The organism is Kribbella alba, from assembly GCF_039529635.1.
Classification (GTDB): Bacteria; Actinomycetota; Actinomycetes; order Propionibacteriales; family Kribbellaceae; genus Kribbella; species Kribbella alba.
The window spans coordinates 1-57,117 of record NZ_BAAANE010000009.1 but is presented as its reverse complement, the minus strand read 5'-3'; the positions used below and the strand labels follow the sequence as shown (position 1 = coordinate 57,117).

The following is a 57,117-nucleotide window of genomic DNA, read 5'->3' as shown; positions in this document are numbered from 1 at the left end:
GCGCTGTTCGCATCGGAGCTGCACCTCGTCTTCGGGCGGGCCCGGACCTGGGTGCTGCTCGCTGTTCTGGCCGCGGTACCGGTCATGGTCGGTGTCGCCATCAGGCTGTCGGGGTCGTCCGGCAACGCCGACGGATTCCTCGGCCAGGTCGCCGGCAACGGGCTGTTCCTCGTCGTCGCCAGCCTGGCGTTATCGCTCCCGTTCTTCCTGCCGACTGCCGTGACCGTGATCTCTGGGGAGTCCCTCGCAGGTGAGGCGAGCCTTGGCACGCTGCGGAACCTGCTGACCGCACCGGCAGGTCGTTCGCGCTTGCTGGCCGCGAAGATGGTCGCGCTGGCCGTGTTCTGCCTGGCCGCGACGATGACGATCTGGTTGTCTGGGCTGATCGCCGGAGTAGTGCTCTTCCCGGTCGGCGATGTCGTGCTGCTGTCCGGCACGACCGTCTCACTGGCGGACGGCATGCTCCGGGCGTTCGGGATCGCCATCCTGATCGCCCTGTCGTTGTTCGGCCTCGCAGGGATCGGTCTGTTCGTGTCGTCGTTGACGTCAACGCCGCTGGCCGCGATGGCAGCCACCTTCGGAACGTTCATCGTGTTCGGCATCCTCAGCGCGATCCCGCAGATCAGTGTGATCCACCCGTGGCTGCTGATGTACGGCTGGAGCTCGTTCGCCGACCTGCTCCGCGACCCGCCGTACTGGGACGCGATCGTGCGCAACCTGTTGATGCAAGGCGCCTACCTGGCCGTCTTCTACGCGGCCGCCTGGGCGCGCATCACCAGCCGGGACATCAACGGCTAACCTGCACCTTGTGCGCCCGGACCTCGTTGCCCTCCTGCGCTGCCCGGTCTGCGGCGTCGGCCTCACACTGACGGCCCGTACGGCGAGCTGCCCGCGACGGCACTCGTATGACCTGGCGAAACAGGGCTACCTCAACTTGTTGCCCTCAGCATCAACCGGCATCGAGGGCGACTCCGCCGCCATGATCGAAGCGCGCAGCACCTTCCTCGCCGGCGGCTTCTACGCCCCCATCCGAGACGCGCTCATCGCGCTCGCCTCCGGCATCGGGGAGCGGCTGGTGGTGGAGGTGGGGGCTGGGACTGGGTATTACCTGGCGGGGGTGGTCGGCGCGGAAGCCGGACGGGTTGGGCTGGCGCTGGATGTGTCGAGGTATGCCGCGCGTCGGGCGGCGAGGGTAGATCCCCGGATCGGGTCGGTGATCTGCGACGCCTGGCAGGAGCTGCCACTGCTGGATGGGGTCGCGCAGCTGATCCTCAACGTGTTCGCTCCGCGGAATGCCACCGAGATGGCTCGCATCCTGGCTCCCGGCGGAACCCTGCTGGTGGTGACCCCGAACCAGGAACACCTGGCGGAACTGGTCGGCGTACTCGGCCTGGTCCGGGTGGATGGGCAGAAGGAACGGCGGCTCAAGGAATCGCTGGCCGGGTTCGAGCGGATCAGCGAGGAGAGCGTCGAAGTCGTGGTGCGGCTGGATCATGCGGAGGTCGAACGGCTGGTCGCGATGACACCGAGCGCGCGGCACCTTGATCCCGCTGAACGGGCGGAGCGCATCGCAGTACTGGCTGATCCGGTGGAAGTGACGCTGTCGGTCACGGTTTCGGCCTGGCAGACCGCCTGATCCCCTGGGGTGCCGGCTCGAGCTCGGCACCCATCGGGATCGGTCAGGTGAAGGTCAGGCGGCGGTACTGGTGAGTTGGCGGGCAACGGTGGCCGCGTGCTCCTTGGCGGTGGCGTGTGCTTCCTCCTCGGACACCTTGGACGCATCGATCAGCGACTCCATCGCTGGGTTGACCGGGGCCAGCGTCAGCTCGGCGACGGCCTTGCGAAGGTCCATCTGGAGGGCATCGCCGAAGATCCGCTCAAGGTAGGGCGTGGCGTGGTCCCAGCCGTGCTTGGGAGTGCCTTCGCTGTAACCGCCGCCCCGGGCCAGGGTGAGGATGATCGGTTTCCCGGCGACGAGACCCTCGGTCTGCAGCTCCCCGACGGTGAGCAGCAGGTCGATCCAGGTCTTCACGTGTTGGTCGATTCCCCAGTTGTAGAGCGGAACCGCGAGCAGAACCGCGTCGGCCGACACGAACTCGTTCACGATCTCGTCGGTCAGGGCCTTGGCGTCCGCGTAGTCGGCGCGGTCGGAGTCCTCGGGCGTCGGCAGACCGTGCTTGCCGGCGATGACGGAGGCCCAGACATCGGCCGGGATCGGGTGGCGACCGAGGTCGCGCCGGACCACGACGCCGTCCGGGTGTTCCGACTTCCAGGCGGCCTCGGCACTATCGGCCAGCGCGCGGCTGACGGATCCGTCGACCCGGATGCTGGCATCGACGCGAAGGAGGGTGGTCATGTGTGTTCGTTCCTTTCGAGAACGGGCTGGGGGCGTGCCCCTCAATGTGAGCTATCACCAAGATAATCTGTCAGGCAGAACATATTCAAGCCAGAACGTATTCCGGGTGGCATACACCACGTAGGATGAGTTCGTGACCAGTTCTCGAGTGGAGAGACACGTCCGCGGCCGCCAGGCAGCCGGGACGTCGGTCGAGGCTGACCTTGGCTGGGCGCTCGGCGTCGTGTTCCGCCGGTACGCGAAGGAGGCCGCCGCGGCGCTCGACGGTGTCCCGGGCGGCCCGCGCGGCTACCAAGTGCTGTCCACCGCAGTCGTCGAAGGTCCGAAGCGCCAGCTCGATCTGGCCGCTCATCTGGGCGTCGACCGCACGGTGATGACGTACCTGCTGGATGACCTCGAGAAGGCCGGCCTGGTCGAACGGCAGCCGGACCCCACCGACCGCCGGGCACGGCTGATAGTGGCGACCGATCAGGGCAAGGAGGCGATCTGCGATCTGGAGCGTCGCCTCGTGCAGGCCGAACAAGCGGTTCTCGGCAGTCTCGACGAGGCTGAGCGACGGCTCTTCCGCATGCTCCTCCAGCGGGTCGCGGTCAAGGCCGATGCGATCGATCCGGTGGATAACGCGTGTGCCCTGGCAGACGAGGACGTCGACATCACCAAGACCTGACCCCGCCTGCCGACAGCCCTTAAATCTGGGCTCTGCGTCCGAATGACCGAGGGGCCTGCCCCGCGCTTCTTCGGACGCAAGTGGCTGTGGGTGGGTCAGTGGAGCGGGACGAAGCCGGACTCGTAGGCGAGGATCACTGCTTGGGTGCGGTCGCGGGCGCCCAGTTTCGAGAGCGTGTTGGCGACGTGGGTCTTGATCGTCTGAACGCCGAGGACGAGTTCGGCCGCGATCTCCGCGTTGGACAGCCCCTTCGCCATCAGGCGGAGGACCTCCTGCTCGCGGTCGGTGAGCTGGAACTGGTCCAGGCCCGTCGGCTGCTGAGGTTGTTCGGAGACGTGGGCCAGGGCAAGGCTGCGGATCGCCTCGGGGAACAGTAGGGACTCGCTGCCGGCGACTGTGCGGATCGCCGCGATGATTTCGTCCGGGGGAGTGCGCTTCAGCAGGAAGCCGGAGGCACCCGCGCGCAGGGCGTCGTACACGTAGTCGTCATTTTCGAAGGTGGTGACGACCAGGACGCGTGGTGCCGGGTCCAGCCCGTCGAGCAGGAGCCGCGTTGCCTGGATGCCGTCGACCGCGGGCATCCGGACATCCATCAGAACCACGTCCGGCCGCGTCCGCCGGACCACACCGAGCACCTCGGCACCGTCACCGGCCTCGCCGACGACGGTGAGGTCGGCTTCCGCGTCGATGATGGCCCGCAATCCACTGCGGATCAGCGGCTCGTCGTCCACTACGACCACCGAAACGTCCACTCTCATCCCTTCGTGGTGACGGCGACGGGCAGCGTGACCGCCAGTCGCCACCGATCTCGGACCAGGCCCGCCTCGACGGAACCACGCAGTACGGCGACCCTTTCACGGATGCCGGCCAACCCCCGCCCGCCGCCGGAGTGGTCCGACGACGTACCCGCGACGGGGTTGGTCAGTTCCAACTGGAGACCGGTGGCGTCGAGGTTGATCGACAGTTCGACGTCGAGCTCGTCGGCCGGGCGGCCGGCGTGCCGGATCGCGTTGGTCAGACCCTCCTGGACGATCCGGTAGGCCTCGCGGGACACCGCCGCGGGGAGGCTCTCCAGCCGGCCGTTGCGATGAACCGTCACGGTGATACCGCCCGCGCGGGTCGCCTCGACGAGCCGGGTGACATCGCCGAGCGTGGCCTGCGGGGCGGTCTGGGAGCCCGGCCGCCGGTCGTCGCGGAGCAGGCCCAGCACGTGGTCGAGATCGGCGAGCGCCGCACGGGCCGACGTCTCCATCGCTGCCAGGGCGTTCTCGGCGAAGGCAGGATCGGTGGCGAGGACGCGACGGGCGGCAGCGGCCTGGATGGTGACGAGGCTGAGCGCGTGGCCGACGCTGTCGTGCAGCTCGCGCGCCAACCGGTTGCGCTCGGCAAGTGTCGCCGCGCGCCGCTCGAGGATCTCGATCCGCTCGGCGGGTGTGGGGCCGAGCACACGCGGGGCCGCGTAGGCGAGCAGCGCGCCGGTTGCCGAGGACAACAAGAACAGCACGACTATCCCGGCCAGTGCCGCGAGGGGCATCCAGTAGTCGGTCCAGTGGCCGCTGATGGTGTAGGTGGTATCGGGGAGCAGTTCCCGGGTTCCCGGCGAGCGGAAGGGGGCCGCGAGCAACACGGCACCGAAGCCGAAGACCGCGGTGCTGATGATTCCCACCAGGCCGCCGGCAGCCAGGTGCATGCAGAACCACGTGGCGGTACGGCGGCGCTGCGGCCAGGTGCGGGCCGGACCGAGCGGGCGCTCCTCGAAGCGGACCCCAAGCAGCGACTCGACCGCTATGCCCTCCACTTCGCGCACTGCGGGCAGGAGCCCGAGCACCGCGGGCGGCACGAGCACGACGATCGCGATCAGGATGCCGGTCAGGACGGCAGGCAGTTGGAGGTCGCCAAGCAGGGACACGAGCCCGCTGTCGACCAGGATGAACGCCAGCACCAGGGCAGCACCGAGCAACAGGTAGACCCACCGCAGGTAGGTCGCACCCCGCACCAGCACATTCGCCACCCCGTCATCCTCCCAAAGGCCCGGCACGACCGAGTCCCTCCGCCGGGTGACCCGTCTCCCTCGCCGGCGTGATCCGGTAAAACGAGCGATTGCATGAGACAGATCACAAAACCGCCGGGTTTACACAGATTTGTCTGGCTCCGGACATGAAGTGCCCCGACGGACGTCGCGTTCTGCTGTCCTGGCAGGTACGGTCTGTGGTCGGGGCGGGATGCCTGTCCGGGTAGGGACGGGGATTGGGGAACGGCTCCAGGACGGGCGGCAGTCGGGCTCTGAGGGGACCCGGCACGGTGTGTAAAGACACCGTGAAGTCCCCGGGGGGCCGATTGACCACCCTTCCATATTTGATGTTTGATCAAATATCGGAGAGGAGAAGTCCAGTATGAGGTTCAGGCGTTCTGCCGCCGCCCTGGTGGCGGTCCTGGCACTCGCTGCTGTGAGCGCGTGCAACAACGACAAAGCGGGCCAGAACGGGGACGTATCACTGGATAAGGTCAGCTACCTGACCTCGTTCGGCACTTTCGGCCGTGAGGCCTATGCCTATGTCGCCCTGGAGAAGGGCTATTTCAAGGACGCCGGCTTCGACGTCACCATCAACCCGGGCAGCGGCACGGTCGACGTGCTCAAGCTCGTCGCCGGCGGTCAGGCGGACTACGGGATCGGTGACTTCACCGCCACCGTGATCACGCTGGCCAAGCAGAAGCTGCCCGTCACCACCGTCGGGATGATCCACCAGCGCTCGCTGGCCGCGATCGTCGCGCTCGAGGGCGGCAGCATCAAGACCCCGCAGGACCTGGCCGGCAAGAAGATCGGCGACCAGCCGGGCTCCACCAACACGGTGATGTTCCCGGTGTACGCCAAGGCCGCGCACATCACCGGTGCCGAGACCAAGTTCGTCCCGTCGCCGCCGCCCGCGCTGCCGCAGTTGCTTGCCGCCGGCACCGTCGACGGCATCGGCCAGTTCGTGGTCGGCGTGCCGACCGTGGAGAAGGCAGACCCGAAGCGCCGCAAGGCCGTAGTCCTTCCGTACGGCGCCGTGCTGCCGGACCTGTACGGCAACGCGATCATCACTCGGACCGACCTGGCCAAGGACCACCCCGACCAGGTGAAGAAGTTCACCGGGGCGCTGCTGAAGGGTCTGCAGGACACCATCGACGACCCGAAGGGCGCGGCGACCATCCTGAAGAAGTACGTGCCGAAGACCGACGTCGACGTGGCCACCGAGGAACTCGAGCTGATGAAGGCCTACGTGAAGCCGGACGGCTTCGACGGCGCCCTCGGCGAGGTCGACGAGATCCGGGTCGACAAGATCATCAAGCTGCTCGAAGAGGCCGACCAGGTCAAGCCGGCAGGCACCGTCAAGCCGGCCGACGTGGTGGACGACGCCCTGGCACCGAAGGGCTGAGCATGATCAGGCTGGACGGTGTGGGACAGGTCTTCGAGGGCCGCGGGGGTCAGGTCCAGGCCCTCGACGGGATCGACCTGCACGTCCAGGAGAACGAGTTCGTCACGCTGATCGGCCGGTCCGGGTGTGGCAAGTCCACCCTGCTCCGGCTGATCGCGGGACTGCTGCCGCCGACGTACGGCGGGGTCGAGGTGGCGGGGCTACCCGTGACGGGACCCCGCCGGGACGTCTCCTTCATGTTCCAGCGGCCCGCCTTGCTGCCCTGGCGCTCGGTGGTGTCGAACGTGATGCTCCCGGTGGAGATCTCGGGGAGCAACGGCGGCGGCGACCGGACAGAGCCGAGCAAGAAGGCCTACCGCGACCGCGCGCACGAGCTCCTGGAGCTGGTCGGACTGAGTGGGTTCGAGCGCCGGTTGCCGCACGAGTTGTCCGGGGGTATGCAGCAGCGGGTGTCCTTGTGCCGCTCGCTGATCCGCAGCCCCAAGGTGATGCTGATGGATGAGCCGTTCTCCGCCCTCGATGCGCTCACCAGGACGGAGCTGTCCGAGGAACTGCAGCGGATCCAGATGGAGCTGGCGACCACGATCGTGTTCGTCACCCACTCGATCGAGGAGGCCGTCGTGCTGGCCGACCGGGTGGTGGTGCTCAGCCCGCGGCCCGGCCAGGTCCGCGAGATCGTCGAGATCGACATCCCGCGGCCGCGCAGCCTGGGCCAGAACGCGCACCTGACCGACGTGGCCCAGATCAGCGGCCGCCTGCACGGTCTCCTCTCCGAGAAGGCCGATGCCGAGAAGGTGGACGTGCCCGAGGCACGGCGATGACCGACCGGTCCTGGCTGACCACGTCCCGAACGGCTGCGATCGTCCTGCCGATCGTCGGCCTGGTCGCCGCGATCGGCCTGTGGTGGCTGGCCACCGTGGCGTTCTCGATCGAGTCGTATCTGCTGCCGAGCCCGCCCGACGTGATCAGCACCATCCTGGATCAGCCGGGCTATCTGCTGGAGCAGACCGGGGTGTCGTTCATCGAGACGATGGGCGGCTTCCTGCTGGCGATCGCGATCGGTGTCCCGATCGCGCTGCTGATCGTGCGTTCGGTGATCCTCGAACGGCTGGTCTACCCGCTGCTGCTGGCGGTGAACGCGATCCCGAAGATCGCGATCGCGCCGCTGCTGGTGGTGTGGATGGGATTCGGCCAGTGGCCGAAGGCCGTGATGGTGCTGCTGGTCTGCTTCTTCCCGATCGTCATCTCGACCGCGACGGGGATGAAGTCCACCCCGGTGGAGCTGGTCGAGCTGCTCCGCTCGCTGAAGGCGAGCCGGACGCAGGAGTTCTTCAAGCTGCGCCTCAAGTACGCGCTGCCACAGATCTTCACCGGCCTCAAGGTGGCCATCTCGCTGGCGGTGATCGGTTCGGTGATCGCCGAGTTCGTCGGCGCCACGGCCGGTCTGGGCTACGTCATCCAGAGCTCCGGCTCCACCGCCGACACCGCGCTCGCCTTCGCGGGGATTACCCTGCTCAGCATCATGAGCATCATCTTGTTCTACGGGCTGGTGCTGCTGGAGCATCTGCTGCTGCCCTGGGCGCAGGAGACCAGATGACCACCCGGTCCGATGCAGACCGGCAGGTGCTCGTCCGGCCGGCCTGGCTGGAGGCGACTGTCGCCGGCGTCTTCACCGCGCTCGGCTTCGAGCCGGCGGACTCGGACAAGATCGCCGCCGCCCTGGTCGAGGCCGACCTGCGTGGTGTCAGCTCGCACGGCGTGATGCTCGTGCCCATGTACGTCGAACGGCTGAACGCGGGCGGGGTCACCCGGGAACGCGAGCTGGACGTGCTCCACGACGCGGGTGCGGCACTGGTCGCCGATGCGCGGGGCGGGATGGGGCAGCTGTCCAGCCCGCAGGCGATGGGACTGGCGATCGAGAGAGCCGGCCGGTTCGGGATCGGCCTGGTGTCGGTCCGCAACGCGCACCACTTCGGCGCGGCCAGTCGGTGGGCCATGCAGGCGGCTCAGTCGGGCCGCCTCGGGGTCGCGATGTCGAACACCACGCCGCTGATGCCGGCGCCCGGAGGGGCCGAGCGGATCGTGGGCAACAACCCGTTGGCGATTGCGGTACCGACCAAGGACGGCCCGGAGCTGGTCCTGGACATGGCGTTGTCGGCTGTTGCCCTCGGCAAGATCAGGCTCGCGGCGTCCGCCGGCAGGGAGATCCCGGACACCTGGGCGACCGACTCGTCGGGCGTGCCGACGACGGATCCGGAGGCTGCGGTACTGGGGATGTTGTTGCCGGCGGCCGGCCACAAGGGGTTCGGGCTGGCGTTGATGATCGACGTGCTGACCGGTGTGCTCAGTGGTGGTGGCTGGGGTGACCAGGTGCGGCCGTTGTACCGGGAGCCGGGCCGGCCGAACGACTGCGCGCACCTGTTCATCGCGATCGACCCCGAGTTGCTGGGTGGCGTCGACGGCTTCCGTCAGCGCTCCTCGGCGCTGGCCTCGCGGGTGCGCGGGAGTGCCACCGCGCCGGGGGTCGACCGGTTGCATCTGCCGGGAGAGATCGAGGCCGAACGCGCCCAGCATCAGCGGCGCCACGGCGTACTGATCGAGAGGTCCGGGTTGGACGGACTGCTGGCGGCTGCTCGTGCCGTCGGCGCCGTGATCCCGGCCGGAGGGGTGTTGCACTGATGCCGAAGACACAGTTGACGAGCGCCGCGTTGCGCAGCCCGAACGGGGTGTTCTCGCAGGCGACCACGATCGAGGCGACCGGACGGCTGGTGTTCGTGTCCGGGATGACCGCGCGCCGGCCCGACGGCAGTATCGCCGGGGTCGGTGACGTCAGGGAGCAGACCCGCCAGGTGTGCGAGAACGTGCAGGCCGCGGTCCGCGCGGCGGGCGGCACGCTGGACGACGTGTGCCGCGTCGACGTGTACGTGCGCAACATGGAGGACTTCGCGAAGATCCACGAGGTCCGGGCGCAGTACTTCACCGAGCCGTTGCCGGCCTCGACGATGGTCGAGGTCAGCAAGCTGGCCCATCCGGACTACTTGATCGAGATCAGCGCCATCGCGGTGATCCCGTGAGCGGGGAGGGTGATCGCATGCGCGGCGTCGAGTGGACCTGAGATGAGGTTCGTGACGGTGGAACACGCGGGGCGGGAGCAGCCCGGCGTAGTGGATGGTCTCGAAGTCGCCTTGTTGCCCCATCAGGATCTGGTGGTGTCGATGGGCTTCGCAGTCGATGCCTTGGGCAACGAGATTGCCGGCGCGCCGCGGGTGGCGCTCGAGGACGTCAAGTTGCTGGCGCCGCTGCGGCGGTTCCGGCGGGACATCCTCTGCACGGGCTGGAACTACTGGGACCACTTCGAGGAGAGCAAGGGCAAGCGCGAGGGTCAGGACGTCGACCGGCCGGAGCACCCGACGTTCTTCACCAAGGGACCGGATGTGGTGATCGGCCCGTACGACGAGATCGCGTACGACCCGGCGCTCTCGGCCAAGTGGGACTACGAGGCAGAGCTCGCGGTGGTGATCGGGAAGACGGGCCGGAGCATCCCGAAGGCGGATGCGCTGGACCACGTCTGGGGCTACACGCTGGCCAACGACATCTCTCAGCGCGACCTGCAGCGGGCGCACGGCGGGCAGTGGTTGAAGGGCAAGAGCATCGACCAGACGATGCCGCTCGGCCCGTGGATCGTCAGCGCCGACGAGTTCGGTGATCCGCAGGACGTCCGGCTGCAGTGCCTGCTCAACGGCCAGGTCATGCAGGACGCGTCGACCAAGCAGATGGCGTACGACGTGGCGACCCTGATCAGCGAGTTGTCCTTCGGGATGACGCTCCGGCCAGGGGATCTGCTGCTGACCGGCACGCCGGCCGGGATCGGCAACGCACGCGAACCGCAGGTCTTCCTGGGCGAAGGCGACGAGGTGATCACTCGCGCGGACAAGATCGGCGAGCTGCGGAACACGTTGGCCTACCGGAAGCTCGCATGAGTAGCCGACTGGAGTTGTTGCCGGGCGGCGGCAAGGGCGGTCGCCGTACGCTCGCCGAGACCGCCGCGGCCGAGCTGCACCAGCTGATCCTGTCCGGGGAACTGCCCAGCGGGACCCCACTCAGGTTGGTCGAACTCGCGAACCGCCTGGACATGAGCCAGATGCCGGTCCGCGAGGGGCTCCGGCGGCTGGAGGCGCTCGGACTCGTCGACATCATCCCGCACCGGGGGGCGTGGGTCCGCGAGCTGTCGTTGGAGGATCTGCACGACACCCATGAGACCCGGCTCGCGCTGGAGAGTCTCGCAGTACGGGCGGCCGCGGAGCATTTCAGCGAGGCGGACGAGGAGAAGGCGAAGCTGGCTCTGGTCGATCTGCTCCAGTTGTCCCGGTCCGAGGACTCGGTCGGTGCCCGGCAGGCGCACGCGGACTTCCACTTCACGCTCTACCGTGCGGGTGGTTCGCAGTGGCTGGCCCGGGCGATCGAGCCGGTCTGGCAGAACAGCGAGCGGTACCGGTTCGGCAGCAGGCAGACCGCGTTCCAGATCGAGCGCAACCGGCAGGAGCACCAGGCGATCCTCGACGCGTGCGTGGCCCGCGACGCCGACGCGGCCGAACAGGCGCTGCGGACCCACCTGGCCGGCGCGGTCCAGCGGATCACCGAGACGATGACCTCGAAGCAGAAGTCGCAGCGCGAGGAGATGTCATGAAGGTGAGCTTCGACGCGACCGGCGAGGTCGTCGTCATCACAGGCGGTGCGCACGGCATCGGCGCCGCACTGGCTGCGGCTGTGGCCGCCCGCGGCGGAACCGCGGTCGTTTTCGACGTCTCGCAGGCAGCGGCCGGTACGCCGGGGATCGAGCACGTCCCGGTGGATGTGTCGGATCGCGAGGCGGTTCTCAAGGCGGTAGGCGGCGTGATCGAGCGGCACGGCCGGATCGACGGGCTGGTCGCCGGCGCCGCGGTCCAGCCCCGCGCGACGGTGATCGACACCGACCCGGCCGACTGGACCCGGACGCTCAAGGTGAACCTGGACGGGGTCGTCTGGGTCTGCCAGGCGGTGGTCCCGCACATGGTCGACCGGCGTAGCGGCTCGGTGGTCGTCTTCACCTCGGGCATGGCCGCGACCGGCTTCCCCGGCGCCGCGGCGTACGCCTCGAGCAAGGCGGCGCTGACGGCCTTCGCGAAGACGCTGGCCGCGGAGGTGATCGAGCACCGGGTGCGGGTGAATGTCATCGCGCCAGGCGTGATCGACACCGAGCAGTTCCGCTCCGCGAACGTCGGCGCGGACCTCGAGCACTGGCGCGACACGATAGGAATCGGCGACCCCGAGGACGTGGTCGGTCCGTTGTTGTTCCTGCTGTCCGACGCGGCCGCGATGAGCGGTTCCCAGCTGACCCGCGAACGCGCTTTCGCCCGACTCGAAGACTTCTAGGAGAGATTGAGTGGCATCCGACCAGCAGCTGCCCGTCGCCATCGTGGGCGCCGGACCGATCGGCCTGACGACGGCCCTCGGCCTGGCGCACTACGGCGTACCGTTCGTGCTGCTCGAGGAGGACGCGGTGCTGTCCTCCGAGACCAAGGCCGGTACGACGCTGACCCGGACGCTGGAGATCTGGAACCGGTACGGGTGCGTCGACGAGATCCTCGCGGCGGCGCTGCGGATCGACGAGATCGGCGACATCGACCGGGCCACCAACACGCCGCGCGCCTCGGTCCAGCTGGCCGAGCTGGTGAACGACACCCAGTTCCCGTTCGTGATCAACCTGCCGCAGCAGACGATGGAACCGATCCTGGCCTCGGCGCTCGAGCGGTCGGGTGGTGTGGTGCAGACGAAGCACCGGCTGGAATCGTTCGAGGTGCTCGACGACCGGGTCGTGCTGACGGTCGACACACCCGACGGCGTTCGTGAGATCGAGGCGTCGCACCTGCTCGCGTGTGACGGCGGCCGGAGCAAGGTGCGGGACGCGCTCGGGGCGACGGTGTCAGGCGAGACCCTGCCCGAGCGGTACATGCTCATCGACGTCGTGGTCGACCTCGACGTCTCCAACGCCCGCGACTATCCGTACCTGGCCTACTTCGCGGACCGCTCCGAGTGGATGGTGCTGATCCGGCAGCCCGAGTGCTGGCGGTTCCTCTTCCCGCTCGCGGAGGGCGCCGAGCCACCGGGCGACGAGGACCTGCTGGTGAAGGTGAAGCAGTTCATCGGCGAGGTGGATCGGATGGAGCTGCTAGGCACAGTCGTCTACAACGTGCACCACCGGGTCGCGGACCACTGGTCCAAGGACCGCAAGGTGTTCCTGATGGGCGACGCCGCGCATCTGATCACCCCGATGTGGGCGCTAGGCCTCAATACCGGTGCCCTCGACGCGTCCAACCTGCCGTGGCGACTTGCCTGGGTACTGCGGGGCTGGGCCGGGCCGGAGCTCCTCGACGGGTACGAGCAGGAGCAACGACCTGTCGCGATCAACGGGTCCGGTGAGATGGCCGAGGCGGCCCGGAAGTACATGTCCCACCAGCGGGGAGCGGTGACAGCCGCAGGCAGCGACTGGGCGACCGCCTACACCCGGACGCTGCTCGGCGTACGGCTGGATGTGGACGGTGAAGGTGACTGGTCGATGGTGATGACCAGCGCGGAGCCGCCTGCCGTCCGTGCGGGTGACCGGGCTCCTGATCTGGCGCTGCACGGTCCGCTCGGACGGGAGACGATCCACGGGTTGTCGCGGCACTCCTTTGTGGCCTTGTATTTCACCGATGTCCGGCGGCGGCCGAAGATCCCGGTCAACGATTCGCCGGCGTTGAAGCACTACGCGATCTCCCGGTGGGACGCGCCGCTGGACTCGGGGCTGCGGGACCGCTCGCTGTTCGACCCGGGCAGCATCGCCACCAGCCGGTACGGCGTACCTCCGGAGACCATGGTTCTGGTGCGGCCGGACGGGCACATCGCTGCGGTGGCTCCGATGCGCACTGGTGTCGCCGAGGAGTTGTATGCGGGGATCACCGGCCGGCCTGTGCCGCGGGAGGACCGATGACCTTCGACGAGCCGTTGCGCGAGGTGTTGCTGCAGACGGACGACCTGGAGTGGGTGGAGAAATCCCTGGCCGGGCTGGCGCACAAGATGCTCTGGCGGGACGAGCAGACCGAGGCCTCGATCGCGCTAGTGCGGTTCGAGAAGGGCTCGGGGATCCCGTCGGCCCACCAGCATGCCTCGAACCAGTTCATGTTCTGCCTGTCCGGACGGTACGTGTACCTGCCGACCGGGACCACCTTGACCAAGGGCAGCTTCTACTGGAACCCCAAGGGTGTCGTGCACGGGCCGACGATGGCCGAGGAGACGTCCGTGCTGCTAGAGGTGTACGACGGGCCGCACTACCCGGTGCGCCCCTCCTTCTATGACAACGACGAGGACGCACGCTGACATGGCCGGCTGGGATGTCCACACGCACCTGATACCGCCCACTGTGCTCGCAGCGGCGTATCGCAGCGAGCACGGCTTGTCGATCGTCAACGACTTCCTCGTAGTCGCCGGCAGGGAGCGGTTGCCGCTACAGCGCCTGGCGGATCCCACTGCTCTGCTGCAGTGGGTCGATGAGCAGCAGTTGGACGGTGCCGTGGTGTCGTTGCCGCCCGCGCTGTTCCGCTACGACCTGGGCCTCGAGTGGGCCTTGCTGGTCAACCAGGGACTCCGCGAACTGGCCACACCTCGCCTGCGCGTGCTCGGTCACCTCCCGCTGCTCGAACCCGCTCTGGCAGCGTCGACCGCCCGATCCCTCGCCGCAGAAGGGGTGTTCAGCGGTTTCGCGCTTGGTACTCCGGGGTTCGCCTCTGCCGCCCTGGATCTTCTCTGGGAAGCGCTCGACCACCTCGAAGCCTTCACCCTGATCCATCCGGGCCACAGTCACGACGAGCGGCTGAACGCCTTCTATCTGTCGAACCTGCTCGGAAACCCTTATGAAACAGGGCTTGCCGCGGCTGAGCTGATCTTCAGTGATGTCCCCGGGAGGTTCGGGGGGATCCGGTTCTGCCTCTGCCATGGTGGTGGGGTCACCGCGGCGCTGGCCGGGCGCTGGCAGCGGGGGATCGACACGGCACGACCAGGAATCGAACCACCTTCGCTGTCCGTGGCAGCCGCGCTGCGGCGGTTCTATGTGGACGACCTGGTGCACGACCCCGCAGTACTGGCGCTGCTGGAGGCGAGGTTCGGGGCGGAGCGGATGCTGGCCGGCAGCGACTGGCCGTTCCCGATGGGGAGCGACGAGGTCGACCAGGGGCGGGCCGCAGCGGCCGAGTTGCTGACCAGACCCCTCAGAAAGGGGGTGGGCGAGGAGTGAGAATGCCTTTTCGGCATGGCCAAGCTGTGATCAGATATCAAATCGTACCCGGGGGAACGGCATGAGTGGGGTGGGTGGATGAGCGCGCGACAGGGCACGGTACTGCGCTGCTACGGACCCGGCCGGCAGTTGAAGGCCGAGGAGATCGAGCTGATCGCGGGACCGGGTGAATCGCTGGTCGAGATCGAGGTCGCATCGGTCACCACGCTGGACCGGACTGTGCTGGCCGGCAAGCTGGCCCAGCAGATGCAGCCGCCGTTCGTACCTGGTTCAGAGGGGGCGGGCGTGGTGCTGAGCTCGGAGACCTTCGCGGCCGGGACCAGGGTGGTGATCCGCGGCGGGGGAGTCGGGGTTTCCCGCCCGGGCACGTGGGGCCGGCTGGCCGTAGTACCGGATGGTTCGGTGCATCCGCTGCCGGACGGACTCGATGCAGCCGCCGCTGTGGGAATGCTGGCGCCCGCGCTGACCGCCCACAGCGCAGTACGGCGCGTCGGGCAGATCGTCGAGGGCGAGACGGTCGTCGTGACGGGTGCGACCGGGCTGCTCGGCCGGTTGTGCGTGGCCGTCGCGCGATCCGCCGGTGCGGCGAAGGTGATCGGCCTTGCCCGCGCCGGGGAGTACGTCGAGGTGCTGACCGGACTGGTCGACCAGATCGTGCGGGTGGACGAGCTCGGCCAGGTTGGCCGCGAGCTGCCCTGGTGCGACGCGGCCATCGACACCGTGGGTGGTCCCGTGACCAGTGGGGTGATGAGTCACATCACCCCCGGCGGGCGGGTCGTAGTACTCGGGTACACGGCCGGCGAGTTCGCCACTCTCGACCTGCATCAGCTGATCGGGCGCGACCTGAGGGTGCTGCCGGTGAACATGCAGCGCACGTCGATCGAACCGGGAACCGTCGCGCAGGTGCTTGCCGACATCGCCCCGGCCGACCTCCGTCCGAACGTCGATCTGGTGCCCGCGCCGCACGTCGAGGAGGCGCTGGATCTGCTGGCCGGAGGCAACTCGGACCGGCGGGTGCTGCTCGATCTGACACCGCTCGGGTGATCCGGATGATCGCAGCCTGGGCAATCTGTCGCCGAAGTGCCCGCGTGCGCCCACTCCCCGCTACGGTTACCACCCAGATGCGCGTGCAGTGGAGGAGAGAGGTAGCCCACACCCCATGACCCGACGACTCGAGCTCACGCCCGGGGGACCGAGCGGCCGGCGCACTCTCGCGGAGGAAGCCGCGGCCGAGCTGCACGAGCTCATCCTGTCCGGCGAACTGCCGAGCGGTACCGCCCTGCGGCTGGAGGAGCTGGCGAAGCGGCTGGACATGAGCCAGATGCCGATCCGCGAAGGCCTGCGCCGGATGCAGGCGCTCGGGCTCGTCGAGATCGTGCCGCACAAGGGCGCCTGGGTCCGCGAACTGTCGATGGAAGACCTGCGTGACACCCACGAGACCAGGCTCGCCCTGGAGAGCCTCGCAGTACGGGCTGCTGCCACGCGCTTCGGGGAGGCGGACGCGACGCTGGCCCGGGCTGCCCTGGCCGAGCACGTCCGGCTGTCGAAGTCGGGCGACATCATCGCGTCCCGCCAGGCGCACACCGAGTTCCACTTCGCGATCTACCGCGCGGGCGGATCCCGCTGGCTGCCGCGCGCGATCGAGCCGGTCTGGCAGAACAGCGAGCGCTACCGCTTCGGCTCCCGCCAGACCAAGGTGAGGATCGACCAGACCCGCCGAGAACACCAGGCGATCCTCGACGCCTGCCTGGTCCACGACGAGGCCGGCGCCGAAGCAGCCCTCCGCGACCACCTCGAAGGCGCCATGCAACGAATCACCGAAACCATGGCGCGCCGCTACAAAACCGACTAACCCCGTACGCCGGTACGCCCGCGGGCGGTGCGAGTTCCGCGCGGTTCGCGGTGGCTGGCTGGCGGGTTTCTCGGCGGCTGACGCCTCATGGAGCCGCTATCGGTCGAATAACCCGCTAGTGGGATCGTGACGGAATCGGCTGCCCGGGGATCGGCGTACCGAGCGGATCGAACCTCCGACGCATGGGCCGAGCGTGGGCTACTCGGGGCGCGTAGGAGCCCGAATCCGGACAGGTATGGGGGGTTCGGACACCACGTCGGGACCTCGGACAAGAAGTAACTTGTCCCAGGTCCCCGGCAGGTGTCCGCGGTCCCCAGAACTGGCCGGAATGCTCGCTTGACCAGCCGGCCCACGCCGACCCCCAGGCGGGCGCCACCCAGCCCGCGGAGGAAGCCGGCCTCGTGGTGGTCAGTCGGCGAAGCGGGCGGGGAAGCCGCCGGTGGCGACCGGGCCCCAGCGTTCCGGGGTGATCCGGATCAGGCACTTGCCCTGGGTCCGCATCGCCTCGCGGTACTCGTCCCAGTCCGGGTGCTCGCCGGAGATTGACCGGTAGTAGTCGACCAGGGGCTCGACCGCGTCCGGCAGGTCGATCACCTCGCCACTGCCGTCGATCTGGACCCACGGGCCGCCGAAGTCGTCCGAGAGCACCAGCACGCTGGTCCGTGCGTCACGCTTGACGTTGGCGCTCTTGGCCCGTTCAGGGTAGGAGGAGATGACGATCCGGCCCTCGTCGTCGACACCACCTGACACCGGCGAGGCCTGCGGCGTACCGTCGGCGCGGCGGGTGATCAGCAACATGTGGTGACGCGGCCGCACGAAATCCAGCAGCGCGTCGGTGTCGACCTTGGTGTTGGTGGCAATCGATCTTGGCATGACCCCCACTCTTTCAGGTTTCATCGGGACATGACTGGGGGGTGCCCGCAATTGACATGAGTCGAACAGGTGTTCGAACATGGAGGGGTGACGGGGACCTCTGCAGTTGATCTGCCTGTGCGGCCGGCCGGGGATGGTCGGGTTACCGCGCTGGATCAGGCGCGGTCGCTGCTCGCCCGGGCCCGGGAGCAGAAGGCGGCCCGGGTCCGGGAGGTCGAGATTCCGGCGCCGCGGACTACCGAGACCCGGGTGCAGCAGGCGCTGGACACCGCGAGTATCGATCGGGCGCTGCCCACTCTGCCAGCCGTCTCCGACCTTTTGTCCGGCGCTGCGCTGCGTGGCGGCTCGGTGTACTCCGTGCGCGGGTCCACGGCGCTGGTGATGGCGATGATGGCCGGGCCGTCCGCCGACGGGGCTTGGTGCGGGGTGGTCGGGCTGCCCTCGTTCGGAGCGGAGGCGGCCCGCGGGCTCGGGGTCGATCTCGAGCGGCTGGTGCTGGTCCCCGATCCGGAGCGGGACTGGCTCAGTGTGGTCGCGGCGCTGGTCGACGCCCTGACCGTGGTGGTCGTCCGGCCGCCGGGCGAGGTGACACCGGGGGAGGCGTCCCGGTTGGCCGCCAGGCTGCGCACGCGCGGGGCGATGCTGATCGCGGTCGGGTCCTGGCCGGGCAGTGAAGCTCGACTTGAGGTTCAGGGCAGCACCTGGACCGGTCTGGCAGCCGGCGAAGGGTGTCTCACCGGTCGGCAGGCGACTGTCGCGGTGACAGGCCGGGGGGCCTCGGTGCGCCCTCAGCAGCACCAACTCTGGCTGCCGGCCGTCGACGGCTCCATCCGCTCCGTGGAGCCGGCCACCCAGGCCCCGCACTGGCAGCAGGAGGCCGTGAGTTGACGACTCTCACCCGGACGATCGTGGTCTGGATTCCGGACTGGCCGGTGACAGCGGCAGCCGTGGCCGCGGGCCATCCCCCGGACGCGCCGGTCGCCGTCCTGGCGAAGGGCCGGGTGCTGGCCAGCTCGGCAGCCGCCCGGGCTGAGGGGATACGTCGCGGCCTGAAGGCCCGGGATGCTCAGTCACGTTGCCCGGAGCTGGTGGTGCTGAAGTACGACCCGGTGATCGACGCGCGGTCCTTCGACCCGGTGATCAGCTGTATGGAGGCGCTCACCCCGGGCGTCCAGGTGATCCGCCCCGGCATGTGCGCGGTGAAGGCCCGCGGGCCGAGCCGGTTCTTCGGGAGCGAGTCCGCCGCCGCGGACAAACTGCTCGACCGGCTCGAGACATTCGACGTGCCGGGCGGCCGGGTCGGGATCGCCGACGGGCCGTTCGCCGCCGAGCAGGCGGCTCGGGCGAGCTCGGCGCAGACACGCGTGCTGGTGATCCCGCAAGATGGTTCCGCCGAGTTTCTTGCCCCGATCACGGTCGACGCGCTCGAGCAACCCGCGCTGACCGACCTGCTCCGGCGACTCGGTCTCCGTTCGCTCGGTGCGTTCGCCGAGCTGCCGGCGACCGAAGTACTGACCCGGTTCGGGCCGGACGGCGCGTTCGCGCACCGGCTGGCCCGGGGGTATGACGACCGCCCGGTGGTCTCCCGGCAGGTGCCGCCCGAGCTCTCCAGGAAGCTCGACTTCGAGCCCTCGGTGGACCGGGTCGACCAGGTCGCGTTCGCGGTCCGGGCGGTCGCCGATGAGCTCATCGGCCAGCTGGCCGCGCTCGGGATGGTCTGCACCACACTGCGGGTCGAGGTCGGCACCGAGTCCGGCCGGATCCACGAGCGGGAGTGGTTGCACCCCCGCTGGTTCAGCGCCGCGGACCTGGTGGACCGGGTCCGCTGGCAGTTGCAGGGCAGCGGTACGGCGACCAGCGAGCTGACCTCGCCGGTGGTGCGGATCCGGCTGATCCCGGAGGAGGTCGATCCGGTCGGTGCGCATGCCGACGGCCTGTGGGGCGGTGGTCCCGACGAACGGATCCACCGGGCCCTGTCCCGGGTGCAGAGCATGCTCGGCCACGGCGCCGTCGCCTCGGTGGTGATCGGCGGCGGCCGGGGGTTCGCGGAACGGCAGACGCTGGTCCCGTGGGGTGATCGCCCGGTCCCGGCCCGTCCGCCGGAGCTGCCCTGGCCGGGATCGATGCCGGCGCCGGCTCCCACCACGGTCTACCCGTCGCCCCGTCCTGCCCTGGTGCTGGCCGCGGACGGCCGGCAGGTCTCGGTGAGCGCCCGCGGCATCCTGTCCGGCGCACCCGCCGCCTTCCGGCTCGAACCCGGTCCACAAGTTGCCGATAGCAACAAATTGCACCCGGTCACGGCCTGGGCGGGCCCCTGGCCGGTGGAGGAACGCTGGTGGGACGAGGAGGCCGAGAATCGCCTGGCCCGCTTCCAGCTCGTCAGCGCCGAAGGTCGGGCCTGGCTCTTCGCCGTCCGCAACAACCACTGGTGGATAGAGGCCAGCTATGACTGAGCGAGTCGGCTGATGGGGTGGGACAATCCGCCGATTCCGTGGTCGGAGTTGGAGCGGAAGTTGTCGGACCGGTCGCGGCCGCCTCAGCCTGCGGACGAGTTGCTGGAGGCCGATGGTGGGGATGGACCCGCCTGGTCGCGGCACCGCCTGCCGTACGATCCGGATCCGGTCGACAAGCCCCGGCGGCCCGAGGGGCCGGTCGTGCCGTACGCCGAGTTGCACTGCCACTCGTACTACAGCTTTCTCGACGGGGCCTCCTCGCCGGAGCACCTGGTCGAGGAGTCGGTCCGGCTCGGGCTGCACGCGCTCGCGCTGACCGATCACGACGGCTTCTACGGCGTGGTCCGGATGGCCGAGGCAGCAGAGGAGTACGAGGATCTCCACACCGTGTTCGGTGCCGAGCTCTCACTGGAGCTGACCAAACCGCAGAACGGCATGGCCGATCCGGAAGGTAGCCACCTGCTGGTGCTGGCCGAGCGGCAGCAGGGATACCACCGGCTGGCCGGCGCGATCACCGAGGCGCAGTTGCGCGGCCAGGAGAAGGGCCGCCCGGTCTACGACCTGGAGGAGCTCGCCGCCATCGGCGAGGGCAGTTGGCTGATTCTCACCGGTTGCCGCAAAGGCCTGGTACGCCGGGCGCTGGAGCTAGGTGGTCAGGCCGACGGACCGGCCGCTGCCGCCAAGGAGCTGGATCGCTTGACCGCCTTGTTCGGCAAGGACCGGGTCGTCGTGGAGCTCATCGATCACGGCCTGCCGATGGACACCACCAAGAACGCAGTACTGGCCCGGCTCGCTGCCGACCAGGGTCTCCCGGTGGTTGCCACGAACAACGTTCACTACGCGCAACCCCGACGGCACAAGCTGGCCGCCGCGATCGCCGCAGTGCGGGCGCGACGCAGTCTCGACGAGATGGACGGCTGGTTACCTCCGGCCGGCACCGCCCACCTGCGGTCGGGCGAGGAGATGCTCAGCAGGTTCCACCGGTACGACGGGGCCGTCACGCGCTCGGTGGAGCTGGCCGACCAGCTGGAGTTCAGCCTCCGTGCGGCCAAGCCGAGCCTGCCCCACCAGGAGGTTCCGCCCGGGTTCACCCCGATGGAGTGGTTGAAGAAGCTCTGCCGGGACGGGGTGAAGAAGCGCTACGCGGACAAGCCGAGGAAGTTGTTCGTGGAGGCGGAGGAACGGGTCGAGCGGGAGCTGAAGGTGATCTCGGACCTCAAGTTCCCCGGCTACTTCCTGATCGTGCGCGACATCGTCATGTTCGCCAAACGCCAGGGCATCCTCTACCAGGGCCGGGGTTCGGCGGCGAACTCGGTGGTCTGCTACGCGCTGGAGATCACCGCGATCGACCCGGTGTTCTACAACCTGCCGTTCGAGCGGTTCCTGTCCGCGGCCCGGGACGAGGAACCCGACATCGACGTCGACTTCGACTCCGACCGGCGCGAGGAGGTGATCCAGTACGTCTACGGCAAGTACGGCCGCCGCAACGCCGCCCAGGTGGCGAATGTGATCACCTACCGCCCGAAGCTCGCAGTGCGGGACATGGCCAAGGCGCTCGGGTTCAGCACCGGGCAGCAGGATGCGTGGTCCAAACAGGTGGATGCGTGGGGCGCGGTCCGCAGCAGTGTCGACCACGACATCCCGGCGCCGGTGGTGAAGCTGGCCGAGGAGCTGCTGAAGTTCCCCCGGCACCTGGGCATCCACTCCGGCGGCATGGTGCTCACCGACATCCCGGTCGGGCACGTGGTGCCGGTCGAGCACGCCCGGATGGAGAACCGGACGGTGTTGCAGTGGGACAAGGACGACTGCGCCTGGATGGGGTTGGTCAAGTTCGACCTGCTCGGTCTGGGCATGCTCGCCGCGCTGCAGTACGGGATGGATCTGGTCCGCGAATACCTCGGCGAGGACTGGACTCTGGACGCGATCCCGAAGGAGGAGCCGGGCGTCTACGACCAGCTCTGCAAGGCGGACTCGGTCGGGGTGTTCCAGGTGGAGAGCCGGGCCCAGATGAGCACGCTGCCCCGGCTGCGGCCGCGCAGTTTCTACGACCTGGCGATCGAGGTGGCGCTGATCCGGCCCGGCCCGATCCAGGGCGGCGCGGTGCACCCGTTCATCCGCCGCAAGCTGGGGGAGGAGCCGGTCACCTACCTGCACCCGACGTTGCAGCCGGTGCTGGAGCGCACGCTCGGCGTCCCGCTCTTCCAGGAGCAACTGATGCAGATCGCGATGACGGTCGGCGGCTGCACCGGCGAGGACGCGGACCTGCTCCGCCGCGCGATGGGCTCCAAACGCGGCGTCGAGAAGATCTCGTCGCTGAAGACCAAGTTGTACGACGGGATGGCGGCGAACGGGATCACCGGGGACACGGCGGACCAGATCTACGAGAAGATCGAGGCGTTCGCGAACTTCGGGTTCGCCGAGTCCCACTCGATCAGCTTCGCGCTGCTCGTCTACGCCAGCACCTGGTTGCGGCTGCACTACCCGGCCGCCTTCCTGGCGGCGCTGCTCCGGGCCCAGCCGATGGGGTTCTACTCACCCCAGTCGCTGGTCGCGGACGCCCGCCGGCACGGCGTCGAGGTGCACCGGCCCGATCTGCTGAAGTCCGGCATCCACGCAGTGCTGGAACCGATCGACGCCGCCACTGAAGTGGTTGCTACGGGCAACGAATCTTGTTTGCGGATCGAACAGCCACCGGTCGGTGAGTTCGACCCCCGGCAGCCCTTCGACCCGGACCTGCACCGGCGGGACGGTCGCCTGACGGTCCGGCTCGGCCTGTCCGGGGTGAAGTCCATCGGCCTGCCCGCGGCGACCACCATCGTGGCGGAGCGCGAGAAGAACGGCCCGTACGCGGACATGTCGGACCTGGTCCGCCGGACGGGACTGACCGCAGTACAGGTGGAGGCGCTGGCGACGGCGGGGGCGTTCGACTCGTTCGGGTTGTCCCGGCGGCAGGCGTTGTGGAACGCGGGCCGGGCCGCCGAGGAACGTCCCGGGCATCTGTCCGGCGTGAGCAGTTCGGGTGCGCCGCCGATGCTGCCCGGGATGAGCGGGATGGAGACGACGATGGCCGATCTGTGGGCTACCGGGATCTCGCCGGACGACCATCCGATCCGGCATGTCCGGGCTGCCCTCGAGGCGCGCGGCATCCTCGCGGCGAACCAACTGTCCTCCGCAGAGGACGGCACCCGGGTGCTGGTCGGGGGAGTGGTGACCCATCGCCAGCGCCCGGCCACCGCCGCCGGTGTGACCTTCCTCAACCTGGAGGACGAGACCGGCATGATCAACGTCATCTGCTCCAACGGCGTCTGGAACCGCTACCGACGGATCGCCCGCGAATCCAGCGCGATGATCATCCGCGGCCGGCTCGAACGCTCTCAAGGCGTCACGAACCTCGTCGCCGACAAACTCGAGCGCCTCCCGCTGGCCGCGAAAACCACCTCCCGCGACTTCCGCTGAGGGTTCCAGGACAGGTACGGCTCACCCGATGTGCTGGTACAGGCGATCGACGGTGAGCCGCGTAACACCTCGACATCGAGACCGACGACATCGCCGCAGAAGTAGCCCGTCTGGTCGCCCTGGGCGCGACCGAGATGTCGAGCTGGCAGGCACCGGGCTAGAGCGACGACGCGCGGGACTCCAGGTAGCGCCGTTCGGGAAGGCTGAGGGTGAGGCGGCCGGCCAGCCGGTATGCGTCCCGCGCCGCCTCCTTCTCGCCTGCGAGCTCCAGCAGATGAGCTCGTACTGCGGCCACCCGGTGGTGTCCGGCCAGGGCGGGGTCCTGCTCGGCCGCCTCCAACCGTTCGAGCCCGGCGCCGGGGCCGTGCACCATCGCCACCGCCACGATCCGGTTCAGGCTCACCATCGGTCCGGGCGCCGCCAAGTCCAGCAACTCGTACAGCATCAGGATCTGCCGCCAGTCCGTGTCCTCCGCCTTCACCGCCTCGTCGTGTACCGCGGCGATCGCGGCCTGCAGCTGATACGGGCCGATCGGCGCCTCGCGCAACGTCCTGGTGATCAACTCGGTGCCCTCGGCAACAGCTCGGGAGTCCCACAGCGAGCGGTCCTGTTCGGGCAGCGGGACCAGCGCGCCGTCCGGCGAGACCCGGGCCGGTCGGCGGGCGTCCGTCAGCAGCATCAGGGCGAGCAGCCCTGATACCTCACCGTCCTCGGGGAGTCGCTCATGCAGTTGCCGGGCCAGCCTGATCGCTTCGGCACTGAGCTCGACCCGGTGCAGGCTCTCGCCGGAGCTGGCCGTGTACCCCTCGTTGAAGACCAGGTAAAGCACGTGGAGGACCGCGGCCATCCGCTCCGACAGCTCGCCCTCGGATGGCATCCGGAACTCTGCCCCGCCGGCCCTGATCCTCGCCTTCGCCCGGCTGATCCGTTGTCCGATCGTTGCCTCGGGCACCAGAAAGCCCCGGGCGATCTCACCGGTGGTCAAGCCGCCGACAGCTCGCAGGGTGAGCGCGATCTGAGCCGGCGGAGTCAGCGAGGGATGGCAGCACAGCAGCAGCAGGGTGAGGGTGTCGTCGACACTCGGCGCCGGGTCGGGATCGGCCGGGGTCATCGCGGCGACGTTCTCCTCGCGCCGCTGCCGGGCTGCCTCACTTCGCAGTACTTCGATCCGCCGGCGTGAGGCGACGGTGATCAGCCACCCGCGGGGGTTGTCCGGCACCCCGTCGACAGGCCATTGCCGGGAGGCCGCCAGCAGCGCGTCCTGGACGGCGTCCTCGCAACTGTCGAACCCGCCGTACCGCCGGACCAGCGGGCCGAGCACCTGCGGGGCGAGCTCTCGCAGCAGGTCTTCGATGGCGTTCATAACCCCAGCGCGCTCAGGTCCATCACCGGCCGAACCTCGACGATGCCGAACCCGCTCGCCTCGGGGATCATCGCGGCGTACTCGACGGCCCTGTCCAGCGTCTCGGTCTCGACCAGGTAGAACCCGGCCAGCTGTTCCTTGACCTCGGCGAACGGTCCGTCGGTGGTGACGACCCGGCCGTCGCGGATGGTCACCTGCTTGGTCTGGTCGGCGTCGGCCAGCGCTTGGTTCACGATCCCTTCGCCGGACGCCTCGAGCGCGGCGTTCAACGCGCGGTATCCCTGCACGCCCTCCCTGCGCTGCTCCTCGGTCAGCTGCGACCAAAGCTCCCGCGAGGCCGGGTTGTCATAGATCAGGATCAGGAACTTCACCATGTGCTCCGCTCTCCGGCGCCCTTGCCCGCCCACCATAGTTCCGTCCGGGGCCCGATGATCTCGATCCGATCACCGTCGGGTCACCGCTGTGCAGCAGGCATAGCCGAACCGGTTCGGACCCGTTCAGCTATTCAGGGGACAAACGGGGGCTTCCCCGGAGTGGCCGGGGCAAAACCTGGTGGCGTGTCCAAGTACAGTAACGACCGGGACAGGGGCGTTGAAGAAACTGGGAGGGTCGCGTGCCGGACTTGGAAGTGTCCGACCGGATACTGACGATCCCGAACGCACTCAGCTTCCTCCGGTTGCTGGGTGTGCCGCTGTTCCTGTGGCTGGTGCTGGGTCCCGAGAAGGACGGCTGGGCCCTGCTGGTGCTCGCCGTGTCCGGGTTCACCGACTGGGCCGACGGCCAGATCGCCCGGCGGATGAACCAGACCACCCGGCTCGGGCAGATGCTCGACCCGGTGGCCGACCGCCTCTACATTTTCGCGACCGTGCTCGGGCTCGCCCTGCGCGACATCATCCCGTGGTGGCTGGCGATCGCCTTGCCGCTGCGCGACCTGTTGCTGACCTTCACACTGCCGGCTCTGCATCGTCGCGGCTTCAACGCGTTGCCCGTTCATTTCCTGGGCAAGTCGGCCACGTTCTGTCTGCTCTATGCGTTCCCGTTGCTCCTGCTGGGCGACGGCGACAGCACGTTGAACCTGTTGGCCCGGGTGTTCGGCTGGGCCTTCGCCATCTGGGGGACCGCGCTCTACTACTGGGCCGGTGCGCTGTACTTCGCGCAGTTGCGCCACCTCATCCAGACGGTGAAACCGATCAGTGGGCCGGCCGGGTAGATCGTGACTCAGTCCCCACCAGGACAGCAGCGCCGAGTAGACGCGTCCATGTCACTGCTGAACAACCTGATGGCCCACCCGCTGGACGAGGGGTACGCCGTCGCGGCCCGGACGCGTCCGTCGCAGGGCGACCGGCCGAACAAGTCCCGGCACCGGGTGATCCTCGTGATCGCGCTGGCCGCGCTGGGCTTCCTGCTCGCGGTCGCGGCCTCGCAGAACTACCGCAGTGCGCCGGCCGCCGAGACGCAGCGCAAGGAACTGATCACCCGGATCAACGAGGCCGACACCAGGCTGAACGATCTGCGTGCCCAGCAGACCAAGCTGGCCGACGAGGTCCGCGGTCTGCAGGCCGGCGGGCTGAGCAATTCCAGCTCAGGTGCCGCTCTGCAGCAGCAGCTCGACAACCTGGAGCTGCAGGCCGGTGCTGTCGCCGTGACCGGCCAGGGCTTGAAGGCGGTCGTCGATGATGCGAAGAATGCCGACAAGGAAGGCCGGCTGCTCGACGTCGATCTGCAGCAGCTGGTCAACGGGTTGTGGGCCTCGGGAGCCGAGGCGATCTCGGTGAACGGCCACCGGCTCACGTCGATGACGGCGATCCGCAGCGCCGGCAGTGCCATCACTGTCGACTACACCTCGCTGACCCCGCCGTACACGGTGCTCGCGATCGGTGACACCGCGACCATGCCGGCCCGGTTCGCGCAGAGTTCGGGTGGCCAGTGGGTGCAGTACCTGGTCAGCAATTACGGTGTCCGGAGCACGATCACGACGGAGGATTCCTTGCTGGTGCCAGCCGATGCGACGATCGCGCTGCGGTACGCGAAGGTGGGTGGACCGAAATGATCGCCGTCCTCGGTCTTGTCATCGGCGTGGTCGTCGGTCTGATCGTCGCGCCCAACGTGCCGGAGTGGGCGCAGCCCTACCTGCCGATCGCAGTGGTGGCAGCGCTGGACGCGGTCTTCGGCGCGTTGCGGGCGTTCCTCGACGGGATCTTCGACGACAAGGTGTTCGTGGTCTCGTTCATCTCCAACGTGCTGATCGCGGCCCTGATCGTCTACCTGGGCGACCAGCTCGGGGTCGGCTCGCAGCTGTCCACCGGCGTGGTCGTCGTGCTGGGCATCCGGATCTTCACCAACATGGCCGCGATCCGGCGACACATCTTCAGGGCCTGACATGAGCGCAGACGAACCCACCCCGCCGCCGGCTCAGCCGAAGGCGAAGCTGCCGAACCTGGCGCTGCGGCGGTTGCGCGCGGGGTTCAGGCCGTCCCGCGGCCAGGCGATCGTCGCGGTCGTGCTCGCGCTGGTCGCCTGTATGGCGGTCGTCCAGGTCCGGGTGAACCGGGCCGACGACGGCTACCAGAACGCCCGGCGCGAGGACCTGATCGCGATCCTGGACGGCCTGGGCCAGAACACCCGTCGGCTGGAGAGCGAGATCGCCGACCTGGACGCGCGCAAGAACAACCTCGCCTCGAGCGCGGACAAGGCGCAGACCGCCCGCGAGCAGGCCGAGCAGCAGGTGCGCGTGCTCGGCATCCTGGCCGGCACGCTGCCCGCGCAGGGCCCCGGCGTGCGGATCACCTTGAACGACCCGGCCGGCAAGATGACCTCGAGCAACCTGCTGGATGCGATCGAGGAACTCCGGGACGCGGGCGCCGAGGCGATCCAGATCAACGGCTCGGTCCGGGTGGTCGCCAGCACCGACCTGACCGACGAGGCCCCGGGCGTGAGGATCGACGGCGAGAAGGTCGTCTCGCCGTACGTGATCGAGGCGATCGGCGAATCGCACAACCTGGCGGAGGCGGCGAACTTCCCCGGCGGTCTGGTCAGCGAGGTGACCGGTCCGCAGGTCGGCGGCACCGCCGAGGTGACCGAGTTGCCGTCCTTGCAGATCACCGCCTTGCACGCTCCCGACGAGCATCGTTACGCTCGCCCGACGCCCAGCCCTTCCAAGTAGAAAGAGGACCGAGGTGTACCCCGAAGACCTGAAGTACACGGCCGAGCACGAATGGGTGAAGGCCGGTGAGGAAGGCCCGGCGCGGGTCGGTATCACCGACTTCGCGCAGGATGCGCTGGGTGACATCGTGTACGTCCAGCTGCCCGAGATCGGCACCGCTGTGCGGGCCGGCGACTCCTGCGGCGAGCTGGAATCCACCAAGAGCGTGAGCGATCTGTTCGCTCCGGTGAACGGCACCGTGAAGGCCGTCAACGAGGCTCTGGCGGACCAGCCGGACCTGGTCAACACCGACCCGTACGGCGAGGGCTGGCTGCTGGACATCGAGATCGAGGACGAGGAGGAGGTGGCGGCCCTGATGGACGCCGACACCTACAAGGGGACCCTTGAGCAGAACTGATAGGTTGGCCGGACCTCAACCGCCGGTCGAGGGTTGAGCTAGCTGTCCACACTTGTTCCACGGGGTCTATCTACTAGACGTCGCCGGACCACCGGCGATCGGGAGGATCACAGCATGCCGTTCTGCAACCAGTGCGGGCACGAGAACTCCGAGGGCAGCCGGTTCTGCTCGCAGTGCGGAACGATGCTCCCTGGCGCGGACCGTCCGGTGCCTGCCCCGGGCGTGACCGACACCGCGATGCTGACCCCGATCGGCTCCGACACCGACATCGAGCGGGTCGAGACGGGCGAGCAGTTGTCCGCCGAGGACGAGGCCGCGGTCGGTGCATTGCCGGCCGGGTCGGCGCTGCTGATCGTGCAGCGCGGGCCGAACGCCGGCAGCCGGTTCCTGCTGGACGTGGACGTCGTGACGGCCGGTCGGCACCCCGACAGCGACATCTTCCTGGATGACGTCACCGTCTCCCGCCGGCACGCCGAGTTCCGCCGGGACGGGATGGGCGTGAAGGTCCGCGACGTGGGCAGCCTGAACGGCACCTACGTGAACCGCGACCGGATCGACGAGGTCCAGTTGTCGAACGGCGACGAGGTCCAGATCGGCAAATACCGCTTGGTGTACTACGCCAGTGGCCAAGCCTGACCCAGCGGCTGGACTGAGCATCGGTGAGGTGCTGCAGTTGCTGCAGGCCGAGTTCGCCGACGTCACCATCTCCAAGATCCGCTTCCTCGAGGCGGAGGGGCTGGTGACGCCGGCGCGCACCGTGTCCGGATACCGCAAGTTCGCCGCCGCCGACATCGAGCGGCTCCGCTATGTGCTCGCGGCCCAGCGCGACCAGTACCTGCCGCTGAGGGTGATCAAGGAACACCTGGGTGCGATGGAGCGCGGACTGCGTCCCACTCCGGGTGGTCGGCCCGCCGCACCGGAGAACCTGCCGGAACCGCCCGGGCTGCCGGGTGCGGAGGACTTCGGCGTTTATGGCACCGAGTTGAAGTTGACCCGCGAGGAACTGCGAGCGGCCGCGGGGATCACCCCGGAACTGCTCGACCAGCTGGAGAGCCACAACCTGGTGGTGGCCCGGGGCAACCACTACGACGGGGACGCGATCCTGGTGGCGAGGACCGCGGCCGAGTTCGCGGAGTACGGGATCGAACCCCGGCACCTGCGGCCGTTCCGGACCGCGGCGGATCGCGAGGTCGGCCTGATCGAGCAGGTGATCAGCCAGCGCCGTGACGACAAGACCCAGGAGCTCGCAGCGCTCGCGGTCCGGCTGCACGCGGCGCTCGTCCGCTCCCGCCTCGCACGCTGACCAGCGCCACCCCCGCAGGCCCGCCCGGGGCTGGCCCGCAGAGTAGGCTGGAGAGGTGCGCGAAGTCGACGTAGTCGGAGTCCGGGTTGAGATGCCCTCGAGTCAGCCCATCGTGCTGCTCCGGGAGGTCGGCGGTGAGCGTTATCTGCCGATCTGGATCGGCGCGGCCGAGGCGAGTGCGATCGCTTTCGCCCAGCAGGGGATGGAGCCGCCCAGGCCGCTGACGCACGATCTGTTCGCCGAGACCATCCGCGTGCTCGGGCACACCCTCAGCCAGGTCCGGATCGTGAACCTGACCGACGGCGTGTTCGAGGCGATCCTGGTGTTCGACGACAAGACCGAGATCTCGGCCCGTCCGTCGGACTCGATCGCCCTGGCGCTGCGCACCGGTACGCCGGTCTTCTGCACCGAGGAGATCCTGGCCGAGGCGGGGATCCCGGTCCCGGACAGCGAGACGGACGACGATGAGGTGGTGGAGGAGGAAGAGGTCGAGCGGTTCCGCGAGTTCCTCGACAACGTCACCCCCGAAGACTTCGACAAGAGTTGAGCACCCGCACGACGAGCCCGAACTTGAACCGTGCTGGTACAAGCCCGGACAGGTAACGATTCGTATCGGTGCCGCGACACGCAACCGGCTCAGGGCGGTTGTCGTTGACCGGCCCTGGTCGGCGGCTTACCTTGAAGGAGTTGTGGAGTCTTGTAACTCCACGGATGTGATCCGTTCCAGTCGGTACCCCAGGGAGGCTCAGGCGTGACACGCACCGGCGACACTGATCTGACGGCGCAGTCGACGTCCGAAGCACACGCCGAGGCGGCAGCCAGCGCCGGCGTCCAGGGGCTGCTCTTCGACGACGACCTGTCGCCGATGCCCGACGACGTCGGTTTCCGCGGCCCGACGGCCTGCGCCGCGGCCGGCATCACCTACCGTCAGCTGGACTACTGGGCGCGCACCGGACTGGTCTCGCCGTCCGTCCGCCCGGCCACCGGCTCCGGCACCCAGCGTCTCTACGGCTTCCGCGACGTGCTGTTGCTGAAAGTGATCAAGCGGCTGCTCGACGCCGGCATCTCGCTGCAGCAGATCCGCAGCGCGATCGCCCACCTGAGCAAGCGCGGCATCGACGACCTGACCCAGATCACCTTGATGAGTGACGGCGCGTCGGTCTACATGTGCACCTCGCCGGACGAGGTGATCGACCTGCTGGCCGGCGGCCAGGGCGTCTTCGGCATCGCTCTCGGCGGTGTCTGGCGCGAGGTCGAGGGATCCTTGTCCGAGCTGCCGACCGAGCGTCTCGACGCTCACAGCGACGGCGACTCCGAAGGCCACGCGAACGACGAACTCGCTGCCCGCCGCCGTGCCCGTATGACGGGCTGAGGTAGGCTCGACCCAGCCGTACACAGCACTCGGGAGAGTCTCAGGCCTTGTTTGGCTGGGCGCCGAAGGGGCAATTCCTCCCCGGAACCTCTCAGGCCCATGGACCGGGTGCCACAGGCGACTCTGGAGCGTGCAGCGCGTGACAGAGGGGGAGGCCCGGCAACAGTCAGCAACGGAGCCTCTCGATGAGTGTGAACGAACCCCTGCCGCAGGTCTCGGCCGCCTTCGCCGACCGTCACATCGGGCCGCGCCCGGACGAGGTCGCCCGGATGGTGCAGACCCTCGGGTACGCCGATGTCGACGCGCTGGTGGATGCCGCCGTGCCCGCGTCGATCCGCTCCGCCGAGCCGCTCCGCCTGCCCGAACCCGCGTCCGAGGTGGACGCGCTGTCGGAGCTCCGGCAGTTGGCCGCGCGCAACAACGTGGCCACAACGATGATCGGCCAGGGTTACTACGGCACCTTCACGCCGTCGGTGATCGTTCGCCGGCTGGTGGAGAACCCTGCTTGGTACACGGCCTACACGCCGTACCAGCCGGAGATCTCGCAGGGCCGGCTGGAGGCGTTGCTGAACTTCCAGACCGTGGTGTCCGACCTGACCGGCCTGCCGACCGCGAACGCGTCGCTGCTGGACGAGGGGACCGCCGCGGCCGAGGCGATGACGCTGGCGCACCGGTCGAACCGGAAGAGCAAGAGCAACCGCTTCCTCGTCGACGCCGACTGCTTCGCCCAGACGATCGCGGTGGTGCAGACCCGGGCGGAGGCACTCGACATCGAGGTCGTGGTCGCCGACACGACCGACGGCCTGCCCGACGGCGACTTCTTCGGCTTCCTGGTGCAGTACCCCGGCTCCGGCGGCGTCGTACGGGATCTGAAGCCACTGATCGCCGCCGCGCACGAGCGGGAGACCCTGGTCGCGGTTGCGTCGGACCTCCTCGCACTGACGCTGCTCGAGGCGCCGGGCGAGGCCGGGGCGGACATCGTGATCGGCTCGTCGCAGCGGTTCGGCGTGCCGTTGTTCTACGGCGGTCCGCACGCCGGCTTCATGTCGGTTCGCGCCGGGCTCGAGCGGTCCCTGCCGGGCCGGCTGGTCGGGGTATCGGTCGACGCGGACGGCGCCCCGGCGTACCGGCTGGCGCTGCAGACCCGCGAGCAGCACATCCGCCGCGAGAAGGCCACCTCGAACATCTGTACTGCGCAGGTGCTGCTGGCCGTTGTCGCTTCGATGTACGCCGTCTACCACGGCCCCGACGGGTTGAAGGCGATCGCTCAGCGGGTGCACGACCACGCTGACAGCCTGGCCGCGTCGTTGCGCGCAGGGGGCGTCGAGGTCGTGCATGACCAGTTCTTCGACACTGTGCTCGCCCGGATACCGGGCCGTGCGGCGGACGTGGTCGACGCGGCTCGTCAGACCGGCATCTGGCTGCGCCTGGTGGACGCCGACCACGTCGGTATCTCCTGCGACGAGAAGACCGACCTCACCGCGCTCGGCCGCGTCTGCCGCGCCTTCGGCGTCCGGTACGACGGATCGCTGAGCGGCGCGGACCTGGCTCCCGAGGTGGCTCGGACCAGCGACTACCTCACGCATCCGGTGTTCAACACGCACCGGTCCGAGACCGCGATGCTGCGGTACCTGCGCAAGCTGTCCGACTACGACTACGCGCTCGACCGCGGCATGATCCCACTCGGCTCCTGCACGATGAAGCTGAACGCCACCACCGAGATGGAAGCGGTCACCTGGCCCGAGTTCTCGGACCTGCACCCGTTCGCCCCGATCGAGGACGCGGCCGGCTACGTGACGCTGATCGGGCAGCTGGAGCGCTGGCTGGCCGAGGTCACCGGCTACGCGAAGGTGTCACTGCAGCCGAACGCCGGCAGTCAGGGCGAGCTCGCGGGTTTGCTCGCGATTCGCGGCTACCACCGGGCCCAGGGCAACGAGGACCGCAACGTCTGCCTGATCCCCGCCAGCGCGCACGGCACGAACGCGGCCTCCGCGGTGATGGCCGGAATGAAGGTTGTCGTTGTCAAGGGCAACGATGACGGCACGATCGACCTGGACGACCTACGGGCCAAGGCGACCGAGCACGCGTCGAAGCTGGCCGCGATCATGATCACCTACCCGTCCACGCACGGCGTGTACGAGGCGAGCGTGACCGAGGTCTGCCGGATCGTCCACGAGCACGGCGGCCAGGTCTACGTCGACGGCGCGAACCTGAACGCGCTGCTCGGCCTGGCCAAGCCCGGCGAGTTCGGCGGCGATGTGAGCCACCTCAACCTGCACAAGACGTTCTGCATCCCGCACGGCGGCGGTGGCCCGGGGGTCGGGCCGGTCGCGGTCGCCGAGCACCTCGCGCCCTATCTGCCGAACCACCCACTGCTGGACCAGGCCGGTCCCGACTCGGGTGTCGGTCCGATCAGCGCGGCGCCGTTCGGTTCGGCCGGCGTGCTGGCGATCTCCTGGGCGTACATCCGGATGATGGGTGCCGAGGGGCTGACCTCGGCCACGAAGGCCGCCGTACTGACCGCGAACTATGTGGCCAAGCGGCTTGAGGGCGCGTTCCCGGTGCTCTACACCGGCGAGAACGGGCTGGTCGCGCACGAGTGCATCCTGGACCTGCGGCCGATGACCAAGGCGACCGGCATCACCGTCGACGACGTCGCGAAGCGGCTGATCGACTACGGCTTCCACGCGCCGACGATGTCCTTCCCGGTCGCGGGGACGCTGATGGTCGAGCCGACCGAATCAGAGGATCTGGGCGAACTGGACCGCTTCTGCGACGCGATGATCGCGATCAAGCACGAGGTCGACCGGGTCGCCGCCGGTGAGTGGCCGGCCGGCGACAACCCGCTCGTGAACGCGCCGCACACCGCCTCGTCCGTGATCAACGACAAGTGGGAGCACGCCTACACCCGCGAGGAGGCGGCATTCCCGCAGTCGGTCGACCGGACCGCGAAGTACTGGCCGCCGGTGCGCCGCATCGACGGGGCTTATGGTGACCGGAACCTGATCTGCTCCTGCCCAGCCCCGGAGGCCTTTGAGTGACCCTGCGTTCCGACACCGTTGCCGCGTTGTACGCCGAGGTGGCGGTGGCCCAGAGCGAGTGGAAGTTGCCGTCGATCAACGCCGGCGTCGTTCGAGACGGTGAGCTGGTCTGGACCGGCTCGCGCGGTCAGATCGCCGACGGGGAGGGACTGGCGCCCGGGCCGTTCGTGCAGTACCGCATCGGGTCGATCACCAAGACGTTGACGGCGGTGCTGGTCATGCAGTGCCGCGACGACGGCCTGCTCGCGCTGAACGATGCCGTCGGCAAGCATCTGCCAGGGATCGCCTTCGGTGATCTCACCATCCGGCAGTTGCTGGCGCACTCGGGCGGCATGAACGCCGAGCCCGAAGGTGATTGGTGGGAGCGCAATCCGGGGGTCTCGTTCGAGGCACTGACGGGTGCGATGGACGACTCCCAGGCGGCGGGCCGGCCCGACCGCCGGCATCACTACTCGAACCTCGGCTACGCGCTGCTGGGCGAGATCGCGGCGCGGTTGCGGGGCGCGCCGTGGATGGAGCTGGTCGCGTCGCGGATCCTCGATCCGTTGGAGATGCGGCGGACGACGTACTTCCCGGTGGCGCCCGCCGCGCGGGGGTTCTCGGTGCATCCCTTCAGCGGGCGACTCGAGCAGGAACCTGCGTACGACGCCGGGGCGATGGCGCCGGCCGGTCAGTTGTGGAGCACGATCGAGGATCTGGCCAAGTACGCGTCGTTCTGGATCGACCCGGGCTACGACGTGCTGAGCCGGGACACCATCGACGAGATGGCCGCACCTGCTGCCGCGGATCCTCGCGAGGCGCTGAGCGCGTCGTACGGGCTGGGGTTGCGGTTGCACGCGGACGGCACGCACCTGTTCGCGGGCCACACCGGGTCGATGCCGGGCTTCCTGGCCGGGCTGTTCGTCGACCGGGAGCGGCGGATCGGCGCCGTCACCCTGGCGAACGGGACGTTCGGGAAGTGCGCCATGGTGCCGGTGGACCTGCTGCGCATCGTCGCGAGGTACGAGCCGTTGTTGCCGCCGGAGTGGTTGCCGGAGCCGACGCTGGCCCAGGGCGAAGAGCTGCTGGGTCACTGGTACTGGGGGAACACTCCACTGACGATGAGCGTCGAGGCCGGGATCCTTCAGCTCTCCGGTGGGTTGACGTCACGCTTCTCCCCGCTCGGCCCGGACCTCTACCGCGGCCGTGACGGCTACTTCGCCGGCGAGAAGCTGCGGGTGGTGCGTGACGGCACCGCCATCACCCACCTCAACCTGGCCACCTTTGTTCTCACCAGGACGCCGTACGGCGCCTAGGAGATGATCTCCACCAGCCGCAGGGATTCCCGCGGTCCCTTCATGGACAGCTCAGCCACCTGGCCGATGCCCTTGACGTAGTACTTGTTGTCCAGCACGGCCGGCTCGAGCGCTGTGGTCTCGGCGGTCCGCAACGCGCTCCGGAAGGTGCCGAACGGAACCGTCACGGACGCGCGACGGTTGAGGACCCAGAACACGTCCTCGGCGTGTCCCCGGTACCATTCCTGGCGGAACTTCCGGCCGAGTTGTGGCTGAGCCTGCATGAACACACCCGGTTGTGCGCCTTTCACCCCGGCATGGAACGAGCCCTCCGTGCTGACGACCCGGCCGCGGCTGTCGAGCTCAGCGGTGTCCTCGCCGAAGTACCACACGTTGCCGCACCGGTCCTGGGCGTAATAGTCGCTGGTCCGTTCGTGCAGCACGTTGTTCAAGTACAGGCGGTCTTCGACGACCCGGGTCCGGACACCGGCGACCACCTTGGTCCGTGACGTCGTGACGAACAGATTGATCGCCTTCCGGCCGTCCTTGATCCCGGTGGAGACCAGCGTCCGCCCGATCTTGAGCGGGAACCAGGCGTTGGTCACGTTGGGTGTGAAATCCTTCGGCGCGAACCGCGGGTGGTACCGGCTGCCCGTACCGAACACCGGCAATCGGCATCCCCACTCGACCTGTGCGGATGTGTCAGCCGCCGGCAACAAGGTCGCCGCGACCACCATCGTCGTCGCCAACGCACCCTTTGCCATCCAACCGAACATGTTGAGCGTCCCTTCCGTCGGGTTGTCACCGCTCACCCTCTGCCCGCCGCACTGAACCAGTGCTGAACCCGAAGGAGTTGACATGGCGAACAGTGCGGGACTTAAGTTAGGTCTGCCTTAGTAAGGGTTACCTTACTCGACAACTTTCCGGGAGACCTGGATGCCGCTGCCAGCGCGTCTCGTTGCGCCTAGCTCGCCGCCTGCCGATGTACCGCGTAGTCCGTTGGACTACGACGAAACGCTTGTCGACTGCGGGGCCGGTCCACACTGGCCGCTGGCGTCGACGGTGCGCGATCGGGGGCGGGGGCCGTTGCCGGCCGGGTTGCCGGCCGAGGTGTTGCGGCGGACCACGGAGATGCTGGGCGAGGCGCGGGTGCCCTCGACCGGTGTCGGCGAGTCCGCTGCGCTCGATCTGATCGCCGGACTGCTCGACAACCACGGGATCGACCTCAGCCACCCGCATGCCGCGGCGCACTTGCAGCCGCCGGTGTTGCAGGTCGCGGTCGATGCGGATGCGCTGGCTTCGGCGAGCAACGCCTCGATGGACACCTACGACTCCGGCCCGGCGACCCTGGCGATCGAGCAGTGGGTGGTGCGGGCACTGGCCCGGCTGGCCGGGTTCGGTCCCGAAGCCGATGGCGTCCTGACTCCGGGCGGCTCGATCTCGAACCTCCTTGCGGTGCTGATCGCGCGAGACAGTGCTGCGGCCAAGGTCGGCATCGACGTCCGCCGACACGGTATCGATGGCCTCGACCGGCCGATGGTGTTCTGCTCCGAGCTTGCCCATTTCTCCGTCCAGCGAGCCTGCGCGGCGCTCGGCCTGGGCGAGGATGCGGCCGTCACGATCGCCTCGGACAGCGACTTTCGGATGCGACTGGACGTGCTCGAGGCCGAACTGGCCCGACCCGGACGTACTCCGATCGCCGTGGTGGCAACCGCCGGTACGACGGACTACGGGTCGATCGACCCGATCGCTGGGATCGCGTCGCTGGCTCATCAGCACGGCGCCTGGCTGCACGTGGACGCGGCGTACGGGTTCGGGGCGCTGTTCTCGGACCGGTTGGCTCCGCTGCTGGCAGAGCTGCCGGTGGCCGATTCGGTCACGCTGGATCTGCACAAGATCGGCTGGCAGCCCGCTGCGACGAGCATGTTGCTGGTAGCTGACCGGAACCGGTTCGCCTCCTTCGGGCGATCGGTGGACTACCTGAACCCGGCCGACGACATCGACTCAGGACTGGACGGGCTCCTGGGCCGCAGCCTGCAGACAACCCGTCGGCCGGACGCGGTGAAGGTCGCCACCACGCTGACTGCCTATGGACGGACCGGTCTGGGCGCGATGCTCGACACCTGCCACGAGCTGGCGCACGCGGCCGCGGCCCGGGTCGTTGCCGACAGCAACTTGGAGTTGCTCGCGCCGGTGACCTTGACCACGGTGTTGTTCCGGGTCGCGGGGGAGGAGTTGGCGGCGGCCGAACTGGACGCGGTACAGGGTGAGGTGCGGCGTCGGTTGCTGACGTCGGGGCGCGTCCTCATCGGCAGGACGAAGGTGCCGGCCAGGAACGGCCGGCCGGCGGCGGTCGCGTTGAAGTTGACCCTGCTGAACCCGAATGCCACCGCTACGGATGTCGAGGAACTCCTCGACCAGGTCGTTGCCACCGGCCACGACGTGTTGGCTGGGCGGGCAGCGTGACTTCACCGCTCGAGGTCTCCAGCTCCGCTCATCTGAACGCGATCCTCCGGTGCTACACGCGAGAGTCGTCCATCCCGGTCACTGCCGATCCGCTGATGCTGACCGTCGGCGGCTCGACTCTGACCGCCAAGGTGCTGCACGCGTCCCGGACCGGGCTGCATGCGTTCAGCGACGTCCTGTTCGACGGTTCGCCGGTCGCGCCCGATGAGTTGGTGCGGCTCCTGTCGATCGGTGCCGACGCGGACGAGATCGAAGATCTGGCGGCTCGGACCGCTGAGTCGGTCCGCAACGTGTCGCTGTTCGTCGGCGATCACGGCGAACGTGGGCCGGGTCGATTCCTCCAGGCTGAGCAGGCCTTGGTGTTCGGCCATCTGAACCACCCTGCTCCGAAGAGCCGGGACGGGTTGAGCGGTGCTGAGCTGGCGGAGTACTCGCCGGAGCTCGGTGGTCGCTTCGCGGTGCACTGGTTCGAAGCCGACGCCGAGCTGGTGTCGTCGGACCAGGTGGCCGGTGCACCGTCACTGCAGGGACTGGACGCCCTGCAGTTGATGGCCGCGCTGGCCGGCATCACACCCGCCGCTGGGAAGGTCCTGATCCCCGCGCACCCTTGGCAGGCGGCTGCCGTGCTTGGCCGGCCGCAGGTAGCCGCCTTGGTGGCCGAGGGACGGGTCAAGCCGCTGGGGCCCCTGGGCGCTCAGTGGTACCCGACCTCGAGCCTGCGCACCGTCTACCACCCGGACCTGCCGGTGATGCTGAAGCTGTCGCTCGGCCTGCGCATCACGAACTCCCGCCGCGAGTCGACGCCCACCGAGCTCCGCCGCGGCCTGGAGATCAACCGGCTGCTCGATGCGGCCTACAACGCCGGTACTGCGACCGCCCATCCGCGGTTCTCCATCGTGCGGGACCCGGCGTGGGTTGCCCTGGACGAGGGCGGTCCTACGTTGACCGGGCTGGACGTCGCCGTGCGCGAGGTGCCGACTGCTGTCGATGACTACGCCTGCCTTGCGGGGCTCGTAGCGCCGCGGCCGGGACAGCTGAGTCGCCTTGGCTCCCTGGCGGCGGACGACCCTGCGGCCTGGGTCGCGTCGTACATCGACGAGGTGCTGGTCCCGATGCTGCACCTGTACGCCGAGACCGGGATCGGGCTCGAGGCGCATCAGCAGAACACGCTGGTCCGGCTGGATGACGTGGGCAAGGTTGCAGGTGGCGCTTATCGGGACAACCAGGGCTACTACCTGGCCTCGTCGTACCTGCGAGGTCTTCTGTCGGTCACCGGGCTATCCGACTCCGCGCTGGCCGTAGTTGACGACGCGATCGTGGACGACCGGCTGACCTATTACCTGCTGCACAACCAGGCCTTGGCGGTGGTTGGGTGCTTGGCGGTAGACGGACTTGCTGATGAGGATTCGCTCCTCGCGGTGGTCCGCGACCGGCTCACTGAGGCACTGCCCGAGCTGAAGGCTGCTGGGCCCGACGGGGATCGCCTGGCGCAGCGCTGGTTGTCCGCGGAACGCCTGCCGTGCAAGGCGAACATGATGACACGGCTGCGCGGGATCGACGAGGTTGTGGCGCCGCTGGACGCGCAGTCGGTCTATCTGGAGATCCCGAATCCGCTACAGCTGGGTTCGTTGTGAGGTGCGAGGTAGTGCCACCCCTGCAGCTCGACAACGGCTTCGACCTCCGCCCGGCAGGACCTGCGGACGCCGCAACGGTCGCTGGGTGGATGACGCAGCCGCACATCCGGCAGTGGTGGCACCAGGACTGGTCAGCGGTGCGGTGGGCCGCAGTGATCGAGGAGCAGGTCGCGGGCGGCCACTCCATCCCCTGCATGACGTCGCTGGACGGTGAAGAGCTCGGGTACGTCGAGCTCTACCGCGTGCGGCACGACCGGCTGGCGGAGTACTACGCCAGCCAGGAGCACGACTGGGGCGTCCACATCGCCATCGGCGACAGCACGCGAGTCGGCAGGGGGATCGGCCGCAGACTGCTTGGCTCCCTGGCGGAGGCCCTGCTGAGGGCTGATCCCCGGTGTGACCGGGTAGTGGCGGAGCCGGATGCAGCGAACACCCCGTCGGTTCGCGCGTTCGCCGCCGCCGGTTTCGTCTGCCAAGGGGAGTTGCGGCTGCCCGAGAAGACAGCACTACTGATGATTCGGCCGCGGACCGTGGAGGCTTGAGATGACCAGCGACCCGTACGACGTGATCGCGATCGGCTGTGGCCCGTTCAACCTTGGGCTAGCCGCTTTAGCTCATGGTCTGGACGAGGTGAACCTGGCGGTGCTGGACAGCCGGCCCGAGTTCACGTGGCACCGCGGGCTCATGTTCGACGACGCGATGCTGCAGGTGTCGTTCCTGGCCGACCTGGTCAGTTTGGTCGAGCCGGCGCACCCGCTGTCGTTCCTGTCGTACCTGCGGGACAACGACCGGCTGTACCAGTTCTACGTGCGGGAGAAGTTCCACCCGACGCGGCGCGAGTACGAGGCCTACTTGCGCTGGTGTGCTGCGCAGTTGGAGTCCTTGCACTTCGGGCACCACGTAGCCGCCGTGGTTTGGGACGGTGACGCCTTTGCCTTGACCGTCGAGCGCCCTGGCTCTACCGAGGTGTTCAGGGCTCGCCACCTGGTGCTTGGCGTCGGCACCGAGCCCGCTGTACCTGCCGCGCTTGCCGGCTTGCCCGAGGAGCGATTCCTGCACTCTGCTGACTACCTGTTCCGCCGCGAGGACCTGCTGTGCGCTGGCCGCGTCACCGTGGTGGGGTCGGGCCAGTCCGGCGCGGAGTGCGCCCTGGACTTGTTGCGGGCGAACGTCGCCGGTGGTCCCGGGGTGAGCTGGCTGACTCGTACGCCGTCGTTCACGCCGCTGGACTACTCCAAGTTGGTGCTGGAGATGACGACCCCGTCGTACGTGGACTACTTCCATGCACTGGGAGAGCCGACGCGCGACCGGCTGGTCAAGGAGCAGTGGCGGCACTACAAGGGGATCTCGTCGGAGACCTTGGAGGACATCCACGACGTGCTCTACCAGCGCGACCTTGGCAACTCAGCAGTGGCACCGATCGAGCTGCAGGTCGGGGTAGCGGTGGAAGCTGCCGTGGCCCGGCCAGACGGCATCGAGCTCACCCTGCGACACACAGACAGCGGACGCACCTTCCAGCACGTGACGGACGCCGTTGTGGCTGCCACTGGCTACCGCAACCGCCCGCTGCCCTTCTTGTCCGCAATCGACCCGCTTGTACGGCGGGACGCCGCCGGGCGCTGGGTGATCAACAGGGATCACAGCGTCGGCACACACGACGCGTTGACCGGCAGGCTATTCGTGTCGAACGCGGACCTGCACAGCCACGGAGTAGCAGCACCTGACCTGGGGATCGGCGCCATCCGTAACGCGACGATCCTCAACAGCGTCGCCGGACGCGAGCTGTTCCGGCTGCCGAAGTCCACTGCCTTCACCAGCTTCGCCCTCCCCGGATGAGCTGGAACCACTGCTCGTCGCAGCTGCTGGCGAAGCTGATCTCGCAGTTCTGCACGGAGGAGCTGCTGCAGCCTGTCGATGACCGGCTGGAACTCGGCGCCGCGACATACACCTTCTCGTCGTCCCGCGGCGCCGTCGGCAGCTGGCGGGTGGTTCCCGGCTCGGTGCGGCGTACTGCGACTGGCATTCTCGGCAACGACGAGAGCGAGGTGGCTACAGACCCAGTTCAGTTCTTAGTCGATGCCGCCGAGGTGCTCGGGCTATCTGGTTCCACGGTGGCCGGCTATGTCGCCGAGCTCTCTAGCACCTTGGCTGCAGACGTCCGGCTGTCTGGTGATGCTGTGGTGAACGCTGACCTGGTCGGTCTCCACCACACCCAGCTGGAGGGCCACCTGGCCGGCCACCCGCTGCTGGTGGCAAACAAGGGCCGCTTGGGCTTCTCTGCCGCGGACAGCGCCCGCTACACCCCCGAAGCCCGTACTCCGCTCCGCTTGGTCTGGCTCGCCGTACGCCGTGGGCTCGCCGAGTTCCGTGGTACGCCGGACCTTTCGGAGCACGCGGTGGTTGCGCGGGAGTTGGGCTCGGGTGCTCTCGAAGAGCTCCGGTGTCGGCTGGACGATCCCGACGCGTATGTGTGGCTGCCGTGTCACCCGTGGCAGCTCGACCACGTAGTACGGACTCAGTGGGCTCGCGAGCTCGCCACCGGGGAGATCGTCGTACTCGGGGACGGGCCGGACGACTACCTGCCCACGCAGTCGATCCGCACGATGGTGAACGTGTCGCAGCCGCTGCGGTACCAGGTGAAGCTGCCACTGAAGATCCTGAACACTTCTGTGTATCGCGGCATCCCGGAGCATTGCACCCTGGCCGCACCGATGGTCACCCAGTGGCTGCGCGGGCTCTGGTACCGCGACGAGGTGCTTGGCCGGCTCGGGACGGAACTGCTGGGCGAGGTTGCATCCGTGACCGTCCGGCATCCGCAGTTGTCCGCTGCGCCCGGCATTCCTTACCAGTGGACGGAGACCCTCGGCTGCATCTGGCGGGATCCGCTGGAGCCGCGCCTAAAGCCTGGGGAGTCAGCTTGGGCGCTGGCCGCAGTACTGCATCAGGATGCTGCGGGGGAGCCGTTGGTTGCTGCGATGATCGCGCGGTCGGGCGTGCAGGCTGCGGCGTGGGTCGCTGACCTGCTGGCTGGGCTGATGCGTCCGCTGTTGCATTTGCTGCACCACTATGGGATTACTGTGAACCCGCACGGCGAGAATCTCGCGGTGATCTGCGCGCCCGACGGCTTGCCGGTGCGGATTGTGGTGAAGGATCTGGTTGACGATCTCAACGTCTCCACCGAGCCGATCGTTGCTCGCGGCATCGAACCCGACAGCCACCACCGGGTGCTGCCGCGCAAACCGTGGCACGTGCTGCGGCAGTACCTCGTCGACGCGCTCTTCCTGGGTGTCCTCGCGCCCCTCGGCGACCTGCTCGAGGACGCGGAACTGCTGTCCGCGGACAAGTTGTGGTCCATGGTCCGCGGCGAGATCGAGCTCTACGCTGCCGAGCACCCGCAGTACGCCGACCGCCTCGAAGCAACCGGGCTCCTCGGCGAGACCTTCGCCCGCTACCCCCTCAACGGCTATCGCCTGACCAGCGGCTACGCCGACCTAGACACCCGCCCACCCGTCCCGACCACGGGCCGCATGCCGAACCCCATGTTCTCGGTGACTGGCATCCCACCCGCGCGCCCCTGGTGATCAGGTCCGGACGGGTGGCGACTGCCGCCAGCTCTGGAGTTCCTCGTCGATAGCGATGCCGAGTCCGACGAGTTGGGCCTCGTGCTCGGGCTGGCCGGCGAGAGAGAGCCCGACGGGTAGGAAGCGGTCGTCCAGGCCGGCCGGCAGGCTGAGGGCGGGAAGGCCTGCGACCGACCAGGGGACCGACGAGTGGATGCGCGGGCCGCGGGGCGGCTTGGTCGCGTCGATCAGCGGCGGTGGCGCGTCGATGGTGGGATGGGCGATGGCTCGCAGCCGGCGTACCGACATCGTGCGTCGCCAGGCCAGCGCCCACCGGGTGCGCAGTTGCAACGCCTCCTCGTACTCCTCGGAGCTGATATCGGCACCCCTCAGGAGGCGTTCGCGGACCTGCGGAGTGTAGAGATGTTGGTGGGGCACGAGCGCATCGTGGACCTGGTGTGCCTCGGTCTCGTTGATGGTGTCGAAGACGCGCCGCAGGGTGTCGAGTGCATCACCCTCGACCAGGGGTGACTCGATCTCCACCAGCTCCGCACCACGATCGACGAGGATGCGCAGCGCCTGGTGGCAGACGTTCGCGATGGACTCGTCCACCTCCTTCCACAGGAGGTCGATCGGCAACCCGATCCTGACGCCGCTGAGATCGGCCGGTGCATCGGTCGGATAGACCGGGACCGGCTCGTTGAGGCTGCCGGGATCCCGGGAGTCGAAGCCGGCCACGACCTGCATGACAACGGAGATGTCGAGCATCCGCCGGGCCATCGGACCAGCCACGTCGAAGGTCGGGCTGAGCGGGATCGCACCGTAGCGAGACACCCGGCCCTGAGCACTCCGCAGGGTGCAGACCCCACACGCGGCCGCCGGAATGCGGAGCGAGCCGCCGGTATCCGTCCCGGTCGCGATGGGGACCATCCGCCCGGCCAGTGCAGCCGCGGAACCACCTGACGAGCCACCCGGAGTACGCCGTAGGTCCCAGGGATTCGCCGTCGGCGACGAGGCGGTCCCGTAGGCGAACTCATGGGTGGTGGTCTTGCCGAGAAGGCCGGCGCCCGCCGCGGACAAGGGCTCCCAGACTGCCGCGTCCTCGGCCGGAATGTAGTTGGCGAGGACCTGGCTCCCGGCTGTGGTCAGGACGTCCTTGGTCAGGAACACGTCCTTCATCGCGACCGGTACACCGGCCAGCGGACCGACCTCCGCACCGGCAACGCGCGCAGCGTCGGCCCGTCGCGCCGCCTCGAGCGCCAGTTCCGGCGTCAGGGTGACAAAGGCGCGGATGGCAGGCTCGTCCAGGTCGATCCGCCGCAGGCAGTCGACGACCAGTTCCCGTGCGGAGAGAAGTCGACGCTCCAGCAGCGGGAGAATCTCGACCAGAGTCAGGTCGGCGGCGTCGGCACTCACTCTGACGAGCCTACGAAAAGAACCCGCCCAGGGGAGTCCTGGGCGGGTCGCCGGGTGGGGGGTCCGGACGCCTCAGCCGTGCACGGCGGAGGCGACGTTGTAGAGGCCGAAGCAGAAGACCACGATCGCGGCGAAGAGCAACATGAAGAGGATCTGTCGCCAGAACGAGATCATCAAGATGGCTGAGGCCACTACCACTAACGACGCCACAACTTCATTCTGAGGCATGATTTTCCCTCTTTCCGTGGATTCTGGTGGTCGGGGCACTTGTAATCTGTCGGCAACGCGCTAGATTGGGCCGGTCCCTTCGGGTGCCTGTGTTGTTGCTACCAGTAAATGTCAGGTCAAAAGGCTGTCAATGCGCAAAGCTGGCAATTCCCGACGGACATTTCCTGCTTTTGTGGCCGGTCGCCGGCGGCAGTTCCGCAGCCTGTTGGCGAAAAGGCTGCCAATTGGCAGCCTGGTCATCCCATTTGGCAGCGCGGCTCGTCGCAGTGGCCGGGCGGCGCGAAACGTTGTCTCAATTTGGCTAAACGTGCGGAACCGGGTCGGTTGTCCGCTAGCATTCTCGCGTGCTCACGAGTCCCGTCGAATCGACGGTTCTGCGACTCTCGCTCGATGATTGCCGTCGGCCCGATTCGCTCTTCTCCGATCTTGTCCGCGATGCCGCCCTGGTCAACGGGCTGGAGCCGCGTGCGCTGACCGTGCGGACCCTGCTGCACCTGCCCCGGGTCGCGCGGTTCAACGGCACGGTCGGCCGCCGCCAGATCGAGATGGAGTTACGCCGTAGCGCCGCCGGTCTGCGGACCGACCAGGCGAGGATCCGGTCGCTGATCCCGACCAACAAGTTCCCGCTGCAGGACCTGCGCTTCGTCGAGTACGACGCCCGCGAAGCCGCCGCCATCTTCAGTCATCTGCACTATCTGCGCAGCGCCCGGGCTGGTTCGAGGAACTTCGCCCTGGTTGACCCGGTCAACGGTCTCCCGGTGAGCCTGTGCAGCGTCTCCCCGCTGGAGTGGCTGCGGGTCGGCCGGCAGCTCCAGACCCAGTTCGGCGTACCGCGCGAGCGGGTCTGGGACGTCTCGCGGGTCTACTCCTTCGACGTCGCCCCGAGCAACGCGATCTCCTTCCTGCTGGCGAAGGTCCGGAACGTCTTTCGCACCGAGGTCCGCGACGTCGACCTGCTGACCACCGCGGTCGACCCGAATCTCGGCTTCACCGGTTCGAGTTACCGCGCGGCGAACTGGCACCGCTGGATGTCTATCCAAGCCAGGCCTTATCTGTACGTCGACCGCCTCTACGCGAGCCCCCGGCAGTTGCGGCAACGCTTCGGCACGGCGAACCTGAGCGAGTTGCAGGTCCGGCACGGCGCAGTCGTCGAGCAGAGCCGGGCAAAGTTGCTCGACTCAACGATCTTCTGCTGCCGGGTCCGGGGCGAGACCGAGTTCGTTGCTCCCGACGACCAACGCCGCCTGCGCCGCTGACGTATTAGTACTGCGGGTCGGGTTCCGGTACTACTGGTGCTGCTTTCACAGTGAACCTGGAACGGCTGAGCAGCGCCTCGATCCGTTTGCGATCCGGCATCGAATTCGACAACGGGAAATCGGCGGTCGCGCACGACATCGCTGCGGCCGCCCAGAATGCGGCCTGCTCGGAGAACACCCGGTCGTTGTCTATCAGCTTCGCGGCCAAGGCGGCGCAGAAAGCGTCCCGGGCGGCCGAGGATTCCTTGTAGATGGATGGGAAGGTCGGCACGCTGAACGCCTCGTGCGCGGATTCCGAATAGATCGTGCAGCCGCCGTTCACCAGCATGCACAAAGTCTCGACGCCATAGGCGAGCATATTCCGGGCGACCGGATCCGGGTCGAACCGCTCCTGCCCGGCCGGCGCGTAGCGGCCGAGCTCCCAGGCGTGCGCGACGAGGTAGTCGATCTGGGTCAGCGAGTGACGCGAGATGCCCTCGTCCGGGTACGGCTGGCCGGGAGTGACGATCATCAGTGGCCGGTTGTCGTCTTCACCGTGCACCAGCGCGAGCGTGTGCTGGACCGTCTCGCGCGGGATCTCGAACGTCACCAGCACCGCGTCGCAGTTGGTGAGCTCGTGCGAACGCTGATCGACGTCGCGCACGTCGAGCCGGACCTCCATCTGGTTTCGCCAGTTCACCGCGATGCTGTCGCCGAGTTCCATCTCGATGACGCCGGTGAACGGGGTCCGGGCCTCGTGCACGATCTTGATCAGCGAGGTGTCGACGCCCTCGTCGCGCAGGTAGTGGATGATCTCCTGCCCGAACCGGTCGTCGGCCACCGCCGCGATCAGCGACACGTCCAGACCGAGCCGAGCCGCGGCGACCGCCTGAGTCAGGCCCTTGCCGCCGGGGGACAGATCGAAGCCGTACGCCTCGCTCGAGGTCTCCCTGGCCGGCAGGTTCTTGGTGCGGAAGGTGGCATCCATGACAGCACCGCCGACCACGATGACCTTGCCTTTGGGTAGGGCCGGGGTGCTGTTCGCTGTGTTCTCGCCCGGGGTCGGCATCACCACGCTCTTCGAGCCGACCGAGTAGACCTCACGCCGGATGAGTTGCCGGGCCAGCTCGCGTAGTACCTCGCGTTCCGTCGTACCGCGGAGAGCGCGGTCGCTGGGTGGCTCGCCGGGGCTGTGGCCCATCGACTCGTGCAAGCGTCGCCAGTGGACGAGCAGTGCGTTGCGGCGGCGACCGAGCGAGTCGGCGGACAGGGCCTGGACGACCCGGCTGTCGAGGCCGTGCTGGGAGTAGACGTCGGCGAAGAGCCCGAGGGCGAGGATCGCATCGGCGACGATCTGGTCGGTGCCGCTCATCGTGAACCGCACACACTGTCCGACGACCTCGAGCGCGGCGGGGCCTAGCTCGACGTTGTGCACCGTCGCATACCGCCTGGTCGCGGCCAGCCCCAGCAGCGGCGCCGAGACACCGTTCCGGCCGTCCTGGAGGCGGGCGAGGGTGAGCCCGTCGCGCGCCCGCATCTTCTCCAGGACATTGATCAGCACCAAGGCGTCAGGCGAGTCCCAATCGCGGTCGGCCATTCGCCCCCCCCGTCCTGGTAGACATCCGGGAAGGCCCAGTATGAGGTCAAGCGGGGGGCAGCAAAAGGCTAGCGGAGTGCCGTGATCCAGCGGGCGGCCTGGCGGGCCTCGTTGAGGCGCCGCTCGTAGGTGGCGCCGACGGCCAGCAGGATGGCGCCTGCTGCGCCGAGGGTGATCCAGCGGGGGATGAGTGGGGCGACCTCCAGGAACTGCCAGAGGCCGACCTTGGCGAGGACGGTGGCGCCGATGACGAAGGGCGCCTGGAGGGAGAAACGGGCGCCGATCACCATGATCGCCACCGCGGCGGCCACCACGAACGTCAGCCGCATCCAGTCGTCGTTGCTGTTAGCAACTAGTGCCGAGGGGGTGAGTCCGACTAGCAGGCCGGGGCCGAGGTAGACCCAGCTCGGCTGGTCGCGCCAGCTGAGCAGCCCGATCGCGAGCATCACTGCCGCGGGCGGCAGGGTGAACCACTCGAGAGTGTCGGCGCCCGCGCCGACGACGAAGGCCGTGTTCGCGAATGCCAGCAGGAAGCCGGCGAACAGGAGGGCCTCGCGTCGGCCCGGCTGCATGCCGTAGGCGACCAATGGGGCGGCGGCGATCGTCAGCACCACTCCTGTACCGGTGTTGGGCGAGACCATGACGACGACCAGTTCGGCGAGGACGACAGCTGTGGTGGCGGTAGCGAAGAGAGCGCGCTCTCGGGGCAGGCCGACGGATGCGCACGCGTAGGCGATCGAGCAGGCGCCGACGACGGCGAGGGTGATCGCCCCGGTCCACAGGCTGAAGAATCCGTCCGCGGTGACCAGCAGGATCGCGAGTTGGGCGGCGAGGCTCGAGAACGCGGAGGCGGCCATCGAGCTCATTCGCTTGCGCCAGCCGGCGATCAGGATGAGTGCCGAGCCGATTGCCGAGATCAGGCCCAGCTGGACGACATCGGTTAGGAAGGCGCAGACGAGAATGTTGACTGAGGCAACGACTGTGGCCGAGATCGCCAGCAGTAAAGTCACCAGGCCCGTACGGCGGGTTCGCAGCAGTATGGCGAGTCCCAGAGCGGTAGCCGCGCCGGTGGTCACCCAGCGGCCGACCTCGGGTAGTTGCGGCAGGCAGGTGGCGACGGTGAACGCCGCCGCGGTGGTGCAGCAGGATTCGACGAGAGCAGGCGGGAGAGACCTAGGGAGCGCTATCTTGCGCGGGAGAACCACTCCGGCCACGGCGGCTAGGCAGACCACGCCGGTGGTCGCGAGAACCGGAGAGAGCGCTGTCCCGACTCCACCGAGGTCAGTCGAGTGGCGGGCGACCAGGGCCAAGAAGACCCGGACGGCGCCGACGGCGAGGATGATCCCCAGGAACAGGCCGGAGCAGATCGCGCCCGTGATCCTGATCAGTCGGGTGCCCTTGGAAGTCCAGAACAAGGTGACGATGACCTGGGCGAGCAGGCCAAGCAAGAACACGGCGATGCCGACGCGGTCCACCATGAAGAGGGAGAGCGGGAGTTGACCCGCGATGACGGCAGTCAGGCCGAAGGTGAGCACCTTCCCGGCGATCCGGGACATCATCAGGTTGATCGCGGCAACCACCGCGAACGAGACACCGGCGTACGTGAGGTCGTCGATGGCCGAGCGCGGGATCAGGCCGAGTTCGCGGGCTCCGAAGAGGTCCACGAGGAGCAGGCCGCAGCCGAGGATCGCGACAGCCTCAGCAGTGCCGGCGAGCTTGTTCTTGCTGGCGTGTACGGCGCCGGCCAGGGCAAGTGCCGCGAGAGTCGCCATGATCGCGGCCTGCATGGAGACCGGCAGGCTGTCCCACGTCACAGCCAGGAAGGTGACACCGGCCGCCAGCAGCAGAAGCACCCCAAGACCGAGCAGCGTTGCCTGCGGACTCAGATGGTGATGCGGCCTGGGCTGCCTGCGCGCCTGCTGCCTGGGCTGAGGCGGAGGCGGAGGCGGAGGCGGCGTAGCGGGCAGGGCTCGTGGGGCAGGCGGTGTGACGGGAACGGGTTGGGGGCTGTGGAGCGGTGGCTTGGTGTCGTTGCCTGCTGGGGTCGGGAGGGAAGGAAGCGGGCTGGGGGCAACTAGTGTGGTGGCGGCGTGTGGTGTGGGGGCGACGGTGAGTAGTAGGTCTGTTTGGCAGACAGGGCAGCGCAGTTGCGTGGAGTGAGCGTTCATCGTCGTCCTCCTCGGGTGGTGTTGTTCACTATCCGAGCCGGAACCGGCTGCCGCCTGAGTACGTCTACTCAAATCGTCGCGTAGGCTGCTTCGGGTCTGCCGGTCGTCCAGACTGGCGAGGCGACCACGGGGAGCAAGATGAAGACTGGACACGTCGAGCTCGCAAGGGCTCAACAGGAGAGATGGCAGACCGCCTACGAGGGGAACCCTCGACTGCACGGCGCGGAGCCGTCGGCGGCGGCCCGCTGGACCGTCCGGCTGTTCGGTGCCGCCGGCATCGATGATGTGCTGGAGCTGGGCGCCGGGCAGGGCAGGGACGCGCTTTACCTTGCCAGGCAAGGGTTCAGCGTGCACGCGACTGACTTCAGCGAATCCGCTCTGAGCCAGCTCAGGCTGGATGCGCAGCGCGGAGGTCTGGACGATCGAGTCACGGCAGCGCTGCACGACGTACGCGATCCGCTGCCACCGGCGGACGCCACGGTCGGCGCGGTCTACGCCAATCTGCTGCTCAACATGGCCTTCTCCCGCGCCGAACTTCGCTCTTTGGTGAACGAGATCCGCCGCGTACTGCGGCCCGGTGGGCTCTTCGTCTATTCCGTCTGGTCCACCGCCGACCCGGGCTACGGGAAATGCAGCGAGATCAGCGACGGGCTGTACGCGCGTGACGGATTCGCCGGCCGCTTCTTCGACCTCGACCTGGTGCACGAGCTGGCCGAGCGCTGGGAACTCGGCGGGGCCGACGCCTACGAAGAAGGCCCCGAACCCCGCCGGCTGTGGCGAGTCACCCAGGCAAAGCCGGCCCCGACCAGCTGACCGGTCAGCTGGCCTGGCTGGTGGTGGACATGTTGAAGTCGGGGATGAGCAGCGGCGGGGTCGCAGTACGGGAGAACTCGTCACCCCATTCGCGGGAGAACGACGGGACGGTCGCGCCGGCCGCGGTGAAGCGGCCGAGCAGGTCGACCGGGCTCTCGTTGAAGCGGAAGTTGTTCACGGCACCCGTCACCTCGCCGTTCTCGACCAGGTAGACGCCGTCGCGGGTCAGACCCGTCAGCAGCAGGGTCTGCGGCTCCACGATCCGGATGTACCACAGGCAGGTCAGCAGCAGACCGTGGTCGAGTCCCGCGACCAGGTCGTCGACGGAACCGGTCGCGCCGTCGACCGACAGGACGTAGTTGTCGATTGCCGGGGTGACAGCCGGTGCGCCGGTCAGTTCGGCCGTGTACCGGCTGGTCATCAGGGTCTCGAGCTTGCCGCCGCGGATCCAGTCGGTCGCGCCCAGCGTGAGGCCGTTGTCGAACACGCTCCACGAGCCGCCGGAGGACCGGGCCACCATGAAGGGGAAGGTCTCCAACCCTGCCAGGTGCGGGTCCGAACAGAATCTGACCGGCTGGGGTGACAGCGTCTCGCCGATCCGGGAACCACCGGACGGCTTGGAGAACACGCTGCGGCCCTCGTGCGCGTCTCGTCCGTCGAGCTTCCAGTACATGTGCGACATGAGGTCAGCGACCGCGGCGGGCGGCAGCACGGTCGGGTGCCGCCCGGCTTCCACCGAGACCGTCCGGGTGGCCCAGCCGAGCCGCCGGGTGAGTTCGGTGTCGATCGCGAGCGGGTCGATGTCGGTGAAGTCGCGAGTGGCGGCGCCCGCCCACGCCGACTGGCTCAGGTCAGCCGACTTGCCCGTGGCGGTGACGAATCCCCGCGGCAGGGCCTGGCGCAATCGCAGTCCCGTCGACGACCCGACGTACAGGGTGACGACTTCATGATCGGCGAAGCCGTAGAGCCAGCGGTTCTCCTTGCCGGCCTTGTTGAGCGCCTCGCCGAGGGCCGGGGCGAAGTGCTCGTAGACGTTGACGGAGGTTTCGTCCGGTTCTTCGTCCCAGCCCGGCCCGACGGTGCCGTCGACGAGTGGGCGTGCGTCCTCGGCGGGGCCGGATTCGCGGGCGACGGCGACTGCCGCCGAGACGATCTCGCGGAGTGAATCGTCGGTGGTCGAGGACCGTCCCACCACGCCCGCGGCGGTGCCCTCGCCGGCGCCGACCGTGGCGATGACGGTCACGCTGGAGCCGCGCATCGCACCGTTGGTGGTCAGCGTGTTGTTGGCCCAGCGCAGGTTCGCGCTGGAGGTCTCGGCGACGAGGACGACACAGCCCGCGGCGCCTTCGGCCGCGGCCAGCTCGAGCGCGCGCTCAACGGTGTCCTGTGGGCTCAGCTGAATGGCGGTCGTCACCGGCCGGCCTCCTGCGTCGTGTTGAGGATGCGTACTTCGCGGAACAGGGCGGACGGGCAGCCGTGGGTGACGGCGCCGGACTGGGCGGGCTGGGCCTTGCCGCAGTTGAGGGCGCCGCCGAGCACATAGGTCTGAGGTCCGCCGACGGCCTCCATCGACCCCCAGAAGTCGGTCGTGGTGGCCTGGTACGCGACGTCGCGAAGCTGGCCGTCGAGCTTGCCGTCGGTGATCTTGTAGAACCTCTGGCCGGTGAACTGGAAGTTGTACCGCTGCATGTCGATCGACCAGGACTTGTCGCCGACGATGTAGATCCCGTTCTTCACCCGGCTGATCAGCTCCTCGGTGGTGGGTCCGTTGGCCGCGGGCCGCAGCGACACGTTGGCCATCCGCTGGATCGGGATGTGGCCGGGGGAGTCGGCGTAGGCGCAACCGTTGGAGCGGTTGGTGCCGAGGACTTCCTGGTTCACCTGGGCCATCCGGCGGTCCAGCTGGTAGCCGACAAGGATGCCGTCCTTGACGAGATCCCACTGCTGGCCGGCGACCCCCTCGTCGTCGTACCCGACCGTCGAGAGGCCGTGATCGGCCGTGCGGTCGCCAGTGACGTGCATGATGGGCGAACCGTATTTCAGGGTGCCGAGCTTGTCGATGGTGGCGAAGCTGGTGCCGGCGTAGTTGGCCTCGTAGCCGAGGGCGCGATCCAGTTCGGTGGCGTGGCCGATCGACTCGTGGATGGTGAGCCAGAGGTTGGTCGGGTCGATCACCACGTCGTACGTTCCGGCCTCGACGCTGGGGGCGGCCATCTTCTCCGCCAGCCAGCCGGGGATCTGGGCGAGCTCCTCGTCCCAGTTCCAGCCGGTGCCGGTCATGTACTCCCAGCCCCGACCGGCGGGCGGCGCGCAGGTACGCATCGAGTCGAACCGGCCGGTCTCGGTGTCGACCGCGATCGCCTGCAGCTGCGGACCGATGCGGACCCGCTGCTGGGTGGTCGAGGTGCCTTCGGAGTTGGAGTAGAACTTGCACTCGTTCACCGAGTGGACGAACGCGGTGACGTGGGAGACGCCCTCGGCCGAGAGCAGCCGCCGGCTGTAGTCGGTGAGGAGGGCAACCTTCTCCGCGCGCGGCAGGCTGAACGGGTCGGTCTCGTATGCCGACACCCAGCTGACGTCGTCGTACACGGGCTCCTCGGCGAGCTCGATCGGCTCACTGTTGATCGGCCGCGACACCTGCGCCATGTTGACTGCCTGCTCGGCGACCCGGACCGCCTCGTCCGTGGTGAGCGCGACGCCGGCCGCGAAGCCCCACGTCCCGTCATGGATCACGCGGACGGCCAGACCGAGGTCCTCGTCGTCGTGCGCGCTCTCCAGTGCGCCGTCGCGCAGTGAGATGGATTCGGACCGGACCCGCTCCAGCCGGAACTCGGCGTACGTCGCGCCGAGATCCTTGGCCCGCTGCAGCGCGGCGTCGGCGAGCTCGTGTCGGGGCAGGGCTTGGAAAGAAGCATCGACTTCTGGCACGCCCATGACCTTATGACATCGCGGAACCGGGCGGTGGGCTGCGGTGTAGACACAATGAGACCGGGACAGGAGGCGGAATCAGCGGGAGCGATGAGGCGGCGATCCTGGCTCGTGTTCGCGGCGGTGAGTCCGCTGCGTACGCCGAGCTGGTACTGCGGCATGCGCCGGTGGCGAAAAGGACGGCGGTTTTCCTCGGCGCAGGCCCCGAGGCGGACGACGTGGTGCAGGAGTCGCTCGTGAAGGCGTACCGCGCGCTGGCCGGCTTCCGAGACGGCTCTGCCTTCCGGCCGTGGCTGCTGCGCATCGTGGCGAACGAGACACGCAACCTGCAGCGCTCGCGTAGCCGCCGTACGCGCCGCGAGGAGCTGGCCGCATTGCCGGAGGCTGTGCTGGACCCGGCTGATGAGGCCGCTCTCGGTGAGCGGCGGCGTGAGCTGCTTGGAGCGGTGCGCGCTCTGCCCGAGCATTACCGGCTAGTGGTGACGTGTAGGTACCTGCTGGAGTTCGACGAGCAAGAGACCGCCGCGGTGCTCGGCTGGCCACGCGGCACGGTCAAGTCGCGGCTACACCGTGCGCTAGGGCGACTGCGCACGCAACTACCCGACAAGGAGGTGCAGCGATGACCGACGAGCAGCTTGCTGACGAACTCCGCGCGCTCGGGCGCTCTGCCGTAGTACCTCCTGTCGCTGACGGACTTGCGACCGCAGTACTGGAGGCTGTTGCAGACCAGCCGGTACGCCGGACTCTGGCTGAGGTGGTTCGAAGTCGGTGGCGAGCCCTGGTGGCTCTGCTCGCTCTGCTTGTTGTCGGGGCGGCCCTGGCTCCGCCGGTGCGGGCTGCAGTGGCTGAGTGGCTCAACATCGGGGGAGTCGAGGCTCGGCCGGTCGGGACTGGGCCTAGCACCGCGCCTGCGCCGCCGGCAGCCGGAGACGGGTTGAGCTTGGAGGAGGCTAGCCGGCGCGCTGGGTTCGGGCCGGTGGTGCCATCCGCGCTGGGATCTCGTAAAGAGATCGCGGTGACCAACGGCGTGGTCGCGATGAGCTGGGAAACGTCGGGCGGCGGCACTGTGCGGCTCGAGCAGTTCCAGGGGAGGCTGTCACCGTTGTATGTGAAGAAGTACTACACCAGCTTGGAATTTGTGGAGTCCATCGACGGGTACTGGTTCAAAGGGCCGCATGAGCTGGTGCTGGTGGGCAAGGACGGGGTCGAGCGCACAGAGCGCGTTGCCGGGCCGACGCTGGTCTGGCTGCGGGGCGGGGTCACGTTCCGGCTGGAGGGTGTGCCGGACAAGGGCCGGGCGACCGAGATCGCGCTCTCTGCGATTCGGTAGAACGGGAACCGCTGTGGTGGTGGCGGTGTACCAGGGGTAGTCGAGCAGCTGAGGAGAGCCGCCATGTCCCACTGGTTCCGTCGTACCGTCATGATGTCTGCCGCCGTCGTGGCGGTGGCCGCGAGCGGGGTGGTGCCGGCGCATGCCGGCGGGCCGACCAGCGTGTTGCTGAGCGCGCCCAGCATTCCGAAGGTCGTTGCCGCAGGCTACGAAGACGCGAACTATGCCAAATTGCAAGGGCTGATCGAGAACAGCAGCAATGACAAGCCGTCCGCAGGTGAGGACCATCAGTCCGGCAACTTCGTCCGGGCGACCTGGCTGATCCACGACATGATGGTCTGGCGGTTGGACATCATCTACCCCGACGCGCCGGGTGGTCCGTGGATCGCGACCACGCAGGACGTGACCGGCTCCGGCAAGCTGCCCGAACAGCCGGTCTGGCATCGCGCGACGGATTCGATCCAGCTGACCAAGTTGCTCGACATGCTCGGCCTGATCGGCAATGACGACAACTTCTTCGGCGGCGGCGGTCCGACCAGCATGCCGCAGAGCGATCCCTCCGCCCAGGTTGAGAGGCCCGCGCCGCAACCCGTCGGCCAGGCGGCGGACACGGTCAAGGCCGAGCAGGGAGCGCTCTCCGGCTGGCGCTGGATGATCCCCGGGTTCGCCCTCGGAGCAGTAGCCGCATGGCTCGCCGTCCGCTTGATCCCCAAGCGCCGCCCATGGGAACTCGTCGACGTCGAGTGAACGTACTCCGGCCTTCGCAACTCCTGTGCCGCATCCTGGAATCGTCGATGCAGGGTGAGACATTTCCGTCAGGTCAGGTCGGGTCGTCGTTGATGGGGTGGGTGCCGGTGTGGTCGACGCGGAATTTGTAGCCGTGTTTGGTGGTCCATTCGAGGGCGTGGTTGTCGAGGGTGCGGACTTTCCAGCCGCCGTGGGTTTTGATGCGGTGGCTGAGGCGGCCTTGGGGTCGCAGGTTCTTGGTGCTGGTTTGTCCCGGGGGTCCGGTCGGGTCGAACGGGATGACGTGGTCGAGGTCGGTGCTGGTGGTGGTTTCGAGGGTGCCGTAGGGGAACTGCTCGACCGGGTAGGTGAGTTTGATGCGTTCCCGGATCCGGTGCGGGATTTCGTAGGCGTTGACGCTGACGTGGTCGTTCAGGTCGATCACGGGCTGGACGGTGATGCGGTCGTGGCCGAGCAGTTCGGCGAGCTTGGCGGCGAACACGGGTCCGAAGGCTTCGACGCGCGCGGTTCCGGCACCGGCGAGCAGGGTCTCGTCGGTGATGTGGACATACAGCTTGATCCGCCCGGGTCTACGCCCACCGGACCCACCACCACCACCACCACCACCACCACCACCGCCGCTGCTGCTGCTGCTGGTGGTGGTGTTGGTGTCGGCGGCGTGTTTGATCGCGGCCAGTTTCGCGGCCAGGTCCTGGCGCGCGGCGGTCTCCAGCCCGTAGACGATCTGTTCGACGGTGCCGGTCCCGGTGCGGCGTGGTGGGGGTGGGTCGAGTGGGTGGGCGGGGTGGCTGGGGTGGGGGGTGTCGCGGTCGGCTTCGGTGTGCGGGCCGGGTTCGTCGGCCAGGAACAACTCGGTGGCTGGTTGCCCGTCCCGGGTCACCTCGTCGACCCGCAGATCGTCGGCCCGCGCGGCGGCGGTGTCACCCGGGTCGGCGGTGTCAGGCGTGTTCGCGGTGTTACCCGGGTCGGCGGTGTCAGGCGCGTCCGCGATGTCACCCGGGTCGGTGGTGTCGTCCGCGTCCGCGGTGTCAGTTGCCCGTGGGGTGTCGCCGGTGGTGCCGGGCGCATCGGCCGGCCGCGCGCCGACGCCGGGTCCGCTGCCCGGCTGCGGGGCCGCTCCGGCGCCGGGTTCACTGTCGGCCTGCGCGGCGACGCCGACGCCGGGTCCCCTGCCGGCCTGCGCGGCGAGGCCGACGCCGGGTCCGCTGCCGGCCTGCGCGGCGAGGCCGACGCCGGGGCCGCTGCCGGCCTGCGCGGCGAGGCCGACGCCGGGGCCGTGGTCCGGCTGCGGGGTCGCGTCCTCTGCGCCCGGGGCGTCACCTGCTCCGGCTCCCGCGTCCGGCCGGATCCCGTCGGTCGGGCTCGGGACACCCGTCGGCGCCGGGTCGGCGACCGGCCCGAGGTCGTCCTCGGTGGGCGTGCCGGCACCGGCCTGATCGGTCTGCGCGCACTGAGCCGAGCCGCTCTCGGCCGACGCCTCGGGCCCGGCCGACGCCGCAGGCCCGGTGCGCGCCGCGGGCCCGGTGCGCGCCTCGGCCCCGGCCGGGTCGGTGCCGTCGCCGCTGTCGCCGCCGGTGCCGTCGTCGCCGGTGCTGTCGCCGGTGCTGTCGTCGGCGCCGTCGGCGCTGTCGTCGCCGGTGGGGTGGTGGCGGGTGGTGAGGTGTTGGGCGATGTCGAGCAACTGGTGGGCGAAGGCCGGGT

Annotated in this window: 54 protein-coding genes, 1 pseudogene and 1 riboswitch (1 of these 56 only partly in view); of the genes and pseudogenes, 41 read left to right on the top strand and 14 right to left on the bottom strand. The window is 68.6% G+C overall.

What is annotated here, in order from left to right; genetic code table 11:
- Positions 1-798 carry the 3' portion of an ABC transporter permease gene (locus ABD210_RS25045; RefSeq protein ID WP_344114541.1) on the top strand. It extends 78 nt beyond the left edge of the window, so the window shows 798 of its 876 coding nt (coding positions 79-876); its start codon lies beyond the left edge, outside the window; its stop codon occupies positions 796-798.
- A gap of 10 nt (positions 799-808) precedes the next feature.
- Positions 809-1,636, top strand: coding sequence for a putative RNA methyltransferase (locus tag ABD210_RS25040; protein ID WP_344114540.1), 828 nt, complete (start codon positions 809-811; stop codon positions 1,634-1,636).
- A gap of 54 nt (positions 1,637-1,690) precedes the next feature.
- Here ABD210_RS25040 and ABD210_RS25035 read toward each other — a convergent pair whose 3' ends face one another.
- Complete coding sequence (locus ABD210_RS25035) at positions 1,691-2,356, bottom strand: FMN-dependent NADH-azoreductase (protein WP_344114539.1); 666 nt, start codon at positions 2,354-2,356, stop codon at positions 1,691-1,693.
- A gap of 133 nt (positions 2,357-2,489) precedes the next feature.
- On the opposite strand from ABD210_RS25035, the gene ABD210_RS25030 reads away from it, so the two are divergent.
- Positions 2,490-3,023, top strand: a complete 534-nt coding sequence (locus tag ABD210_RS25030) for a MarR family winged helix-turn-helix transcriptional regulator (RefSeq protein WP_344114538.1) — start codon at positions 2,490-2,492, stop codon at positions 3,021-3,023.
- Positions 3,024-3,118: 95 nt separating this feature from the next.
- Here ABD210_RS25030 and ABD210_RS25025 read toward each other — a convergent pair whose 3' ends face one another.
- Together ABD210_RS25025 and ABD210_RS25020 are read right to left on the bottom strand one after the other, a co-directional pair.
- Positions 3,119-3,781 carry a response regulator transcription factor gene (locus ABD210_RS25025; protein WP_344114537.1) on the bottom strand — a complete coding sequence of 221 codons (663 nt, stop codon included), beginning with the start codon at positions 3,779-3,781 and terminating at the stop codon, positions 3,119-3,121.
- Positions 3,778-5,034, bottom strand: coding sequence for a sensor histidine kinase (locus tag ABD210_RS25020; protein WP_344114536.1), 1,257 nt, complete (start codon positions 5,032-5,034; stop codon positions 3,778-3,780). The genes ABD210_RS25025 and ABD210_RS25020 overlap by 4 nt, the downstream gene beginning before the upstream one ends.
- A gap of 382 nt (positions 5,035-5,416) precedes the next feature.
- Here ABD210_RS25020 and ABD210_RS25015 point away from each other — a divergent pair, with 382 nt between their 5' ends.
- The 13 genes from ABD210_RS25015 to ABD210_RS24955 all read left to right on the top strand — a co-directional run bounded on the left by ABD210_RS25015 (position 5,417) and on the right by ABD210_RS24955 (position 16,599).
- Entirely contained in the window at positions 5,417-6,439 is a 1,023-nt protein-coding gene (locus ABD210_RS25015; RefSeq protein ID WP_344114535.1) for an ABC transporter substrate-binding protein, read from the top strand.
- A 2-nt stretch (positions 6,440-6,441) separates the two neighbouring features.
- Positions 6,442-7,260 carry an ABC transporter ATP-binding protein gene (locus ABD210_RS25010; RefSeq protein WP_344114534.1) on the top strand — a complete coding sequence of 273 codons (819 nt, stop codon included), beginning with the start codon at positions 6,442-6,444 and terminating at the stop codon, positions 7,258-7,260.
- Positions 7,257-8,036, top strand: coding sequence for an ABC transporter permease (locus ABD210_RS25005; RefSeq protein ID WP_344114533.1), 780 nt, complete (start codon positions 7,257-7,259; stop codon positions 8,034-8,036). Before ABD210_RS25010 ends, ABD210_RS25005 begins: the two co-directional genes overlap by 4 nt.
- A complete protein-coding gene (locus ABD210_RS25000) occupies positions 8,033-9,118 on the top strand; it encodes an Ldh family oxidoreductase (protein ID WP_344114532.1) in 1,086 nt (361 codons plus the stop codon). The genes ABD210_RS25005 and ABD210_RS25000 overlap by 4 nt, the downstream gene beginning before the upstream one ends.
- Positions 9,118-9,513: a RidA family protein gene (locus ABD210_RS24995; RefSeq protein WP_344114531.1), complete on the top strand. Its 396-nt coding sequence runs from the start codon at positions 9,118-9,120 to the stop codon at positions 9,511-9,513. Before ABD210_RS25000 ends, ABD210_RS24995 begins: the two co-directional genes overlap by 1 nt.
- Positions 9,514-9,555: 42 nt before the next feature.
- Complete coding sequence (locus tag ABD210_RS24990) at positions 9,556-10,419, top strand: fumarylacetoacetate hydrolase family protein (protein ID WP_344114530.1); 864 nt, start codon at positions 9,556-9,558, stop codon at positions 10,417-10,419.
- Positions 10,416-11,126 (top strand): GntR family transcriptional regulator, encoded by a 711-nt coding sequence (locus ABD210_RS24985; protein ID WP_344114529.1) that lies wholly within the window; start codon positions 10,416-10,418, stop codon positions 11,124-11,126. The genes ABD210_RS24990 and ABD210_RS24985 overlap by 4 nt, the downstream gene beginning before the upstream one ends.
- Positions 11,123-11,851: an SDR family oxidoreductase gene (locus ABD210_RS24980; protein ID WP_344114528.1), complete on the top strand. Its 729-nt coding sequence runs from the start codon at positions 11,123-11,125 to the stop codon at positions 11,849-11,851. Before ABD210_RS24985 ends, ABD210_RS24980 begins: the two co-directional genes overlap by 4 nt.
- A 10-nt stretch (positions 11,852-11,861) precedes the next feature.
- Positions 11,862-13,448: an FAD-dependent monooxygenase gene (locus tag ABD210_RS24975; protein ID WP_344114527.1), complete on the top strand. Its 1,587-nt coding sequence runs from the start codon at positions 11,862-11,864 to the stop codon at positions 13,446-13,448.
- Positions 13,445-13,834, top strand: a complete 390-nt coding sequence (locus tag ABD210_RS24970) for a cupin domain-containing protein (RefSeq protein ID WP_344114526.1) — start codon at positions 13,445-13,447, stop codon at positions 13,832-13,834. The genes ABD210_RS24975 and ABD210_RS24970 overlap by 4 nt, the downstream gene beginning before the upstream one ends.
- Positions 13,809-14,747, top strand: a complete 939-nt coding sequence (locus tag ABD210_RS24965) for an amidohydrolase family protein (RefSeq protein ID WP_344114525.1) — start codon at positions 13,809-13,811, stop codon at positions 14,745-14,747. Before ABD210_RS24970 ends, ABD210_RS24965 begins: the two co-directional genes overlap by 26 nt.
- Before the next feature lie 78 nt (positions 14,748-14,825).
- A complete protein-coding gene (locus ABD210_RS24960) occupies positions 14,826-15,791 on the top strand; it encodes a quinone oxidoreductase family protein (RefSeq protein ID WP_344114524.1) in 966 nt (321 codons plus the stop codon).
- Between the two features lie 115 nt (positions 15,792-15,906).
- Positions 15,907-16,599, top strand: a complete 693-nt coding sequence (locus ABD210_RS24955) for a GntR family transcriptional regulator (protein WP_344114523.1) — start codon at positions 15,907-15,909, stop codon at positions 16,597-16,599.
- 408 nt (positions 16,600-17,007) lie between these two features.
- On the opposite strand, the gene ABD210_RS24950 is transcribed toward ABD210_RS24955, so the two are convergent.
- A complete protein-coding gene (locus ABD210_RS24950; RefSeq protein WP_344114522.1) occupies positions 17,008-17,472 on the bottom strand; it encodes a PPOX class F420-dependent oxidoreductase in 465 nt (154 codons plus the stop codon).
- 87 nt (positions 17,473-17,559) lie between these two features.
- Here ABD210_RS24950 and ABD210_RS24945 point away from each other — a divergent pair, with 87 nt between their 5' ends.
- From ABD210_RS24945 to ABD210_RS24930, 4 genes are all read left to right on the top strand, one after another.
- Positions 17,560-18,360, top strand: coding sequence for a hypothetical protein (locus ABD210_RS24945; RefSeq protein WP_344114521.1), 801 nt, complete (start codon positions 17,560-17,562; stop codon positions 18,358-18,360).
- Entirely contained in the window at positions 18,357-19,925 is a 1,569-nt protein-coding gene (locus tag ABD210_RS24940) for a DNA polymerase Y family protein (protein WP_344114520.1), read from the top strand. Before ABD210_RS24945 ends, ABD210_RS24940 begins: the two co-directional genes overlap by 4 nt.
- 12 nt (positions 19,926-19,937) lie before the next feature.
- A complete protein-coding gene (locus ABD210_RS24935) occupies positions 19,938-23,381 on the top strand; it encodes an error-prone DNA polymerase (protein WP_344114519.1) in 3,444 nt (1,147 codons plus the stop codon).
- A 74-nt stretch (positions 23,382-23,455) separates the two neighbouring features.
- A complete protein-coding gene (locus ABD210_RS24930; protein WP_344115101.1) occupies positions 23,456-23,542 on the top strand; it encodes a VOC family protein in 87 nt (28 codons plus the stop codon).
- Here ABD210_RS24930 and ABD210_RS24925 read toward each other — a convergent pair.
- Complete coding sequence (locus tag ABD210_RS24925; RefSeq protein WP_344114518.1) at positions 23,539-24,744, bottom strand: RNA polymerase sigma factor; 1,206 nt, start codon at positions 24,742-24,744, stop codon at positions 23,539-23,541. The genes ABD210_RS24930 and ABD210_RS24925 overlap by 4 nt on opposite strands.
- A complete protein-coding gene (locus tag ABD210_RS24920; RefSeq protein WP_344114517.1) occupies positions 24,741-25,118 on the bottom strand; it encodes a YciI family protein in 378 nt (125 codons plus the stop codon). The genes ABD210_RS24925 and ABD210_RS24920 overlap by 4 nt, the downstream gene beginning before the upstream one ends.
- Before the next feature lie 239 nt (positions 25,119-25,357).
- Here ABD210_RS24920 and clsA point away from each other — a divergent pair, with 239 nt between their 5' ends.
- From clsA to ABD210_RS24865, 11 genes are all read left to right on the top strand, one after another.
- Positions 25,358-25,954, top strand: a complete 597-nt coding sequence (gene clsA, locus ABD210_RS24915) for a cardiolipin synthase ClsA (protein ID WP_344114516.1) — start codon at positions 25,358-25,360, stop codon at positions 25,952-25,954.
- A 48-nt stretch (positions 25,955-26,002) separates the two neighbouring features.
- A complete protein-coding gene (locus ABD210_RS24910; RefSeq protein ID WP_344114515.1) occupies positions 26,003-26,794 on the top strand; it encodes a DUF881 domain-containing protein in 792 nt (263 codons plus the stop codon).
- The gene (locus tag ABD210_RS24905) at positions 26,791-27,123 is read left to right on the top strand and encodes a small basic family protein (protein WP_344114514.1); all 333 of its coding nucleotides are present in this window, start codon (positions 26,791-26,793) and stop codon (positions 27,121-27,123) included. The genes ABD210_RS24910 and ABD210_RS24905 overlap by 4 nt, the downstream gene beginning before the upstream one ends.
- A gap of 1 nt (position 27,124) precedes the next feature.
- Positions 27,125-27,907 carry a DUF881 domain-containing protein gene (locus tag ABD210_RS24900; RefSeq protein ID WP_344114513.1) on the top strand — a complete coding sequence of 261 codons (783 nt, stop codon included), beginning with the start codon at positions 27,125-27,127 and terminating at the stop codon, positions 27,905-27,907.
- Between the two features lie 13 nt (positions 27,908-27,920).
- Positions 27,921-28,304 (top strand): glycine cleavage system protein GcvH, encoded by a 384-nt coding sequence (gene gcvH, locus ABD210_RS24895; RefSeq protein ID WP_344114512.1) that lies wholly within the window; start codon positions 27,921-27,923, stop codon positions 28,302-28,304.
- A 114-nt stretch (positions 28,305-28,418) separates the two neighbouring features.
- Complete coding sequence (locus tag ABD210_RS24890; RefSeq protein ID WP_344114511.1) at positions 28,419-28,940, top strand: zinc-ribbon and FHA domain-containing protein; 522 nt, start codon at positions 28,419-28,421, stop codon at positions 28,938-28,940.
- Complete coding sequence (ftsR, locus tag ABD210_RS24885; RefSeq protein WP_344114510.1) at positions 28,927-29,607, top strand: transcriptional regulator FtsR; 681 nt, start codon at positions 28,927-28,929, stop codon at positions 29,605-29,607. Before ABD210_RS24890 ends, ftsR begins: the two co-directional genes overlap by 14 nt.
- Before the next feature lie 55 nt (positions 29,608-29,662).
- Positions 29,663-30,154: a bifunctional nuclease family protein gene (locus ABD210_RS24880; protein ID WP_344114509.1), complete on the top strand. Its 492-nt coding sequence runs from the start codon at positions 29,663-29,665 to the stop codon at positions 30,152-30,154.
- A gap of 204 nt (positions 30,155-30,358) precedes the next feature.
- Complete coding sequence (locus ABD210_RS24875) at positions 30,359-30,979, top strand: MerR family transcriptional regulator (RefSeq protein WP_425552730.1); 621 nt, start codon at positions 30,359-30,361, stop codon at positions 30,977-30,979.
- 20 nt (positions 30,980-30,999) lie between these two features.
- Positions 31,000-31,096: riboswitch (glycine riboswitch) on the top strand.
- Positions 31,097-31,164: 68 nt separating this feature from the next.
- Positions 31,165-34,020: an aminomethyl-transferring glycine dehydrogenase gene (gcvP, locus tag ABD210_RS24870; RefSeq protein ID WP_344114508.1), complete on the top strand. Its 2,856-nt coding sequence runs from the start codon at positions 31,165-31,167 to the stop codon at positions 34,018-34,020.
- Positions 34,017-35,315, top strand: coding sequence for a serine hydrolase domain-containing protein (locus ABD210_RS24865; protein ID WP_344114507.1), 1,299 nt, complete (start codon positions 34,017-34,019; stop codon positions 35,313-35,315). Before gcvP ends, ABD210_RS24865 begins: the two co-directional genes overlap by 4 nt.
- Here ABD210_RS24865 and ABD210_RS24860 read toward each other — a convergent pair.
- On the bottom strand, positions 35,312-36,058 hold the full coding sequence (locus tag ABD210_RS24860; protein ID WP_344114506.1) for a hypothetical protein: 747 nt from the start codon (positions 36,056-36,058) through the stop codon (positions 35,312-35,314). The genes ABD210_RS24865 and ABD210_RS24860 overlap by 4 nt on opposite strands.
- A 298-nt stretch (positions 36,059-36,356) precedes the next feature.
- Between ABD210_RS24860 and ABD210_RS24855 the strand changes: the two genes are divergently transcribed.
- From ABD210_RS24855 to ABD210_RS24835, 5 genes are read left to right on the top strand one after another with little or no spacing between them, the layout of a single operon-like run.
- Positions 36,357-37,760, top strand: a complete 1,404-nt coding sequence (locus ABD210_RS24855; RefSeq protein WP_344114505.1) for a pyridoxal phosphate-dependent decarboxylase family protein — start codon at positions 36,357-36,359, stop codon at positions 37,758-37,760.
- A complete protein-coding gene (locus ABD210_RS24850) occupies positions 37,757-39,394 on the top strand; it encodes an IucA/IucC family protein (RefSeq protein WP_344114504.1) in 1,638 nt (545 codons plus the stop codon). Before ABD210_RS24855 ends, ABD210_RS24850 begins: the two co-directional genes overlap by 4 nt.
- An 11-nt stretch (positions 39,395-39,405) precedes the next feature.
- A complete protein-coding gene (locus ABD210_RS24845; RefSeq protein WP_344114503.1) occupies positions 39,406-39,936 on the top strand; it encodes a GNAT family N-acetyltransferase in 531 nt (176 codons plus the stop codon).
- A 1-nt stretch (position 39,937) separates the two neighbouring features.
- Entirely contained in the window at positions 39,938-41,230 is a 1,293-nt protein-coding gene (locus tag ABD210_RS24840; protein ID WP_344114502.1) for a lysine N(6)-hydroxylase/L-ornithine N(5)-oxygenase family protein, read from the top strand.
- Positions 41,227-42,975 carry an IucA/IucC family protein gene (locus ABD210_RS24835; RefSeq protein WP_344114501.1) on the top strand — a complete coding sequence of 583 codons (1,749 nt, stop codon included), beginning with the start codon at positions 41,227-41,229 and terminating at the stop codon, positions 42,973-42,975. Before ABD210_RS24840 ends, ABD210_RS24835 begins: the two co-directional genes overlap by 4 nt.
- Here ABD210_RS24835 and ABD210_RS24830 read toward each other — a convergent pair whose 3' ends face one another.
- Both ABD210_RS24830 and ABD210_RS24825 read right to left on the bottom strand, forming a co-directional pair.
- Complete coding sequence (locus ABD210_RS24830) at positions 42,976-44,370, bottom strand: amidase (protein WP_344114500.1); 1,395 nt, start codon at positions 44,368-44,370, stop codon at positions 42,976-42,978.
- 72 nt (positions 44,371-44,442) lie between these two features.
- A complete protein-coding gene (locus tag ABD210_RS24825; RefSeq protein ID WP_344114499.1) occupies positions 44,443-44,580 on the bottom strand; it encodes a hypothetical protein in 138 nt (45 codons plus the stop codon).
- 362 nt (positions 44,581-44,942) lie between these two features.
- On the opposite strand from ABD210_RS24825, the gene ABD210_RS24820 reads away from it, so the two are divergent.
- A complete protein-coding gene (locus tag ABD210_RS24820) occupies positions 44,943-45,854 on the top strand; it encodes a Mom family adenine methylcarbamoylation protein (RefSeq protein WP_344114498.1) in 912 nt (303 codons plus the stop codon).
- A 4-nt stretch (positions 45,855-45,858) separates the two neighbouring features.
- Here ABD210_RS24820 and ABD210_RS24815 read toward each other — a convergent pair whose 3' ends face one another.
- Positions 45,859-47,430, bottom strand: coding sequence for a PfkB family carbohydrate kinase (locus ABD210_RS24815; RefSeq protein WP_344114497.1), 1,572 nt, complete (start codon positions 47,428-47,430; stop codon positions 45,859-45,861).
- 68 nt (positions 47,431-47,498) lie between these two features.
- Positions 47,499-49,283, bottom strand: coding sequence for an SCO7613 C-terminal domain-containing membrane protein (locus ABD210_RS24810; RefSeq protein ID WP_344114496.1), 1,785 nt, complete (start codon positions 49,281-49,283; stop codon positions 47,499-47,501).
- 453 nt (positions 49,284-49,736) lie between these two features.
- Here ABD210_RS24810 and ABD210_RS24805 point away from each other — a divergent pair, with 453 nt between their 5' ends.
- Complete coding sequence (locus ABD210_RS24805) at positions 49,737-50,411, top strand: class I SAM-dependent methyltransferase (RefSeq protein ID WP_344114495.1); 675 nt, start codon at positions 49,737-49,739, stop codon at positions 50,409-50,411.
- 4 nt (positions 50,412-50,415) lie between these two features.
- Here the strand turns inward: ABD210_RS24805 and ABD210_RS24800 are convergent, their stop codons facing one another.
- Positions 50,416-51,825, bottom strand: a complete 1,410-nt coding sequence (locus tag ABD210_RS24800) for a metallopeptidase TldD-related protein (RefSeq protein ID WP_344114494.1) — start codon at positions 51,823-51,825, stop codon at positions 50,416-50,418.
- Positions 51,822-53,345, bottom strand: coding sequence for a TldD/PmbA family protein (locus ABD210_RS24795; RefSeq protein WP_344114493.1), 1,524 nt, complete (start codon positions 53,343-53,345; stop codon positions 51,822-51,824). Before ABD210_RS24795 ends, ABD210_RS24800 begins: the two co-directional genes overlap by 4 nt.
- A gap of 161 nt (positions 53,346-53,506) precedes the next feature.
- On the opposite strand from ABD210_RS24795, the gene ABD210_RS24790 reads away from it, so the two are divergent.
- The 3 genes from ABD210_RS24790 to ABD210_RS24780 all read left to right on the top strand — a co-directional run bounded on the left by ABD210_RS24790 (position 53,507) and on the right by ABD210_RS24780 (position 55,416).
- The gene (locus tag ABD210_RS24790) at positions 53,507-53,962 is read left to right on the top strand and encodes an RNA polymerase sigma factor (RefSeq protein ID WP_425552729.1); all 456 of its coding nucleotides are present in this window, start codon (positions 53,507-53,509) and stop codon (positions 53,960-53,962) included.
- Positions 53,959-54,669 (top strand): hypothetical protein, encoded by a 711-nt coding sequence (locus tag ABD210_RS24785; protein ID WP_344114492.1) that lies wholly within the window; start codon positions 53,959-53,961, stop codon positions 54,667-54,669. Before ABD210_RS24790 ends, ABD210_RS24785 begins: the two co-directional genes overlap by 4 nt.
- Positions 54,670-54,732: 63 nt before the next feature.
- Positions 54,733-55,416: a hypothetical protein gene (locus ABD210_RS24780; protein ID WP_344114491.1), complete on the top strand. Its 684-nt coding sequence runs from the start codon at positions 54,733-54,735 to the stop codon at positions 55,414-55,416.
- Positions 55,417-55,489: 73 nt separating this feature from the next.
- On the opposite strand, the pseudogene ABD210_RS24775 reads toward ABD210_RS24780, so the two are convergent.
- Positions 55,490-57,117: pseudogene (locus ABD210_RS24775) on the bottom strand (hypothetical protein); the annotation flags it as partial.

Bases quoted from the DNA above. Each gene is read 5' to 3' on its own strand.
- ABD210_RS25035 (WP_344114539.1), bottom strand. From the start codon at position 2,356: ATGACCACCCTCCTTCGCGTCGATGCCAGCATCCGGGTCGACGGATCC.
- ABD210_RS25025 (WP_344114537.1), bottom strand. From the start codon at position 3,781: ATGAGAGTGGACGTTTCGGTGGTCGTAGTGGACGACGAGCCGCTGATC.
- ABD210_RS25015 (WP_344114535.1), top strand. From the start codon at position 5,417: ATGAGGTTCAGGCGTTCTGCCGCCGCCCTGGTGGCGGTCCTGGCACTC.
- ABD210_RS25010 (WP_344114534.1), top strand. From the start codon at position 6,442: ATGATCAGGCTGGACGGTGTGGGACAGGTCTTCGAGGGCCGCGGGGGT.
- ABD210_RS25005 (WP_344114533.1), top strand. From the start codon at position 7,257: ATGACCGACCGGTCCTGGCTGACCACGTCCCGAACGGCTGCGATCGTC.
- ABD210_RS25000 (WP_344114532.1), top strand. From the start codon at position 8,033: ATGACCACCCGGTCCGATGCAGACCGGCAGGTGCTCGTCCGGCCGGCC.
- ABD210_RS24995 (WP_344114531.1), top strand. From the start codon at position 9,118: ATGCCGAAGACACAGTTGACGAGCGCCGCGTTGCGCAGCCCGAACGGG.
- ABD210_RS24990 (WP_344114530.1), top strand. From the start codon at position 9,556: ATGAGGTTCGTGACGGTGGAACACGCGGGGCGGGAGCAGCCCGGCGTA.
- ABD210_RS24985 (WP_344114529.1), top strand. From the start codon at position 10,416: ATGAGTAGCCGACTGGAGTTGTTGCCGGGCGGCGGCAAGGGCGGTCGC.
- ABD210_RS24980 (WP_344114528.1), top strand. From the start codon at position 11,123: ATGAAGGTGAGCTTCGACGCGACCGGCGAGGTCGTCGTCATCACAGGC.
- ABD210_RS24970 (WP_344114526.1), top strand. From the start codon at position 13,445: ATGACCTTCGACGAGCCGTTGCGCGAGGTGTTGCTGCAGACGGACGAC.
- ABD210_RS24965 (WP_344114525.1), top strand. From the start codon at position 13,809: ATGACAACGACGAGGACGCACGCTGACATGGCCGGCTGGGATGTCCAC.
- ABD210_RS24960 (WP_344114524.1), top strand. From the start codon at position 14,826: ATGAGCGCGCGACAGGGCACGGTACTGCGCTGCTACGGACCCGGCCGG.
- ABD210_RS24955 (WP_344114523.1), top strand. From the start codon at position 15,907: ATGACCCGACGACTCGAGCTCACGCCCGGGGGACCGAGCGGCCGGCGC.
- ABD210_RS24950 (WP_344114522.1), bottom strand. From the start codon at position 17,472: ATGCCAAGATCGATTGCCACCAACACCAAGGTCGACACCGACGCGCTG.
- ABD210_RS24935 (WP_344114519.1), top strand. From the start codon at position 19,938: ATGGGGTGGGACAATCCGCCGATTCCGTGGTCGGAGTTGGAGCGGAAG.
- ABD210_RS24925 (WP_344114518.1), bottom strand. From the start codon at position 24,744: ATGAACGCCATCGAAGACCTGCTGCGAGAGCTCGCCCCGCAGGTGCTC.
- ABD210_RS24920 (WP_344114517.1), bottom strand. From the start codon at position 25,118: ATGGTGAAGTTCCTGATCCTGATCTATGACAACCCGGCCTCGCGGGAG.
- ABD210_RS24910 (WP_344114515.1), top strand. From the start codon at position 26,003: ATGTCACTGCTGAACAACCTGATGGCCCACCCGCTGGACGAGGGGTAC.
- ABD210_RS24905 (WP_344114514.1), top strand. From the start codon at position 26,791: ATGATCGCCGTCCTCGGTCTTGTCATCGGCGTGGTCGTCGGTCTGATC.
- ABD210_RS24900 (WP_344114513.1), top strand. From the start codon at position 27,125: ATGAGCGCAGACGAACCCACCCCGCCGCCGGCTCAGCCGAAGGCGAAG.
- ABD210_RS24890 (WP_344114511.1), top strand. From the start codon at position 28,419: ATGCCGTTCTGCAACCAGTGCGGGCACGAGAACTCCGAGGGCAGCCGG.
- gcvP (WP_344114508.1), top strand. From the start codon at position 31,165: ATGAGTGTGAACGAACCCCTGCCGCAGGTCTCGGCCGCCTTCGCCGAC.
- ABD210_RS24860 (WP_344114506.1), bottom strand. From the start codon at position 36,058: ATGGCAAAGGGTGCGTTGGCGACGACGATGGTGGTCGCGGCGACCTTG.
- ABD210_RS24840 (WP_344114502.1), top strand. From the start codon at position 39,938: ATGACCAGCGACCCGTACGACGTGATCGCGATCGGCTGTGGCCCGTTC.
- ABD210_RS24835 (WP_344114501.1), top strand. From the start codon at position 41,227: ATGAGCTGGAACCACTGCTCGTCGCAGCTGCTGGCGAAGCTGATCTCG.
- ABD210_RS24815 (WP_344114497.1), bottom strand. From the start codon at position 47,430: ATGGCCGACCGCGATTGGGACTCGCCTGACGCCTTGGTGCTGATCAAT.
- ABD210_RS24805 (WP_344114495.1), top strand. From the start codon at position 49,737: ATGAAGACTGGACACGTCGAGCTCGCAAGGGCTCAACAGGAGAGATGG.
- ABD210_RS24795 (WP_344114493.1), bottom strand. From the start codon at position 53,345: ATGGGCGTGCCAGAAGTCGATGCTTCTTTCCAAGCCCTGCCCCGACAC.
- ABD210_RS24785 (WP_344114492.1), top strand. From the start codon at position 53,959: ATGACCGACGAGCAGCTTGCTGACGAACTCCGCGCGCTCGGGCGCTCT.
- ABD210_RS24780 (WP_344114491.1), top strand. From the start codon at position 54,733: ATGTCCCACTGGTTCCGTCGTACCGTCATGATGTCTGCCGCCGTCGTG.